Below are 57,671 nucleotides of genomic sequence, written 5' to 3'. Positions count from 1 at the left end.
TGCAAAAGTACTCGGGTTCTGGCAATACTTTCAGGATAATTTTCTTGAAGGTACACAATCAATTTTTCACGGACATGGACCCGCAAGTCCCAAGCAGTGGATGAATCCTTGGCGCTCATCAAGGCCCTAACTTCAACAAAATTAGGCTTGGAATCTGTAACTTGAAGCACATCCACCTTTCCATCCCACAAATCAGTACTGTTCAAAACCCGGGTCAGTTCCTCGCGCAACTTATCAAATGGAACTTTATAATCCACATATAGAAACACGGTGCCGAGAATATCCGAGGAAGTCTTGGTCCAGTTTTGGAAAGGTTTTTCAATAAAATAGGGCGTAGGCACAATCAATCGTCGTTTGTCCCAAATGGCCACCACCACATATGTCAATGTAATCTCTTCAATACGGCCCCATTCCCCTTCTACAATAACAACATCGTCTAGCTTTATAGGCTGGGCAATGGCAATTTGTATACCGGCCAAGATGGTACCAATAAGTTTTTGGGCTGAAAACCCAATAATAATACCCGCAACACCAGCTGAAGCAAAAACACTTATGCCCACTTCCCGAATTTCTTCAAAGCTCATCAGCGCCAGCCCTGCTGCCAAAATAATGACGATGAAAATGACAATACGTTCCAAGATGGTGAATTGGGTATAAATTTTTCTGGCCTTTAAATTGTCGGATTCCCCAACATCATAATTTCTGATAACCGCTTTTTTAACAATCTTTAGTAGAGCAATTACAAGCCAGGTCATGGCAAGGATGAACAATAGGGTGCTTGCTTTTCTAAACCAAAAACCAGAATCCTCCAAATTCAATAGATCTCGCAGGGATTTCATCCGAAGGATGACAGATACGAAAATCAGGATCAGTGGGAATGCCAATTTTCGGAAAGACCCTGAAGGCAAAAGATATTTGGGATTCTTGCCCAATCGTTTCAACAGTACCGAGGCGGCCCAATACAAGAATATCAAGCAGAAAAGGGTAACCCCAAGGTATATCAATGATTCTTTTGAAACGTTCTCGTAAAATGAATCCATATCACAAAAATAAGGGAGAAAAGCGAGTAGGGCGGAATTGACGCCTTCATTTCTGGATTGAATTTCATTATTAACCTATAAGAAAGTATTTTGGAAGGGGAAATGCAAAGTCGGTACCAAGTTGTATTTTTGAAAACTAAAACAAAAAGCTGTGCCAAAAGGAGTTTTATTGGTCAATCTGGGCTCGCCAGATAGCCCCACCCCAAAAGATGTAAAGCCGTATTTAGATGAATTTTTGATGGATGAGCGTGTTATTGACGTGAATCCCATTCTCCGAAATATCATCGTACGGGGAATCATTCTAAACACACGTCCCAAACGTTCGGCAGAAGCCTATTCCAAAATATGGTGGGATGAAGGTTCTCCACTTATTGTCATTTCTGAACGATTTATGGATAAAGTTCGCCAACACACCAGTCTCCCCATTGCTTTGGGAATGCGTTATGGCTCCATGTCCATTAAAAATGCCCTTCAAGAATTAAAGGAGCAAGGGGTGGATGAGGTATTGTTGGTGCCCTTATATCCTCACTACGCCATGTCGTCCTACGAAACGGTTGTGGTAAAGGCGATGGAAGTGCAGCAAGAGGATTTTCCTGAGATGCAGTTGACCACCTTGCCGGCATTTTATAGTAACCCGGATTATGTAAAGGTGTTGTCAAAAAGTATCGCTGAAGGATTAAAAGGTTTTGAATACGACCATATCTTGTTTTCCTATCATGGAATTCCGGAGCGGCACATTAAAAAGTCGGATCCGACCAAATTCCACTGTAAAATAGATGGGCAATGTTGCAAAACCAACTCCGTGGCGCACCACACCTGTTATAAACACCAATGTTTGGATACAACGGAATTGATAAAGAAAGCCTTGGATTTAGATGAAACCAAAATCAGTTCATCCTTCCAATCCCGATTGGGAAGCGACCCCTGGCTGCAACCGTTTACCGATAAAGAATTTGAACGCTTGGCCCAAGAAGGCAAAAAACGATTGGTGGTGATCACCCCAGCTTTTGTAAGCGATTGTTTGGAGACCTTGGAGGAAATAGCCATGGAGGGAAAGCATCAATTTCAAGAAGCAGGCGGTGAAGAATATAAGCATATTGCCTGTTTAAATGATAGGGATGATTGGGCCGAATTAATGGGCACATGGATCAACGAATGGCAAGAAAAAGAAGTGCTTCCAGAAACTAAGGTCCAATAGCGAAAACAAATTCAATAAAGGTATTGTAGTTGTGGAGAAACCACACTGCCTATAAATTTCACTTTCAAAGTACAAACATTGGCATGGCCAAAGTAACCTCTGAAGAACTTGGGGTAGAACCCATTGGAAAATTGCTCATCAAACAGGCCGTTCCGGCTTCGATTGGTATCCTAGTAATGTCCCTCAATGTTCTGGTGGATTCCATTTTCGTTGGAAATTGGATAGGCTCCATCGCCATTGCTGCCATAAACGTGGTACTCCCAGTGTCATTTTTTATTGCTGCTTTGGGAATGGCCATCGGTATTGGGGGTTCCAGCATCATCTCTAGGGCTCTGGGGGCCAACAATAAAGACAAGGCCCTAAAAACATTTGGCAACCAGATAACGCTTACCCTTATTGTTACGATTTCCATGGTGGCCTTGGGACTCTACTACGTAGATTCACTTATTCCGGCTTTTGGAGGTAAGGGCGCTATCTTTGACCCTGCAAAAATCTATTACACGATAATTCTGTATGGAGTTCCCTTTTTGGCGCTCTGCATGATGGGTAATACCGTCATCCGGGCCGAGGGAAAGCCTAAGTTCGCCATGATTGCCATGATCATCCCCTCAGTGGGCAATCTACTCATGGATTATATTTTTATTTATGTGTTCGATTGGGGAATGCACGGGGCTGCGTGGGCCACAACGGTAGGGTATTTATTGTGCTTTGTATATATCCTGTACTTCTTTCTCTCCAATAACTCCGAATTAAAGATAAGCCTGCCCCATTTTGGATTGGACATGCCCATTTTAAGAGAAATAGGCTCGCTTGGTTTTGTGACCTTGGCGCGACAGGCAGTGACCAGTATCACCTACCTGCTTATGAACAATATTCTCTTCAATTTGGGAGGTGAGGCCATGGTAGCTGTTTATGCCATTATTGGTAGAATGTTGATGTTTGCCCTGTTCCCAGTTTTTGGCGTGACCCAAGGATTCTTACCCATTGCTGGGTTTAATTACGGAGCGGAAAAATATGACCGGGTGAAGGAATCTATCTACACGGCCATAAAATATGCTGCTCTGGTAGCTACTTTGGTATTTGTGGTACTTATGGTATTTCCCGGCGAGATAGCATCCTTATTTTTAAGCAACAGACCCGAGCTTTCCGAAAAGGAACTGGCAACAAATGCCTTTGTCCTACAACATGCCCCTTTTGCTATGCGATTGGTCTTTGCCGCCACACCTATTATTGCTTTGCAGTTGATTGGGGCAGCGTATTTTCAGGCCGTTGGAAAGGCCATTCCAGCGCTATTGCTTACCTTAACTCGACAAGGTTTCTTTTTTATCCCTTTGATTCTGATTTTGCCTCATTTTTGGGAAGAGACCGGGGTGTGGATATCTTTTCCTATTGCAGATACCCTTTCCACGGTAGTAACGGGGGTTTTCCTGAAAAAGGAAATAGACAAATATCTTCGTCGATGAGTTAAGTATGACCTCAACTATTTTTCATCAGGTAGTAGGGTAGCCGCTTTACTGATGATTTTCCATTTTCCAGATAGTTTTTTTAAAAGGAAAATATCTATGAATCTCATATTTTGGGATTCAATCCTAATCTCAGCTTTCGCCGAGGCAATAGTATGGTTGATATCAATATCCAAAATAGATGTTTCCCTTCCGTTGAACTCCCCTTTAGTTCTGTTTTCGAATAAGGCTGCGTATTCTTTTGGACTTAACACCCATATTTCCTGACCTTCTTTAGATAAGAATAGTTCAGCTTCCTTATAGAATGCTTTCTCTATCATTTCCGTATTGTTATAAGATGAACCTTCTAAGTATTGGTTTAAGGTTGTTCGGATAGAAGCTTCTTCCGATTGTGAAAAACCAATATATGAAATGAATAATGCCAAAGGCAATAGTATTTTTTTCATTTATTTCGATTGTGGGATTATTTGAATAATTTTTCCGTTGTCCTCGTCTGTGAGCAGGAATAGCTTTCCATCTGGACTTTGAACTACTTTTCTTAACCTTACCCTTTCATCAAGGAACAGTTCTTCAGCACTTTTAATGGTATCGCCATCAATGGTAAACCGCCACAGACTTCCACGTGAAAGACCAGGAACAAATAAGTTGTTATTCCAATGCAAAAATTCATCACCAGTATAAAAACAGAGACCTGTGGGAGCCACGGTTTGGTGCCAAAACCAAGCTGGGGGAGTAAACTGGGTGCCCTCCAATTTTGGAGGTGTATAGTCAGCACTTCGCAGCCTCCCAGTGGTTTCATTGGGCCATCCGTAGTTAGCACCTGCTTTGAGTATGTTTATTTCATCGCCCAAAATTGTGCCATGTTCACTAAACCAAATATTACTCGTTCCCGGTTGTACGGTTATACCTTGGGCATTTCGTATTCCTAGAGCATAGATGCCGGGCACTGCACTGGGCCCAAAATTTGGATTATCGTCCGGAATGCTCCCATTGGGATTAATGCGAAAAATTTTCCCACGTTTGTCCCGCAAATCCTGGGAAATGGGAATTTCGGGCTCGTCCCTTTCCCAAAAAAGACGTTCACCAATAGTGATATAAAGCTTTCCATCTGCGCCAAAGGTCATACCGCCCCCATAATGAAAATATTCTCTGGTATAGGGTTCCGCCAAGAGAAGAGTTTCATGCTGGTAAAGAGAATCGTTTTTAATCTTGGCCCGAACTACCTTTGTAGTCGTACCCAAACCGTCTTTTTTGGCGGTATATGAAAGATAAACCCATGGAGAGTCCGTAAAATTCGGGTCGAGTAGTACTTCAAAGATTCCAGAATTGTCTCCAAAATGGATTGCGCGAATGCTGTCTGTTAAGTCCGCTGGAAAACCTTTAATGATCTGTTTCTCTTTGGTTGCAAGGTTGGCCTTTACTAAGCTTCCGTCTTTCTCAGTGACCAAAACCGTTGTATTTGTTAGAAATGCCATGCTCCATGGATGGTTCAATCCCTCCAAAACAATCTGTTTTTTGGGAATGACCTGTTTTAAAGCTGTTTGGGGGTTCTCCGTGTATTTGCATCCAATGATGGGCAAAGCAAAGAGCAAGAGTAGATATCGCATGGAATAAAATTTACTCCAAAGAACTAAGATTCATTTCTTTATAACTTTAAGAATCATGATTTTTAAAATGAATTTCTTTAAAAAGAACTGTGCAATACTCTATACTTTGAAGGGGTAAGACCTGTTAGCGATTTAAAGGCCAAATTGAAGGAGGTTATATTGCCAAAACCGGAATCGTAGGCAATGGAAACAATTTTTTCATTTTTCCCTACTGGTGAAATCAAGAGTTCTTTAGCTTTTTCTATCCGATAATAATTTACGAACTCTGAGAAATTCATCGCTTTGTTTTCATTGACCACTTGCGAGAGGATTCTGGGTGAGGTGTCCAATGATTGGGCCACTTCACTTAAGGTCAATTTTGGATTCAGGTATATTTCCGAGTTTTCAAAAAGACTTGTGACTGACTTCATCAGACTTTTTGATGATGTATTATCAATGGAAGAGCCTTGGTACTTTTCTAATGAAAATGTTTGATTGTGTAAAAAGAAATACGAGAGCATATACACCAAAACAGTAAAAAAAAGTGCACCACCAATATAAAATGGTATTAGCCCCGCAACATTTCCAACATAAAAAATCCAAATTAAACCAATACAGAAAATCAAGTTACGGTACCATTGGAAAATTTTTTGTTGTGTGCCTTGCTTGTTCTTAATCAGCACAAAAATTGATAGAACCAAATAGACTAAAAGATGGCCAAAAACTGCACTATAAACTAAAAGTGATAGCGTATCCCCTTGATTTGGAATGTAACCGCTGAAAATGACAAACAAGAGGTAAGGTAAAAAATGTAGATAGAGCGAAATAGGGAGTTTTTTTAGTTTATAAAATAATATTTTGCCATAAAGCCATATGCTTGGACCAACAATTAGAATCCCGGCTATGCCAAGATTTCTCTGCCAGGAATCTAAGTTCAAATAAACATTTAAAATGGATTTTCCGATGCGGATTGTCAAACCTAATATCACTAACACCAAGAATCGGTGTGCAAGACGGTTGCCCTTTTTCAAAGTGATTAAATACACACACAAAAAGAGGCCTTGGGCAATTCCCAAACTACAAAGCACAAGTAATAAAACATCATTTTTCACATTATAAAGATAAAAAGTTGATGACATTACGTTACTTTCGATGTTTTAAAAAATTAATGTACAAATCAATGAAGAACCTTATATTTCTTCTGTTAGTTGCCATATTCTTTATGGCTTGTTCGGATGATTCCCAAAAAATGAAGATGCACACCATATTTATAGGAACCTATACCCAAGGAGACAGCGAAGGCATCTACTCACTTCAATTTAATGCCGAAACTGGAGAGTTGGACTCCTTAAAGTTGGAAGCAAAGATTCCCAACCCTTCCTTTTTGACCATTTCCAAGGATAAACAGCATCTTTACGCAGTACAGGAAACGGCAGATTTTGATAGTCTGGGAGGAGGTGTTTCCGCTTTTAAAATCAATAAGGAAGGGTTGGAACTACAAAACAGCATGGGCACTGGGGGCCCAGGCCCTTGTCATGTTGCACTTTCAGGAGATGGCCGCTTGGCCGTATCCAACTATTCAGGAGGCAGTGTTGCACTATATCGGTTGAATGAAGATGGGTCTTTTGGGAGTGCCCCCCAAATAATTGACCATAAAGTTTTGGATACCACCAAAACACCCCATGCCCACATGGCACAATTTACCAAAGAAGGTCTTTTTGTGGCTGATTTAGGTCTCGATGCCATAAAACGCTACCAGCTAACGGATGGCATGTTTGTGCCAGGAGAACAAGAGACGCTGTCATTTGTTGATGGAGCTGGACCACGACATTTTACATTTGGCCAGGATGGGAAGCTGCTCTATGTCATCAATGAATTGAATGCTACCATATCCGTGTTCGAGAAAAATACTGATGGAACCTATCAAGAAATTCAAGTAGTGGAAACCTTGGCCCCAGATTTTAAAGGAAGAAATGCCTGTGCCGATATTCATTTATCAGCCGATGGAAAGTTTCTGTACGGTTCCAATAGAGGGGAAAACACCATTGTCATTTTTGCCGTGGATGCTACCTCCGGGAAATTGAGTTTGGTGGGAAGGCAATCCGTTCACGGAGATTGGCCACGTAATTTTTCGTTGGACCCTTATGAAAACTTTTTATTGGTGGCCAACAAAAGTAGCAACAATGTCGTGGTCTTTAAGAGAGATGTGGAAGCAGGGACATTGACTTATCTGAGCGAAGTTGAGGTGCCCAACCCCATTTGCCTTGAGTTTTTGGACTAATATCAAAATCATTCGCAGCGAAACGTCTTTCCGTTGACTTCAAAAGAGGAAGTTTCATTAGGTCTGAGCGAACCGTGCCACGAGTCCTTGTGCCATTTTTCGGGTTCATCATCATTGCGATAATCGGCAGTAAAAAAGGAAAAATCTGGGTTAAAGGTGATGATAATGTCCCCTTTTCCGTCAGCATCGTGCCAGCGGCCAGTCATTACGTGGTCTTTCAATCGACCCCAAACCCCACCGAGTGCCTTTTTGTGAATCAAATAATAGGCGCCAGCCACTTCATCGTTATCGATAAGGAGATCAAAGCGACCAATTTCAGTACAATAGTTTTTGGACATGATGGTGTTTTGGTCTTCATTCTGGGCATAAAATAATAGGCACATCAAACCAAAAAAAATGAAGCAAAAGGAAGTTTTATGAATCATTACAGATGCTTTATAAAGGAATTTTTAAGCGAGTTAATCGATAATTCTCCAATTGGTCTGGGTGGATAATAGTATTGTTTTCCTGATTAAAATTATCCAACTGCGAATCTGCTACAAAGTACATATGGCCGTCATAAATGGCGAAGGTCGTTGGGATGTCTGAAGCGTGTTCAAAATCTGAAATTTTGTTTTCAGAAATGATATCAGACCCATTAGCGTTCAATCCAAACCTAAAAATACCATTTAGTGAAAGGTCTCGTCGACCATTAATAATGGCGATTAGATTATTTTGAAAATATTTCATCCCATCAATGCCCTTGAATGTATTGGGTTGGTTGATGAGTTTTTTACGGGTAATATCCAAAATTCGGATACCGCTGGTGTACGAAGCCAAGTACAGGTATTTGCCGTCATCCGAAATGGAAATACCGTTGGAGTGTTTCACCTCATAATGGGAAAAAAAGACCTCCAATTGATTTGTTGCGGGGTTAATGGTATAAATGTCACTGCTTTCAGAATCCGTGATGTAAACAGCCCCCTTCGAGTCTACCGCAATGTCATTCAAGTAGACAAAATTCCCATTGTCCAAGGTGTATGATTGGATGAGTTCTCGCGAAGCTATATCCAGCAAGAGTAAGATGGAGCTGTTATTTTCCTTGGACAACCCATTTCCCAGTGCATATAGGGTATCTCCTTTTATGGTCATGCCAAAACCGGAAAGGTACCCATGTTCATGATTTGCCAAAAACTCCTCGACATTGCTTCCATCCAAATTGCAACGGTCAATCTTAGCACTTTTTAAACTGTTCAGGTACACCTTTTTTGAAACGGGGTCAATGGCAATTCCCTCGGGAATTAAATCTTTCTCGAAATGAAGTTCAATGGGTTTTTCAGGATTAGCACATGAAATAAATAGGGTCAAGAAAAAGACTATCCGCATGATTGATGATTGAATGCGAAAAATACTAAATATTGCCAAATTTTAGCTTTTAGGATTTCATTCCACCTGTTTTATTCCCGAAACATGCGAAGCAATGGCCTTCCATTGTCCATTTCGTTTAACCACAACATTGCTGGATTGATAAATGGTTTTGGTGGAATCTTTAAAAATATGTCCCGTACCGCAGATCATTGCGGTTCCATTGGGCAATAGGTCCAAACGTTTTATTTCAAAGAAAAAGGAATCGTGGGAGCTACCGTGTTCCTTTATCCATGCCAATTCTTGTGCTTTGTTGGACCAGTTGCCATCCGCATCGATCATTTGAAAATCATCCCCCAAAATGGAATCGAGCAATACCGTGTCCTGTTCTCTGTATGCTTTGGGCCAATCCACTTCCTTTAGATGTCGCAGTAAAACTTGGTCTTGTTCTGAAATAACTGCGGTGGAATCTGGGGCCTGTGTCTCTGTTTTACAGGAAAGCAAAGTGAAAATGGCAATGATGATGAAATAACGATTCATGGTTTTTTATTTTGTTATTTCAAAAATAATGGCCGAGCGCAGCTGGCAACAATGAAGCTATGCGAGTTGCGGAAAATTAGTCGTGAGTCGCGGAATCAGAACCTATAAAATTTTTAAAATAAGTTCGACTGAATTTTAGCTTCGCTCCATTTTTCAAATAAAGGGTACCATCCCCATTCTTGTTTTTTTGGAAAGAATCAATACAGTTGGAATTTACCAAATAGGACCGGTGAACGCGCCCAAAATTGTTGGAACTTACTTGTTTTTGAAAAGCGAGTAGACTTTGGTATTTCACAAACTTCCCTTTTTCGGTGTGTAAAACAATGCAATTATTATTCGTTTCCACATATAGAATTTCCTTTGGATGAAGGATAAACTGCCTTCCGTTTTTGGAAACCTTTATCTGTTCGGGTTTTTCTGATGTGCTTGTTGTTGAGTTTGATTCGTTTCCCACAAAATGAAACAAAAGGAAAAAGTAACAAAGTAAGTTCACCGCAATGTTGTTTGTAAGTCCGGCATTCAATACATTAAAACTGGGCGAAGTGCACTGGAATACAGTAGTCATTAAAAAAACAACCAATAGCTGTCCCACAATAATATTCAATGCCGAGGCCGATAGTCCCAGCCCTCCTTGAATCAACAGAGATTTGGAATGGGGGTTAAACGACCATTTTTGGCTCCAAACCTTAATTTGCTTGGCAGAAGCCGTCCAAAAGACAAAGCTGGTAATAGCCAAAATACTCAACTCAGAAAAGCACGGAATTCCCAAGCTCTCTTGGAACATGCGACCAATGCCCATGTTGAGCAAAACAAACACTGATATTAAAGAAATCGGTTTGGACATGGTTAAAGATACAGATTGTAAACAGCTATTAACCTATTATTTAGCAAAATAAACAAAGATTCCAATAGCAATCAATCCCAAAAGCACCGCAAAGAAAATCTTCCAAAAACTATAGGGCCTTGTTCCCGAAATCTGCCCATTTTCACCATTGATGAAGAAATTGTACTCCTTACCTTGGTACCGATAGGCGCTCACATAAACCGGCAACAAAATATGCTTAAAAGTCTCTTCGGAGAGTTGCATATCCATGCTTGTCACTCGTTGGGTGTCTCCGCCAATGTCTTGCCTACACCAGCGTTCTGCAATATCACGTGCCACTTCTTTGGAATGAAGGTGTCCCTCTTGCAGGGGGATGGTATATTTTTCAGTGACAAAACCAGAAAGAAAACTGCTATCAAAAGGCTGCAATAGCTTTAAGTTCCACTGGGCAATTTTTTGTGGAATGCGTCCTGCTTTTTGCTGCGAAGCCTTTATTAAGGTGTCGTCCACAAACCCAGAAACCTTTCCAGAAGCAGGATACCATCGGGTTTTCCGAACCCGCTGCGTGACCATTTTCCCATTCGCATCCCGAACCCTTTTGGTTTCATAATAATACTCCCCGCGCTGACCCGTGTAGGAAGCGGTAAGTTGCGCATCAAAAGTCCAATATGGTAAATAAAGTCCTTTGGTAAATTGCGGGTCCAGTGCGGCTTTTTTGAGTTTATTCGGGGCAAACCACAACCCATTTACCCATTTCTTAAAAATGGCAAATGAGGCTTTCTTATCAATTTGAAAGGGAAGTACCGCACCGGGCAAAATCCAATCTTCTTTGTAGGCATCCTCTAGGATTAAGGGCATTCCACAATAGACACAGTGGAGTGATTTATAATTTTCCTCCACATGCTGATTGGCACCACAATTTTTGCAGTGAAGCATTGAAATTTCCTCACTGTGCCGTTGTGCGCCCATCTCTTGGAGATAGGGGTGTAGTTCTAACTCCTCAAACCCCTTTTCACCCAATTTTATGGTTTCCTCATGCCCGCAATATTCGCAACTGATGTTGGTGGTGCCGGGCTTGTATTTAAGTTCGGCACCACAGTTGACACAGGCTTTCTTGAGTTCGGTCTTTTGGATTTCTTGTTCTTCCAAGGGCTTTTGTCATTCTGAGTGAAACGACGAATCCCACTCATTTTCTTGAATCAATTCTCATTTCGAAATAAGTTGCGAAGCAACGATTGAGAAATCTCAACTTTCCGATTTAGATTTCTCAGTCGCAAGCTCCTTCGAAATGATATCAAATGTTTTATTCTGTTGGCAATGGCGGAGGGGTATTGCCACCCAAGAACGATTTCAATTCATCCACTTCCTTCAAGGGGGTCCAAGCCGCCATACCTTGTTTCCAGACCAAACTATCCCGGTTGACGGTTCTGCCCGCAAACAAAGCTTGTAGTTGTTCAAACGATACGGGACCGTGTTGCGTGCCGTTCACCGCATAAAAATACTGGGTGGGTGCGGGCATAGGTGGAGGCGTTTGCGCTGCTGCGGGTTGTCCTTGCACGGTTCCACCTCCCGATTGCGGATTCATCATACCGCCCATTTGCTGGGCCAACACAAATCCCATTCCCATTCCCATTCCAGCGCCAGCAGTTCCACCTTCATTTTGGGCGGCAGCTTCAATAGCTTTGGCGGTCTTGAATTTGGTGAGTTTGTCCAAATCCAATTTATCGATACGACTGTACTCGAAGATTTCCTTTTTAAGGTCTTCGGGCATGGAGACATTTTCAATGTAGAATTTTTCCAAGGAAATCCCCACGCTCTGAAATTCAGGAGCCATCACTTCACGACAGGTGTCGGAAAGCTCAGTCGTATTGGCGGCATAGAGTTCAATGGGCAGATTGGCTTGGCCAACTGTATTGGTGAATCTCGTGGCGATTAAGCTTTTTAGGTGCTCGTTGATTTCAAAATTGGTGAAGTTGCTATCGGTTCCCACAATATCGATGATGAACTTCCCCGCATCGGAAATTTTAAAAGCATAGGTGCCAAAGGCTCGTATTTCTACCAAACCGAAGCGATCATCACTTAAAGTGATAGGACTTTTGGTACCCCATTTTTCATCGGTGAACAAATGGGTGTTCACAAAATAGACTTCAGCCTTAAAAGGCGAGTTAAACCCATATTTCCATCCTTTTAAGGTGGCTAAAATGGGTAGGTTTTGTGTGGTTAGGTCGTACGTGCCCGGCTTAAAAACATCGGCTAGTTGCCCCTCGTTGATGAATACAGCGGTCTGTCCTTCCCGGACAATCAACTTTGCCCCGTTCTTGATTTCATTTTGGTAGCGTTCAAATCGATGCGCAATGGTGTCATCCGTATAGTCTAGCCACTCAACAATGTCAATAAACTCATTGCTGAGTTTTTCTTTTATTTTTCCAAATAGGTCCATGGTACAGTGTTTTTACTAAATCCACTTAAAACTAAAAAAAAATGTGCTTAGTAAACTTTGGAGGACCTTAAAAAAGGTTGAATTAATTTGGATTTACCCTATAGGTGATCTTTCTATTGGTAATCACTTTTGCCCCAATGGTAAGAAAAACGTCTGCTTCATCACATAGTCTGCTATTATCCACAAAACCCATGCTACAGAGCGAGGGCCTAGTAGAACCACTACCATCCATGAACCTCCCAAGAAGAATATCTGTTGCATTGGCCGTATTAAGTGGAGAGTTAGGCGGAGCCAATGCTATCACAGAAGTGGTTCCGTTCGCGGTATAGGTAATGTTTCCTGTGACTTCATCATAAGAAATGGAATAAGGGACGTTTCCAGCAATAAAACTTCCCAATGTTGTGGTATAGCTTGTGGGTGAACCCGTAACACCGTCAATCACATCGACCCGTATACCCAATTCGTTGCCTGTTATGTGGTAGACTCTAAAATTACCTGCTGTTACAATATCTGCAGTTCCTTCTTGGTCTTCATATTCAAAGAAAACCCTAAAACTGGTAAAATTAAAAATGCCGCCTGTGTTGGGTACGTTAATATCGAAACCGGTACTACCACCTGCACCAGTGGGAAAATAAATTCCACACCCTAATTGTGCTGCCAGCGGGTTGACCGATGTAGCATCTGGACCTATAGTGGCAATGGTAAGGTCTGGATTGTCAAAATCAAAAAGTGAAACCGTGTTGTTCGGGGTGCCGTCATCGCAAACGCGATACCTAAAGGTATCGTTACCAATATAACCGGGATCAGGTGTATACGTAAAACTTCCATCGGCATTAATGCTAACAGATCCATTGGCAGGGTCGATTACTGGGCTGGTCTGTACGGACATTGTTGCGTTTCCATTGGCGTCAGAGTCGTTGGCCAAAAGTCCGTTGCCCGCATTTTTTTGTAGTGTAAAGTCGATACCGAGCTCATAGGAGTCATCAACAGCTACTGGGGCTGATTTTTGGGCATGTACCATACCTATATTCACTATGACTAACGCCATAAACGTAACTACAAGTATAGATTTATGTGGGTTTAGCAAGATCATATAATGCCAAAACTAGCCATTCTGGACTCTATTTGGCGCAAAAATGTTGTAAGTGTCTGCTATTCTGATGTGTGGGGGCTGTTTTGTGGGGAGGACACCGCATAAGGGTATACGAAGGGTTACTTTACCTCACAAGAAGTGTCCGCAATGATTTTCCATTCGCCATCAATTCGCTTTAGGACCAGCATAAAAATACCGTGCATATCTCCTACGGTACGCGTGAGGTTGTATTCTCCCATAACCATATAAGCATCCTCATACACCTTGGAAATCTCATTTGATGTCAATTTAAGATGACCAAAATGTTCTTGGGACGGATAACTCTTTTTGTATCGATTCTTGGTGCTTTCCCAACCCTTTACCACGCCAGCACTACCATAAAAAGTAAGCTCTTCCGATTTCCAATAGGTCTCCATAAAGGTGTCAATGTCGTAATCGTTCCACGCATTTTGCTGAACAGAGAGCACCTTTAAAATATCAGCTTTGTCTTTGTCCTCAGTTGTGGTTTGTGAAAAGCAACTTAGGGAAAACAAGAAAATCAAATAGTATGCATTTTTCATAGTAGCTGCGGTTTGGTGCTTTAAATCTATTAAAAACGAACTTATCCAGTAGTGTATTGGTACAAAATGGATGGGTTTTGCTACTTTGGACTACTTGAATTGGATAAAAACAGATTATTTAATGAGATTTAAACCACGTATTTTTTTGGCAGTATCTGTGCTTTTCCTCACTTCGTGTGGAGAAGGGAACAAAAAATCAAAACCAACCGAACAAGTAGTAGAGAAACAACCGACCAGTTCGGAAAAAATCACCCTTACTTTGGAACAGGCCAATAGCTTGGCTACCCTTCCTTTGGAATGTGTGCAAAAGGAATATCCCAATAAGTTGGGCCACACTTTGGGCAGCAAGGATGATTTAGGGGAACCCCAATCCCTTCACCCTGCTTTTTATGGTTGTTTTGATTGGCACTCCTCTGTGCATGGTAACTGGTCCATGGTGCGATTGCTGAAGGAGTTTCCAAATGTGGAAGAAGCGGAACGGATGCGAAGGATACTTTCAGAAAACATCACACCAGAGAGCATTGCTGGAGAGGTTAACTATTTTGAAGGCGAGCACAATAAAAATTACGAGCGCACCTACGGTTGGGGTTGGTTGTTAAAATTGGCCGAGGAACTCCATACCTGGGATGACCCACTGGCCAGAGAATTGGAAAGCAACCTGCAACCTTTAACGGAGTTAATTGCCCAAAAATTCATTGACTATCTGCCCAAATTGCAATATCCGGTTCGAGTGGGGACGCATACCAACACCGCTTTTGCATTGGCTTTTGCTTGGGATTATGCCCAAACCCTCAATAACCCTGTTTTGCAGGAAGCGATTAAGCAACGTGCGCTGGACTTTTATCAAAATGATGCGGATTGTCCGTTGGGATGGGAGCCCAGTGGGGCCGATTTTCTTTCCCCATGTTTTGAGGAAGTGGATTTAATGCGACGCATTTTGGACAAGGAAGAATTTTTAAAGTGGATGGCACAGTTCCTGCCCAGTTTGCAACAACCTGATTTTGATGTGGCCGTGGCCTTGGTTGGCGATCGTGAAGATGGGCAGTTGGTCCACTTGGATGGCTTGAATTTTAGCCGGGCTTGGGTACTGTTTGGCTTGGCGAATCAATATCCGGAGGAATATGGACATTTAACGCCATTAGCCCACGAACATTTGGCCTATTCCTTTCCCAATTTGATTGGGGACAATTATGAGGGCGGCCACTGGCTGGGTACTTTTGCGATTTATGCGTTGGGGGAGTAGTAATCTTATTTTTTGATTTTCCCAGCCTCCTTCAACATCTCAAGAACTTTTTCTTTGGGAAGGGCGTCAATGGTATGTCCATCCCTTCCAGTAGTCGTTACAGCCGCAAAAAGGGAGTTGAGTATGGCTTCTTCGGTAGCTTCAATAGTGGCCAAAAAGAGCGGGGTCATAGCTTCATTACGTAAAGTGGGTACGGTTTGAATGGGATTTTCTCTTTCGTAGGGAATTCGACAGTCTGCTGCCGTGGAAACCGCAATCACATAATCACCGCTACCATTGCTGGCAATGCCGCCTGTTCTGGAGAGGCCAAGCATGGCCCGTTTGGCCAGGCGCTCCAAATTTCTGGAATCCAAAGGAGCGTCGGTAAGCACCACCATCATACAGGAACCATCTGGGGAATATCTAAAACTATTAGAATAGTGTCCAAGCTGTTTGCCGACATCAACACCGGCCACTTGTAGTACTCCCCCAAAATTGGTCTGCACCAAGACCCCTACGGTGTAACCACCAGATTTTTTGGGCAGTACTCTTGATGAGGTTCCAATGCCACCTTTAAAACCAAAACAGATGGTACCCGTGCCTGCGCCTACATTACCTTCGGGGACCGCCCCAGAAGTTGCTGAAGAAATGGCTTGAAGTACATCAGTTTCGGTAACATGACGCCCCCGAATATCGTTGAGATAGCCATCATTGGTCTCGCCCACTACGGCATTCACGGAACGCACCTCTTCATTCCCAGATTGATTTAGGGTATATCCAATGACCGCATTTACCGCGGTGGGAACACTCAAGGTATTGGTCAAAACAATGGGCGTCTCCAAATTGCCCAACTCCTTAACTTGGGTGTAGCCAGCCAATTTTCCAAAACCGTTGCCCACATAGATGGCAGCGGGTACTTTTTCCTGAAAAATGTTTCCAGAATGGGGTAAAATAGCCGTAACCCCAGTTCTAATGGCATCACCTTTTTGTAGAGTGGTGTGCCCCACTTGAACTCCGGGAACGTCGGTAATAGCGTTGAATGTTCCAGGTTGGAGCACGCCTATTTCCACACCGTGATCTCGAAGTCGGTTTTGTGACATTGTATGCATCGATAGCAACAGTATAAAAAGGGAAACAAGCTGTGCTTTCATGGCGCCAACTTAAAAATCCCTGTAATCGCCAGACAAGTATTGATTCGCTTTCTCTTCTTTGAATCTTGCTGATTCTGCATCCCAATGCAAGGTTTCACCCGGGAAACGACCCGCGATGGTTCCTAAAAGAATGGTCTCCGTCAATCGCGCGGCATAATCAAATGGGGCTGTGGTCTCTCCCTTGCCCAAACAGGCGTCCACAAATTGATGGTAGTGTTTGGGGCCTTCGGACTGGTAGTTGCGAATAGGCTCGCCCAAGTTGTGTTCTTCGGATACCTTGGCGATTTCTTTGGAGATGTCCACATATTTCCCTTTTCTGATTTTCTTGGGCAATTGCATAAAGTGGGGCAACAATAATCGTCCTTTTTCACCCACGAACATAGCGCCCTGTTCCGGTAATTCGTTTTCGGCGGCAACTCCGGCATCCAATGATATTTTGTCTTTTACACTTTTATCACCGGATGTAGCAGTCTTTTTCATTTCCATGCCCGGCAACATAAGGTCTTCGCTCAGGGTTGGAGCACCTGGGCCATCATACCAGACCCATTTTAAAGTCTTGGTAGTATATGGGGTTTGCGGAAACTCATAGGTAACGGTATTGTTTTCAGGATAACCGAAACCGTTGGAAGGTCGACATTCAGTTCTAATGGTGCGAGGCACATCGAGGGCGAGGGCATTGTAGGGCGTATCAAAAATATGGACACCCATATCACCGAGGGTACCACAGCCGTAATCCATCAATTTTCTCCAATTACCGGGATGGTACATGCCCTCTTTGTAAGGTCTTTCAGCGGAGGTTCCTAACCAAAGGTTCCAATCCAGTTGGGCCGGAACAGGGTCTTCTCCCTGCGGAAGGGGCCCATCATACCCCCAATTCTTGGGAGACCAGGCATGAACCGTATGTACTTTGCCAATGATACCGGATTGAATCAAAAGTGTGGCCAATTTATAGTCATAAAAGGAATGCACCTGTATTCCCATTTGGGTCACCAACCCTTTTTCGGCAGCCAATTTTTTCATTTCCCTTGATTCCGATACATAATGGGTCAACGGTTTTTGACAATAAACGGGCTTGTCCATCTCCATGGCCATTAAGGAAGCGGGTGCATGTGTATGGTCTGGTGTAGATACAATAACGGCATCAATTTCATCACCTATTTCTTCGAGCATGGCTCTGTAATCAAAAAATACTCTTGCTCCCGGATGTAATTTATGAGCCGCTGCCAAATTAACCGCATCCACATCACAAAGGGCCACTACGTCTACCTGTGGATGGGATGAAATATCGCGTAAGTCTTCAAAACCCATATTGCCCACACCTATATGGGCCGTCCGCAGCCTTTGTTGTGGATTTAAATTGTTCAATAGCGATGGGGCCAGTGCAAGACCTAAAACGCCTACGCTGCTTTTTTTGATAAATTCTCGTTTGTTCATGCGATGGTATGGTATAGTCAGTTAAAGTTTTTTGATTTTGATATTGCGGAACCAGATGGGACTGGAGTGGTCCTGAAGGGCGATATACCCTTTTTTAAATTTGCCATAATCCGGGGCATTGTCCCATTTTCCGGAGTTCTTTTTGGCCTTCCATTCTTCGGACCACGGCACAAATTCCAATAGTTTTTTGCCATTAAGCCAGTGTTCGGCCTTTTCGGGGGTAAATACAATTTTGGAGGAGTTCCATTCCCCAACCGGGTTCAACTGTTTTTGGGATTCATCCGCTACATGCATAGCATAATCGGCCCCTGTTTTCTGCCAATCTTGGAGTTGTTCTGGATGCTCAGCACCAAACTGGGAATTGTATCCAGTGAGGTCGTGGATGTTGGCATAGTTTTCATCATCAATAATCTGATATTCCGGGGCCACTACGGGTGGGCCGTCATACCCTTCTTTCACATGATAAAAAATTCCGCTGTTGGCCCCTTCAGGAATTTTCCATTCCAAATAGAGTTCAAAATTGTCGAACTCCTCGGCACCATATATAATGTCTTTACCTCCTTTATAGTCCTGTTCAAGGCCCAATTCGGTATCAAAGGTTAATATGCTGTCCTTTATGGTCCATCCGGGCGGAAGGGAATCCATGTTGTACCCGCGCCAACCTTCCAAACTGGTTCCATCAAAAAGATAGATCCATTCGGAGGCAACTTTTTCAGGAGTCTCAGCAGTTTGATGGACATCTTCATTTTTTGGTTTGTTTTTGCAGGAAGTGGCAAGGGCAATAAAAAGAATTAGGAGTTTAAAGTAATGTTGCATTGTATGGTAAAATATTTTTATGGGTGGTTAAAGTACAAAATATTGATAACCTTTTTTGTCCCATTTTCATTACATTTAAGGCCGACTAATTCAACACTCTTAAAATGAAGACTAGCTTTCTCAACATCGGTATGCTTTTGCTTACCGCAACACTGTGCATTGCCCCAGTTCAATCCCAACGAAAAAAGAATACCCAATCCGCACCCGAATATCCAAGCGAGCTCTATTCCAGTTTGGAATATCGATTGATAGGTCCATTCCGTGGAGGCCGTTCCGCAGCGGTGACCGGAGTACCCGGCGAACCCAACCTGTTCTATTTTGGAGCAACAGGCGGAGGTGTTTGGAAAACCACAAACGGGGGCCGTACCTGGAGCAATATTTCGGATGGTTTTTTTGGCGGAAGTATTGGTGCGGTTGAGGTAGCTAAAAGTGATCCCAATGTTATTTATGTGGGCGGAGGAGAGAAGACCGTTCGTGGTAATGTCTCATCAGGATATGGGATATGGAAAACAGAGGATGCCGGTAAAACATGGAAATCCATGGGACTGGAAAAAACAAGACATATTCCAAGGTTGAAGGTGCACCCAACCGACCATAATATTGTGTACGCCGCTGTCATGGGCAATATTTACAAGCCCACCAAGGAACGCGGAATCTATAAAACAACGGATGGTGGAAAAACATGGAAACAAGTTCTCTTTGTAAACGACCATGCCGGTGCGGTAGACCTCACTCTTGACCCCAACAACCCTAGAATACTGTATGCCTCAACATGGAGGGTACAGCGTACCCCATACAGCTTAAGCAGTGGAGGTGATGGTTCCGCGCTTTGGAAAAGTACCGATAGCGGCGAAACTTGGACCGAAATTTCAAAGAATGAAGGTTTTCCGAAGGACACCTTGGGGATTATCGGAGTGACCGTTTCGCCAAAAAATAGTAATCGCGTTTGGGCCATTGTAGAAAATAAGGAAAAGGGTGGATTGTATCGCTCTGAAGATGGCGGAAAAAAATGGACTTTAATTAATGAGGAACGTAAAATTCGTCAACGTGCTTGGTACTATACCCGTGTATATGCAGATACTGAAGATGAAGATGTTGTTTACGTCCTTAATGTGTCGTATCACAAAAGTACCGATGGTGGAAAAACATTTAACACCTTCAATGCGCCCCATGGAGACCACCATGATCTTTGGATAGCCCCAGAGAATTCGCAGCGTATGATCATTGGTGATGATGGTGGTGCCCAGATCAGTTATGATGGTGGCGAAACGTGGAGCACCTATTACAATCAGCCCACGGCTCAATTTTATCGTGTAACTACTGATAATGCTTTTCCCTACCGTATTTATGTGGCCCAGCAAGACAATTCAACCTTACGCATCAATCATAGAAGCGATGACGGTTCCATCGGTGAAGACGATTGGGAAGAAACTGCAGGGGGTGAATCGGCCCATATTGCTGTTGACCCAGCGAACAACGATATTGTCTATGGTGGCAGTTATGGTGGATTTTTAACGCGTGTAAACCACGAGAAGAATACGGTAAGAGGTATCAATGTTTGGCCCGATAATCCTATGGGCTATGGTGCTGAAGGGATGAAGTACCGTTTTCAGTGGAATTTCCCCATCATATTCAGTAAACACGACTCTAAAAAGCTGTATACCTTCTCCAATCATGTGCATATGAGCACCAATGAAGGGCAGAGTTGGGAATTGCTGAGTGATGACCTCACAAGAAACGACCCTACAAAATTGGTCTCCAGTGGTGGGCCCATTACGCAAGACAACACCGGGGTGGAGTATTACTGCACCATCTTTGCGGCCAATGAGAGTCCTTTAAAAGAAGGCTTACTTTGGGTGGGCAGTGATGATGGCTTGATTCATGTCACCAAAGACGGCGGAGAATCTTGGGAAAATGTAACCCCGTCCAATATGCCCGAATGGAGCATGGTCAATAGTGTGGAACCTTCTGCTTTTGATGAAGGCACCTGTTATGTAGCCGCAACCCGATACAAATTGGGTGATTTTGCTCCGTATCTGTACAAGACCACGGATTACGGAAAAACTTGGACCAAAATCACAAATGGTATAGACGGAGAGCATTTTACCCGTGTGGTTCGTGAGGATCCAAAAAGAAAAGGGTTGCTTTATGCTGGAACGGAAACCGGTATGTACATTTCTTTCAACGATGGACAGAACTGGGAAAAATTCCAGATGAATTTGCCCATAGTTCCCATTACGGATTTAACCATTAAGGATAACAATTTAATCGTGGCCACTCAAGGTAGAAGCCTATGGATTATAGATGACCTTACCGTTTTGCACCAGTTGGATGATTCAAAAAAATCTTTGGATGCGGTTTTGTACCAACCCAAGGATAGCTATCGTACCAAAGGGTCGGCAGCTCAAACACCTTCACTCACTGAAGGTCAAAACCACCCCAACGGAGTGGTCACCCATTTTTATCTGAAGGATATTGCCGAAAAGGACAGCATTGTGCTCACCTATACATCCATGTCTGGTGACACCCTGGCTTCGTACAGTAACAAAGCAGAGGATAAGGACAAAAAACTGATGATGAAAAAAGGAGGCAATACCCACATTTGGGATACGCGGGGAAAAGGAGCTGAAAAACTGGAAGGAATGATCCTTTGGTGGGCCAATCTGGACGGTGCCAAAGCCGTTCCCGGTTCGTATAAAGTGCATTTGAATGTGAATGGAAACAATCAATCGCAAAATTTTACGATTCTTCCCGACCCAAGAGCTGAGGTTTCTGTAGCCGATATGCAAAAACAGTATAATTTCATTTCGGACATCAATGAAACGGTGGACAAGGCACATCAATCCATCAAAAAAATTCGGAAAATCAATGAAAAACTGTCCGCTTTTGTGAAACAGTACAAAGATGTTGAAGCCACCAAAGCACTTGTGGAAAAGGCGGAGAAGATGAAGGAAGGGTTCAGCGAGATTGAAAAGGCCCTTTACCAAACCCAAAACCGAAGTAATCAAGATCCCTTGAACTTCCCTATCCGGTTGACCAACAAATTGGCACACTTGAACAGTTTGGTGTCCATTGATGATTTTCCACCAACAGAACAGGACATAGCTGTTAAGAATGAACTTTCGGGCAAAATCAAAACTCAGTTGACCGCTTTTGATGCCTTAGTGGATGAAGAAATCCAAGCGTTCAACAACGAGTTCAACAGTTTAGGATTGGGGTATTTGAGTGTAGAAGACTAAAATGGCAGCCATGAAAAAAGTATTTTTTCTTTTATGTGCGCTTTGCGGAACCTTGGCCCTTGCCCAGACCGCGAACGAGTATTTTAAGCCCATGAAATTCAGAAATATTGGGCCGTTTCGGGGAGGACGTTCCGTAACTGCAAGTGGTGTTGTTGGCGACCCATTGACCTATTATATGGGCACTACCGGAGGTGGGTTATGGAAGACCACCAATGCTGGGGGCCGCTGGGACAATATTTCCGATGGTTTTTTTGAAATGGGTTCCGTTGGAGCGGTTGCTGTTTCAGCATCAAACCCAAATATTGTCTACTGTGGTATGGGAGAGCATGCTCCCAGAGGCGTGATGACTTCGTATGGCGATGGAATGTATAAATCCAACGATGCGGGTAAGACCTGGATTAAACTCGGACTGGAAAAAACACAGCATATTTCCCGGATTATTATTCATCCTACCAATCCTAATGTGGTATATGTAGCTGCTCAAGGAGCATTGTATGGGCCCAATAAAGAGCGAGGGGTATATCGCTCGCTTGATGGAGGAAAAACATGGAAGAATATCCTTTTTGTGGACGAAGGTACGGGAGCTGTTGAACTGTCCATGGATGCCCAAAATCCATTGGTATTGTATGCCGCCATGTGGGAGCATCAGCGTAAACCCAATATCGTGATCAGTGGTGGCGAGGGAAGCGGATTGTACAAAAGTACCGATGGTGGGGACACTTGGGAAGAACTCACCAACGGATTGCCCGAAGAAAAAGGAAAAATGGCCATTGCCGTAAGCCCTGCCAATTCCAATAAAGTGTACGCCCTAATTGAAAGCGATTCCAATGCGGACAAAGGTGGGCTTTTTGTGTCCAATGACGCAGGCAAAAGCTGGAGCATGGTCAGTGGTGATAATCGTTTGGTGCAACGTGCGTGGTATTATATTGAAGTGTTTGCCGACCCCAATGATGAGGATACGGTTTACGTGTTGAGTGCCGCAATGTTTCGGTCTGAAGATGGCGGAAAAACCTGGGAAACTATTGAGGTGCCCCACGGAGACACCCATGATCTTTGGATTAATCCTGATAATTCCAAAAACATGGTCATGGCCGATGATGGCGGTGCAACCATTACGTTCAACTATGGAGAGAATTGGACCCTACAGGAAAATATGCCCACGGCTCAGTTTTATCGCATCAGTACAGACAATCTTTTTCCCTATAACATTTATGGTGGACAGCAAGACAACACATCAGTTAAAATAGCCAGTCTATCCGTAGGTCGATGGAATATCCATTTTGAAGATTGGCATTACTCCGCTGGTGGGGAAAGTGCCTTTTTGGGCTTTGATCCCGATAACCCAAGATATGTGATGGGGGGCAGTTATTTGGGAACCATTGAGCTATTGGATATGGAATCAAAAATGTCCACAAACGTCATGGCTGCACCCATCCAGTATTTGGGTCGCGATGCGCGAGACATGAAATACCTCTACAACTGGAATGCCCCCATCATCTGGTCGCAACATGAACCTGGAACATTTTATCATGGTGCCCAGTTGGTACTTCGTACCAGAGACAATGGCCTGACCTGGGAAGAAATTTCACCGGACCTGACCCGCGATCAAGATGAACTACAAGGGAAAGGTGGCGGACCGTATACCAATGAAGCCGTAGGAGCTGAAAACTACGGAACGTTGGCCTACATTATGGAATCGCCTCATGAAAAAGGCGTTTTGTACACGGGAAGCGATGATGGTTTGGTCCATGTGACCAAAAATGGAGGCGAAACTTGGGAAAACATCACCCCAAAAGGATTGCAGGAGTGTTTGGTCAATGCTATTGAGGTATCGCCACACGACCCAGCCACCGTTTACATTGCCACAACCCGGTATAAGTTCAATGACTATACCCCAGCTTTGTACAAGAGTACCGATTATGGAAAAACGTGGACGAACATTAGTTCTGGAATTCCGTATGGTTCGTTTACCCGAGTGGTTCGTGAAGATCAAGAACGCAAAGGACTGCTTTACGCGGGAACAGAAAAGGGACTTTACATTTCTTGGAACGATGGCAAAAACTGGGAATCCTTGCAGTTGAATTTGCCCAAAACGCCCATCACCGATTTGAAGGTACACAAAGGCGATTTGATTGTTGCCACATCTGGACGTTCGTTTTGGATTTTGGACAATATCACCACCTTGTCGCAATATACATCTAATCCAAATGGGCTGAAGTTGTATTCTCCAGAAGATGCTATTTACGGCTCTTGGGGCAGTCCGTTGAACAGTAACTCAAAAGAAGTGGAGGGAACCGATCCATATGTAGGGGTAAACCCGGCCAATGGCATGGTGATTTACTATAATTTGCCCAAAGCGATGGATAGCACGGAAATCACCATGGAGGTTTTGAACGAACAGGGTAAAATAGTTCGCAGCTTTACTTCAAAAAAGGATGAGGATTATGTGCCGCACAACGGGGGTGGAGCTCCTCCAGCACCAATTTTGGGAACAGACAAAGGACTGAACCGTTTTGTTTGGGATTTAAAGACACCGATAGTTCCTGGAATCCCAAACGTGTATATTGAAGCGGATTTCACTGGGCATAAAGTCCCACCGGGAATGTACACCCTACGCTTAAAAGCGAGTGGCGAGACCGTAACGACCCAAGGTAAGATCGTGCCAATGCCAAATACCGATAGCACACCTGAAAATTATCAAGAACACCATGCTTTTATGGCAGAGTTGGAAACCAACCTGACCGAGATGCATCAAAAAGTGAACACGCTTTTTAAGGTTCAAGAGCAGTTGAAAGAGCTTTTGAAGGATTTGGAAAGTGAATCGCTCAAAGAAGAAGGGAAAGCACTTTTAACTAAGTTAAAGACATGGGATGAGGATATGGTGCAGCGAAAATCGCAGGCGTATGACGATGTGGAGAACTTCCCCAACAAGTTTACTGCCGAGTACCTGTTCCTAATGAACCATAGCAACAGTGCATTGCCAAAGATCAACCAGCCCTCAAAGGATAGAAAGAAAGAGTTGGATGCCCAATGGACGGGGCTGCGGCAACGTGCACTAACATTGATGAACACCGATATTCCCAATTTCAACAAAAAACTTTGGGAAAATGGAATAGGGGCCATCCGAATGTAAAATTTAAAACAGAGTATATTGCTGTACGCATATATTAAATCGTTGCACTTGATTTTTGTGGTGACCTGGTTTGCTGGACTGTTCTACATTCCCAGACTGTTCATTTATCATATTGAGGCAATGCAAAAACCATCTCCGGATAAAGAAATTCTGAGCGGCCAGTTAAAATTGATGACCAAACGGTTGTGGTACATCATCACTTGGCCATCCGCAATTTTGTGCACGGTTTTTGCCATCTGGTTATTGGTGCTGATGCCTGCTTGGCTGCAGCAACCATGGATGCACGTAAAGTTGGCTTTTGTTGTGCTGTTGTTCGGATATCATTTTAAATGTCACCAAATATTCAAGCAATTGCAGCGGGATGAGGTCAAATACACTTCCAAATTTATGCGGATATGGAACGAAGGGGCTACGTTGATCCTTTTTGCGGTGGTCTTTTTGGTAATCCTCAAAAATGCCTTCAATTGGATTTACGGCGTTATTGGCATTTTTGCGTTGGCGATTCTTTTAATGCTCGGTATCCGACTCTATAAACGTATTCGCGATAAAAATCCGGATGCTTAGGAAAGTTCAAATATCAAGTTCAAGTGCAAGTTCAGTTAAATTGGTATGAACCTAATTTTGAGCTTGAAACTTGAACTTGAACTTGCTCTTGTGCCTCATTTGGCTTGATAATTGTGTAATTTTATCTCAAATCAGTTAAGATTGCTCAGTAAACTCTCCTTACGATCTCGGATATTTTTCACCATGATCCTGTTGGTGGTCATTGCTTCGGTGTTGATTGCGGGAGTGACCATTTACCAATACAATGAACAGGCGAGGGATTATCACGAAAACCGACTGGAACGTAAAGAGGAGCAGGTTATCCAAAGCATTTCATACACACTTAGGGAGACGACCTATCCAGTGAATTCAGAGAATCTGGGCCTTATCTTTAAAGATGAAATTTATAAAATAGCTGATGTCCAAAACGTTAATTTCAATATTTACGATCTTGAAGGAAACTTAATTAAAAGCTCAAGACCGAGTTTTGAGGCTGATTCCATTTCCAATTGTTTGGATGCAAATGTGCTTAATTTTCTCAGGGATAGTGGCGAGAAAAGATATGTAGAGGAACAACACGCCGCTGGGGACAACTATCAAGCTTCCTATACCTACATCAACGACCCAAAGTTCAAGCCTATAGGGATTATGAACCTTCCTTATTTTGAGGACAACTCCTTTAACAATCATGAACTAAAGGAGTTTTTGTGGCGATTGGCTGGTGTATACTTGGTCATGTTGCTCTCGGCTATTCTTTTGGCCTATTTTATTTCGAAATACATTACCCGTTCCTTGCAGACGGTATCTGATAAAATGAGCCGAACCAATCTTACGCTGCAAAATGAAAAAATCCATATTAAAAACCCCAGTGAGGAAATCGGGAAACTAGTGGATTCCTATAACCGCATGATTGATGAATTGGAGGAAAGTGCGGTAAAACTGGCAAGAAGTGAGCGCGAACAGGCTTGGCGGGAGATGGCCAAACAGGTTGCCCATGAAATCAAGAATCCATTGACCCCTTTGCGGTTGACCGTTCAAAATTTTGAACGCAAATTCGACCCCGATGATCCGGCCATTCAGACCAAGGTGAATGAGTTTTCCAAGACCCTGATACAGCAAATAGACACCATGAGCAATATTGCCACGGCTTTTTCCAGTTTTGCCAATATGCCCGCACAGCAAAATGAGACCTTGAACGTAGTGAAGATCGTAAAATTGGCCTTGGAGATTTTCAATGAGGATTACATTCATTTTATAGCTGATGAAGAAGAAATCATTGCCAAATTAGACCGAACCCAGCTTATCCGGGTAATCACCAACTTGGTAAAAAATGCCATTCAGGCAGTTCCCGAAGTAGAATTTCCACGGATTTTGGTCACTGTGGCCACTGAAGGGCCGCACGTTAAAATTTCTGTGGCGGACAATGGAATAGGTATATCAGATGAATTCAAGCATAGGGTTTTTGAACCCAAGTTTACTACAAAATCCAGCGGTACTGGTTTGGGGCTTGGAATGGTAAAAAACATTGTGGAAAACTATGGAGGAACCATTACTTTTACTTCAAAAGAAGGAAAGGGAACCGTATTCACCATTCGGTTTCCAAAAGAATAGAGACAACCTAAAAATCTGTCAAATACACCTATGAATTACGAAAACATTTACATAGAAGAAGAAAACAACATTGCTACCATCACAATCAATCGGCCTGAGAAAATGAACGCCCTCAATAAAAGAACCATTGAGGAGCTTCATGTGGCCTTTAAAGAATTGGATGAGGACACTGAGACCAAAGTAATCATCGTAACAGGAAGTGGTGAAAAGGCTTTTGTGGCAGGGGCAGATATTGCCGAGTTTGCTGATTTTTCCATAAAAGAAGGCCGCCAATTGTCCGCAATGGGCCAAAAAAACCTGTTTAACCTCATTGAAGGTCTAGGCACCCCGGTTATTGCCGCCATTAATGGTTTTGCCCTTGGCGGGGGGCTGGAGCTGGCCATGGCCTGTCATTTTCGGGTGGCGAGCACCAATGCCAGAATGGGACTGCCCGAAGTCTCCTTGGGCGTAATACCCGGCTATGGCGGAACCCAACGCTTGCCACAGCTTATCGGTAAGGGAAGGGCCATGGAGATGATCATGACCGCAGGGATGATTGACGCCGATAAAGCCTTTGCCTATGGATTGGTGAATCATGTGGTGTCTCCAGAAGAGTTACTTGCGCTTTGCGTTAAAATTGCGAGCAGGATATCGAATAATTCCACTGTGGCCATAAAACATGCAATAAAAGCCGTAAATGCTGGTTTTAAGTATGATGCTGATGGCTATGCCGTAGAAATTGATGCCTTTGGCCATTGTTTTGGCACCGATGATTTCAAGGAAGGAACATCGGCCTTTTTGGAAAAACGCAAGGCAGATTTCCCTGGGTCATGACCATCGACTTAACCAAGCCAGACCTGATGAAAAAACAAATACTTTTACTTTGCTTCCTATTGATTGGGATGATAATGGGCGCACAAAAAATGCCCGTTTCCTATGATTTTGGTGAAAAATTCCATGACCGGTATCGCTATTCCAACCTAATGACGATAGATGAAGATGGCTCTGGGGGCTATATTTTGGTAAGGGCTTATTACCAAGGTCTTATTTTAAAGCCAAAGGGGTATCTCATTGAACATTATAACAAAGACTTAGAACTGGTTTCCGAGTACAATTACAAGCTTAAAGGCTTGGATTTTGTGGACGGTTTCCTTAAAAATGGCCAGTTAAACCTACTGTTCCTTAACTATAATTATGACCGGGGGCAATATGAATATTGGGTGCACACCAGTCCTATCATTGCATTTAATTTTAGGGAAGAAAAGCTGCTTTCCATTGCTTCCGATGAGGTAAACGACCCTGTTGGGAAAAACTATTACAACCGTAATTTTTCCAACGGATTCACCACCGCTATTCTCTTTAACGAGAACAAAACAGGATTCATAATAAGTACCCATCACAAGAAAGGAAAGGACAACAAGCACATCATCCATTTGTTTGATACGTCTCTGCGAAAGCGATTCGAGTACGACTTTTCCGATGAAATAGAGGAAAAAAACTATGCCTTCGAGAATGTGGCCATCACACCAGACCTTCAAACCGTCTACATAGTGGGGAAAGCCTATTTTAAAAAGAGGCGTTTTCAGGTAGATGAGCGAAAGTTCCAGTACGAGTTGGTCCAGATTTCCCAAAATGGAAGCAAGACCCAATCGTTTGTCGATCCTGGAAAATATCCTGAGGCTTTGTATCCCATTATGTTCAAAAACAGACTGGTCTGTGCAGGGTTTTATGCGGATAGAAAGGATAATCGGTACAATGGAATCGCCTATTTTGATGTTGACCCAACCACCTTGGAGGTCAATGTCCGAAAATACAACCCATTCTCCCAACAATTTATGGAAGACAAATTTGGTCGTGAGGAAGATAAGGACATCAAAAACTTGGTCTTTAAGGGGATTTCAGTTACTTCTGATCAACATATCTTTTTTAATGCAGAAGAGTATTTTGTTACTTCCGGACTTGAAGTTACCGGCGCGGGCCAGCGCGTAAGAATCGAACGCTATCACCACAATGATATTGTAAGTGTAAAACTGGACCCGAATGGAAATATGGAGTGGGCCCGAAACATTAACAAGACCGAGGTTACCCAAGGCGATGGTGCCTATGCCTCCTATAGCTCCTACTGCAAGAATGGTAAAACCTATTTCTTTATCTGTACCGCTTCGGAAAATCCCCAGTTGATCAATAACGAGCGACTGATCTTTAAACAAGGCCTGAGCCGAAATCGTAATGTATTTTTGATTTCCTTGGATGAAAATGGCAAAATGGACTATGAAAAGATCATAGACCAGCAAGAAGCCCGTTTGCCTTTAATGGTATCCAAGCCCTTAAAGAATGAGCAAGAAGATAACATGCTTTTCTATGCCAAACGGGGCAGCAAAAAACAGTTGGTCAAGGTAGATTTTAAGTAAGCACACAACAAACATATATCTAAAAAGTCTCCTTAAAGGAGGCTTTTTTTTTGGTTGAACCTTGCTTTTTGTACTACTTGAGAAAAAACATATCAATTATAAAGTGGTAACCATCAATCCATATTAGAGTTCAATAAACTAATGGGTATAATAACAACTGTGCTTGGGTATGTTTGGAATCATATAACCCTATAAATTGAAGTTTATGAAATCAATTAAAGCATTTAGTATCCCCATTTTTGTTTTGGCTCTGTTTTTTGCATCCTGTTCCGCAGAGGATGGTGAACAAGGTGTTCAAGGAGAGCCTGGTATAGATGGCAACGCGAATGTCCAACGCTTTGATATTGCCATTCCCAATAGTTTTACAGGTCCGCAGTTTAGTTTTGACATACCCATTGATCCCCAAGAGCTTCCAAATTATGCGATTTTTGCCTACTTGGTTCGAATAGTCAACGGAACAACCGGGGTTTTTCCAATTCCGGGAGACATTGTAGGTGATGATTATGCTAATTTTCTATATGTTGAGAATACAGGAGAAGCATTTATTTCTATTCTCAATCGTTCTGACGACTCGCCTGAAAATGCATTGGCTCCGGGAACCTACAGTTCTGTAAGAATAGTAGCCATTGAATATAATTCGGGTTCAAAGAATGGCAATGGTAGTCTTATGGCAGAGCTAAAAGCCGCTGGGGTAGACACCAATGATTACCACGCCATGGCAGCATACTTTGGTTTGGAATAGCGATTCTCTAAGTACCATAAAACGAGGTTGTCTAAAAAGTATTGAGATACGTCATTCTGAACTTGTTTCAGAATCCCATCATATTGATAAGCAAATTATGATGAGAACCTGAAACAAGTTCAGGTTGACTAAACCAACTTTTTAGGCATCCTTTTTTGTTTCCTACAAATATTATTTATTGGATAAAATCCATATATTTGGAATATATCCAATTTTATGGAATCCAAAGAGTTTCTCAAAGGCAGGGGCGCCCAAAAAAACACACCCAATAAGTTTCTGAAGCATGTGTACGAAATGCGAGAAGATTTTTTGGAGTTCTGCCACTTGGAAGGTGAGGAAGCGGAGAACAACAAGACCCAATACATCCCCATTTTTCCAAAGACGATTGTCAACAAGGTGGATAGTCCAGATGTTGGGATGGGGTATTCCATGAACCCCTACCAAGGTTGTGAGCACGGCTGTATTTATTGCTATGCCCGAAATGCCCACGAATATTGGGGCTATAGTGCCGGATTGGATTTTGAACGCAAGATTTTGGTAAAAAAAGCGGCACCAGAATTACTGGAGGCCAAAATAAAACATAAAAATTGGAAGGCCCAGACCATTGTGCTCTCCGGAAACACAGATTGCTATCAACCCGCTGAGAAAAAGTTTGAAATTACGAGGAAATGCTTAGAGGTCTTCTTAAAATATAGGCATCCAGTCGGTATCATTACCAAAAATTCCCTTATTCTTCGGGATTTGGATATTTTAAAGGAGTTGAATGCCCATCAATTGGTCGGGGTCAATATTTCCATCACTTCCCTATCCGAGAAAACCAGAAGAAAATTGGAACCAAGAACGGCTTCACTTCAAAAAAGATTGCAAGCGATAAAAGTGCTTTCTGAAAACCATATTCCAGTCAATGCCATGCTGGCCCCCATGATTCCGGGGATCAACAGCCATGAATTGTTAAAGTTGGCCAAAACCGTTTCGGAGCATGGGGCTCTTTCATTTGGGTTTACCGTGGTCCGCCTCAACGGCGCCATTGGGCAAATTTTTACGGATTGGATCAAAAAAGCCATGCCCGATCGGGCCGAAAAGGTGCTCCACCTCATTCAAGATTGCCACGGAGGGAGTATCAATGATAGTCGTTTTGGGCTTCGGAACCGTGGTGAAGGAAAAATAGCAACCCAAATCCATGATATGGCCAAATTGGCGAGGCAACGCTACTTTAAAGACAAAAATTTCCCTAGTTTGAACAAGAATCTACATGAAGAATATAAAAATGGACAAATGCGATTATTCTGAGATTGTTATTTAAATGGAACGTGCTTCAAGCAGAAAAATAGTAAAAGTCTCGGATGTCATTCTGAGCCGGAGCGTAGCCGAGGGGAAGAATCCCACATGACCCTTGGCTTGGGGAATGGTGTTGTAGGGATGCTTCGCTTTGCTCAGCATGACAAAAGCACCAATTTAGGGTTGTTGAAATCGTTTAGATTTTGTACTACGGATCATTCGTGCAACTTTGCCTAATTCGTGTCGCTAAAATACTATGCTCATTACGTCTAGACGCTGCATGATATTTTTAAATAACTTTAAAAAGTTGTCTAATTCAAGTTTCACTCTTCGTCTTTAGAATGAAAACAACGTATAACCGTTCACGGTGAGTGGACTTAAAAATGTAAACCAATGAGTAATTTTTTGTATTTGTTCAGGGGCGGGGATGAGGCCTTCGATAAACTCTCCCAAGAAGAAAAGCAAGCCCACATGGAAGTTTGGGGCCAATGGATGGGAGGACTAAAGGAAGAGGGTAAACTTTTAGATGGACTTCCTTTGGAAAAAGATGGAAAAGTAGTTCATAAGCGAGGTGAGTTGGTCACCAACGGTCCTTTTGCGGAAGGGGTAGAGATGGTTGGGGGCTATCTCATCGTTTCGGCCAAAAATATTGATGAGGCGGTTGAAATCTCCAAAGGATGCCCAATTTTTGATTACGACGGCGCTTTTGTGGAGGTACGGGAAATCCTATCCATGGAACACTAAATTTTTTGGAAACCAGATGTCATTTCGAGTGAAACAAGAAGTCTATTGCCAGCGAAAGAAATTGTTTTAGATTTCTCACATTCCTCTGGGCGTTCGAAATGACATTTTAGGAGACCTTACCAAGCCCGTTTTTATTAAAACCTATGCCAAAAGACCACCACAGCACCGTTGAACATCTCTTCCGAAAGGAATACGGAAAAGTGGTGGCCTTGTTGACCCATAAATTTGGAACGTCCTACCTGGAGCAAATTGAGGATGCTACCCAAGATACCTTCATTAAGGCCATGCAGGTGTGGGGCTATAAATCCATTCCAGACAATCCAACCGCATGGTTATATCGTGTGGCAAGCAATAGGATGATTGATGTGTTGCGAAGAAATAAAAAAGTTGAATTCAAAGCGGCGGAAGAATTACATCCAAAAAGTGAAGTGGAACATTGCCCAGACCCTTCATTGGATCAAACGATTTCAGACAGCCAACTGAAAATGATCTTTGCGTGCTGTCACCCCACTTTATCACAAGAATATCAAATCATCTTGAGCTTAAAACTGATTGGGGGATTCAGTAATAAAGAATTGGCAGAGGCTTTGTTGAAAAAGGAAGAAGCGGTTGCTAAATCGTTCACTAGGGCCAAGAAGAAGTTCAGGGAAGGTGTGCAACTGGTAAAAATTCCCGTTGAAATGGGGCTACAATCAAGATTGTTCCAAGTGTTACGGGTCATCTATCTTTTATTTTCTGAAGGGTATGCCGCCACCTCTGGGGCACAGATCATTAAAAGGGATATCTGTTATGAAGCCTTGCGCCTGGCACTTTTGCTTCAGGAGAACAAATATTGTCAGCACCCCAACTTAAATGCATTGATCGCATTGATGTGTTTTCATGCCTCACGTTTTGATGCTCGATTGGATCAAGCGGGAGATTTGGTGACCTTGGAGCATCACGATCGTTCCAAATACCATCAGGAACTGATTTCCATCGGCATACATCATTTAGAAAATGCTGGAACCTTGGACCGAACGCCATCAGACTATCATTTGGAAGCAGCTCGCTCTTACTATCACAGTATGGCAAAAACTTTTGTAGAAACCGATTGGAAAAGCATTCTGTACTTGTACGATGTGCAATTGAAACGCTTTTACTCACCTATGCTGGCCTTGAACCGAATCATCCCTTTTGCCAAGGTTTACGGTGCTAAAAAGGGATTGATTGAGTTGGAAAACCTTGAATCAAAACATGATTTTAAGGAACAAGGGCTTTTCCATGCCATAAAAGCTGAACTTTTTGGCGAATTAGACCATGTTGATGCACAACAATCAGCCTTAAAAAAAGCCATTGCATGTACAGAGAACGAGTTGGTAAAAAGGCACTACAAAAACAAGTTGAATCCCAGTTAGGCGTTACATCTGTTCTTCTTCTTCTCCAATATGTTTTTTGTAAAACTTCCAAGCCTCTCGGGCCACATCACGTCCCAGTTCCAAACCAGCAATATTATCCGCTTGAATGTGATAGCCGCCCAATACTCTTGATATCCCGGCCATTTCCGCGGTTTTACTAAAGGTTGGAAATTTTAAGGTTACGGTATCCCCTAAGTTGTCTGGTTCCGTCATGGCACCAGCAACCAATTCCACTTCAGATCCAAATTCATCGCTTCCCGTCCATAGTTTCAAAGCTTCGGCGCATCCGCCACTAATGGTGCTATGTCCTGAGGTATAACTTGGGAAGGGAGGACATAAAAAGGTATCAGGGGAATACGGTCTCCATTGGTTACCATCCATCTCTACCATGCCTTTGCCAACGCCACCCCATGCCTTTATCTTTTGTTGGTCATAGTATTCATGAACCAAGGCAAAAGGCCGGGCAAAATCATAGTACATTTTACTGTCCCATGAAGCGATAAATGCATCCATGGCCACAACTTGGTTGTAGAAGAACATTTTCACGTCTTCATCGAGCGTATGGTCATCTCTAATGGATACTTCTTGGGCAAATTTTAACCAGTGCCCTGCCTGCTGCACAGATTGAGGTCCATCACGCATAAACTCCACCAATGCTTTTTGCTCATCGGTTAGGTTGGCCTGCATTTCAATAACTTCTTTTACCTCTTCCTCCAATTGTTTGGATCCTATTTTTGGAGGAGGACCTGGTCGGAACTGGTCTCCGGATTTTAAGGAAACGGGCTCTACCTTGTCCCAAAAAGGAGTGAGACATCCAGGGGCAAATTTTCCACCTTTTCCGTCAGAGAAATATTTGGGCTGCCAACGGTTGGGGTCATTGTTTTGATCTACGGGGTTTACAGGCTCGTACCCGGTATAATCAAAATAAGGCTCACCATTGGAACCTTCTTCCTCACCATATTGATTGGCTCCATCCCCTTTTCTGGCTTCAATGACGGCTTTCGCTGCCAAGTTTCCAATCCCTTCGGGTGTGGTCGGGTCCAAAGATTCGTTGTTTGGGTCGAGGCCCAGCTCCACCATAAAATTGGTAAAAAGCTCTTGGTCTGAATAATAGTATTCATTCATGGCCCTGTAAGCGGCATAGCTAATGGCGATTTCCTTATTTTTAAGAGTTTGCTCATCCGAAGGGCGTCTTTCCACACCATCAAGATAGACCGGAATTGCTTTTTCATCATATCTGGACCACGCATCAAAGATGGAAACAAAAATCAATCCCAAAAACCTAGAGGTAATTGTAGGCCTTGGTTTGAACATTTCAGTATCGTTTGCGGTGGCGGTGATGGCCATTTCGCTCCATTGGTAGGCAATGTTGTCCGCACCTTTCGGCTCCATGGCTGCATCTGCAGATTGTTCTGTTTTTTGTTTGCAGTTTAATAAGGTTGCTATAACAAATAGCAGCAAGATTGCTCTTTTCATAATTGATTTCTAATTCTATGGCTGGCGAATGTAGGAGTTTTATGGCCTAAACGCCAGCCACTAATATAAAAAATGATTTTATGTCAATTCCCAGCCTTTGCGATATTCCCGGGTGATCCATTCGTTGGCTTTTTCGTAATTGGTGATTTTCATGTTCTCACCATCCCAGAACAACTTACGTCTCCCCGGATAGTCATAAGGATCCCAATCCCCGATTGCCTTGCCTTCCTTCAATACTTTGTATTGGTATGCTTTAATGGCAAGATTCCCCATGAGCACAGTTTCTGTTAGTCTACCGGCTTTCTCAAAATTAGAGGATGTTGGAGTTCCATTCAAGCAGCCGTCCACAAAATTGGCAATATGTCCACCTACGCTTCCAGGTACCCTTGGGTATTTGGGTGCGGGTGTTTTATATAAATCCATCATATCTGATGGGAGCAAACGTGCATTTTCGGAATAGGTATCGCAAATAAGGGTGCCTTTATCTCCGTACATAATGGTTCCACCACCGCTATCCCCGATGGTTTCCCCGTCTTTGAGCTCATCTGGAAGATTGGGTTTTATTCCTCCATCGTACCAATTGAGGGCAATGTCGCCATGTTCTTCATGCTCAAATTTGAGATGTATTTTGGAAGATGGGGGACAAGAAGGGCTATAATCCGCTTCAACAAAATCACCCACCCAGACGGTTGTGCAACTGGCTTGAGCCTCTGTGGGATACCCCAAATCAAGGACGCTAAAAGGGGTTTCCATAATATGGCATCCCATATCGCCCAGGGCACCCGTGCCAAAATCCCACCAACCACGCCATTTGAAAGGCAAATAGGCAGGGTTATAATCTCGCATTGTGGCAGGGCCTAACCACGTATCCCAATCCAATTCTTTAGGCACTCTTTGCTTTTCCGAAGGAACAGGAACCCCTTGTGGCCAAACAGGTCTGTTGGTCCAGCAATCGATTGTGTGAATTTTTCCGATAATTCCAGATTCTACCCATTCCCGAGCAATGCGACTGCCATCGCTAGAAGCACCTTGGTTTCCCATTTGGGTAACAATTCCGTTTTCTTCTGCCACCTTGGTCATTAATCGTGCCTCATAAATGTTGTGGGTCAAAGGTTTTTCCACATAGGCATGTTTTTTCTCGCGCATGAAGGGCAATGCTATGGTAGCGTGGGTATGATCTGGGGTGGCTACCATTATGGCATCAATGTCGTTGAGATGTGCATCGAAGACTTTTCTAAAATCCTTGTATCGTTTTACATCGGGAAAAAGCTCATAGGTGGGTTGGGCTCGGCGATCGTCCACATCACAAAGAGCCACAAATTTTACTTTTCCGGTATTGTTGAGACCTTGAACAACACCATTTCCCCTTCCGCCAACACCAAAAGCACCAACATATAAAGTGTCACTCGGTGGAACATGGGTTTTTCCCAAAACATGAGCGGGAACAATAGAAAAAGCAGCGGAGGCCGCTGCTGCATTTTTAATGAATTTTCTTCTTTGCATCTTGTTTAGTTTGAATAGTTCTCCAAGATACAAAAAACCGCTAGAGGTCAAAGTTTATTCACCATTCCATTCTTTATAAAACTGTTCAAGGTAATCCAACATAAATTGATGTCTTTCTTGGGCCAGTCTTTTTCCGGTTTCAGTGTTCATCTTCTCTTTGAGTAAAAGCAATTTTTCGTAAAAGTGATTGATGGTAGGTGCGTTTGACTTTTTATATTCCTCTTTGGTCATCTTGAGGTTTGGAGGAACATCTGGGTCGTACAGCGCTCTATTTTTGAATCCACCGTAATTAAATGCACGGGCGATACCGATAGCTCCCATGGCATCCAAACGATCAGCGTCTTGAACCGTTTCCAGTTCTTTTGATGAAAAAGTCACCGAACCTTTATCCAAACTATTTTTAAAGGACATGTGTTGGATGATTTGTACCACATGCTCAATAGTGGCTTCATTCACTTGTTGGGATTTGAGAAAGTTAGTCGCCATACCCGGCCCGATGCTTTCATCACCATTGTAAAATTTTGGGTCTGCAATGTCATGTAGAAGAGCGGCCAGTTGCACTACCAGTGCATCTACTTCTTCATGTTGGGAAATTAACTTTGTGGTATGGAACACCCGTTCAACATGGAACCAATCATGGCCACCTTCGGCGTTTTGAAGGGTCTCTTTTACAAAATCGATGGTATTTTGTATCAATGGTTCGTAGTTCATAATTCAGTTTGAGATTCCTGAAACGATTTGCTTTTCAACTTGAGCAATCAAGGCTTCTGTATCACCTTCAATCTCTACGGGGGGATGAACTATAAACGTAAGATGGCTGCCCAACCCCATTGGGAATTTACCATAGCGCAACAACTTCCAAGAGTTGTTTATACTGATGGGGACAATAAGTGCTGAAGGCGCATTTTTCATCAGCACTTTAAGGCCTGTTGTTCGGAAAGGTTTTGGTACTCCATTTCGGCTGCGGGTACCCTCTGGAAAAATAACGGCGCTGCGCTTGTTAGTCTCAATATACTTGCCCAATTTTTGGAGTTCAGCTATCGACTGTTTGGGGTCTTTTCTGTCTATTAATGCAGAACCACTGTTTCTTAAATTGTAGGACACACTGGGAATGCCTTTGCCCAATTCAATCTTGCTAACAAACTTCGGATGGTATTTCCGCATGTACCAAATCAGGGGAGGAATATCGTACATGCTCTGATGGTTGGTGACTATCAAAAGCGGTCTATCAGTGGGAATGGTTTGGTGATTTACAAATGTGTACCGGGTTCCGAGTACATTGGTACATCGCATAATAAGCCAGTTGAGGATGGAGACACTGCGTTTGTGCGTATCATACCCAAATACCTTTAAACAGAACCATTGAATGGGATGGAAAACAACCAGCGCCAGTCCAAAGCAGATGAAAAAAAGTACGGTCAAAGGATATGATAGCAATTTTTGCATGCTCACTGTATTGTTGATTTAGGTTGACGAAATATGTGACTAAAATAAAGCATCGGCGACAGTTTTTATGCTGAAAAACAAAAAACCACCCTTTAGGGTGGCTTAATCTTTTAAATCAGAGAAAGAATCAACAGAACTCGTTGTACGCTTCTATTAAATTTTCCGCGATAAGTTCCGCAGGTCTTCCTTCTATGTGGTGTCTTTCGATCATGTGCACCAGTTCCCCATCTTTAAACAGGGCCATACTGGGCGATGATGGAGGGAAAGGCACCATGTGATTCCGTGCCGTGTTCACAGCTTCTGTGTCCACTCCGGCAAACACAGTGACCAAGTGGTCTGGTTTTTTGCTGTTTTGCAAACTCAGCTTTGCCGCTGGTCTGGCGTTGGCAGCAGCACAACCACAAACGGAGTTCACCACAACTAGTGTGGTCCCATCTTGTTTTAGGGCGTTTTCAACGGCCTCACTTGTATATAGTTCTTCAAACCCGGCGGTGGCCAAGTCTGCTCGCATAGGTTTTACCAATTCTTCAGGATACATAGGCTTCTTTTTAATTCGGTTACAAAGATACAGTATTGTTACGTTTTTACCATGACCCTTAACATTGCGTATGGTTTAGTTTCCTCAGCAAAGCCCTATATTTGAGCTTTAAATTTTTTTGAAGGATGATAAAATGGGTGGCCGCCTTTCTCGGCTATTTTTTATTTCGATTTCCGGGAGCCATTTTGGGATTTATTGTGGGGAGTTTTTTGGACAACCTTGGGGGCTCCGGTGGTGGTCCTAAGACCGTTTTTCAAGATTACACGCGTCAACGGGTTTCCCCGGCCGATTTTGAGTTGAATTTGCTTTCGCTCTGCTCCATCATCATTAAAGCCGATGGACAGGTGAACCAGCGTGAGTTGGACTATGTGCGACAGTACTTTCTGAGCACTTATGGCAAGGAAAAGGCCAATGCCATTTTTAGGACCTTTAATGATGTCATCAAAAAAAGAGAAATCTCTACCCGACGCATTTGCGAATATATGGTGCAACGTACCCGTTATGAGGTTCGTTTGCAATTATTGCACTTTTTGTTCGGGATAGCCCAAGCGGATGGGCAAGTGAGCAAGTCCGAACTAGGCAAGCTGCAGGAAATTGCAGGGTACCTTCGGGTGGGTCGGCATGATTTCGACAGCATCATGGCGATGTTCATAAAGTCTGCGGATACATCCTATAAAATTTTGGAAATCGATAAAAATGCCACGGATGAAGAAGTGAAAAAAGCCTATAGAAATATGGCGAAAAAGTATCACCCCGACCGTGTAGTGACCGAAAATGAAGCGATTAAAAAAGGGGCCGAAGAGAAATTCAAGGAAGTGCAGAAGGCGTATGAGACCATTCAAAAAGAACGGGGAATTTCATAGGTTTGTTAGGAGTTAGGAGTTAGGAGTTAGGAGTTAGGAGGTTGTGCACTTTAAGCAAATCCTAAATAATAATGTCATTTCGACAGAGCGATTGCCGAGCGACGAGAAATCTTTTTTTTAGAAATGAGAGGTTGGGAAGCTGACATTTTACATAAACTCTAAACCATAAACTATAAATAGGATGCAAGAATTTCTGTTTTACATCAAATTGGGGTTGGATCATGTGCTGGATTTTGGGGCATATGACCACATTTTGTTTTTGTCGGCATTGGCGGTTCCTTTTACCTTTAGAAATTGGAAGCGAGTTGTTATCCTTGCCACAATATTTACTATAGCGCACTGCACCTCTCTGGCCTTGTCCGTATATGAGCTTTTTACGGTTGACGTGGCGCTTATCGAGTTCTTGATTCCAGTCACCATTTTATTGACCGCACTTTTCAATTTTGCTTATGTGTTTCGGGAAGCCATGCAAGTGGGGTTGTACTTGCACATTTTGGCCACGGCATTTTTTGGATTGATCCATGGTTTTGGGTTTTCAAACTACTTTAAAATGTTGATGGCCGAGGAGGAGGACAAGGTTACACCATTGTTGGGTTTTGCTACTGGAATAGAGCTTTCACAAGTAACCATAATCTTGGTGATTTTGACCTTGGCTTATTTGGTTTTGGACCTATTAAAAGTGAAAAAACCCATTTATATTGCTGCCGCCTCCATTTTGATCATTGCTATCACAATACCCTTGCTCATTGCAACGTTTCCCAACTAGGGGCATCGTTAAATTTAATCGAATAAGGTTGTAAGGGTCTTTCAAAGCAGGTATATTTATTTCATTATCGGCTGATTCAATGCACTATGAAGGAGAGTAAACAAGAAAAATACGACAAAGCGTATCTACGAATGGCCCAAGAATGGGGCAAGCTCTCCTATTGTAAAAGAAGACAGGTGGGCGCTATCATTGTAAAAGACCGAATGATTATATCCGATGGTTACAACGGTACACCCACAGGATTTGAAAATTTTTGTGAAGATGATGAAGGATACACCAAATGGTATGTACTCCATGCCGAGGCCAATGCCATTTTAAAGGTGGCATCCTCGACACAGTCTTGTGAAGGAGCCACGTTGTACATTACCCTATCTCCTTGTAGGGAATGTAGCAAGCTGGTACACCAAGCTGGCATAAAACGTGTGGTATACCAAACTGCCTATAAGGATGATTCTGGATTGAAATTCCTGGAGCGTGCAGGCGTAGAGACCGTTCATTTGCCGGTTTTGGAAGAAATGGTCTAAAAAAACCATTGCTATTATGAAGAAAATTAAAGGATATATTTGGCCCACATTGCTGGCTCTTGCGGTGGCGATTGGGATTTTTATAGGAGGAAAACTTCACTTTAATGACAGCCCAGAAAAGCTGTTCTCCACCAATTCCAAAAAAGACAAGCTCAACCGACTTATCGATTATATCGACTATGAATATGTGGACGATATTGATACGGATAGCATTGTAGATGTTACCGTGAACAATATTTTGGGCAAATTGGACCCTCATTCCGTCTATATTCCAAAAAGCGAAATGAAGGAGGTTTCCGAAAGCATGAAAGGTGATTTTGTGGGGATTGGGGTTAGCTTCTACAAATACAGAGATACTATAACGGTTATAAGAACCATAAAAAATGGCCCGAGCTACATCAGTGGCATTAAACCTGGAGATCGCATACTCTCGGCAAACAATGACACCCTTTTTGGTCGAAGAATCCCTAACGAGGATTTGGTTTCCAAATTGAAGGGCAAGGTTGGTACAAAGGTCGATTTAAAAGTGTTCCGAAAGTCGGAAAACAAGATTTTGGACATCACCGTCATTCGCGATCATGTGCCTATCAAAAGCGTGGACGCCTATTATATGCTTACCAAAGACATGGGCTACATTAAAATAAATCGTTTTGCGGAATCCACTTTTGATGAATTTAAAGACGCCCTTAGAAAGCTTAAACTTAGAGGAGCGGAAAAATTAGTACTGGATTTGCGCGACAACCCTGGGGGATATCTTGGTATCGCTGAAAAATTGGCCGATGAGTTCTTGGAAGATGACAAGCTAATTCTATTTACCAAGAACAAAAAGGGGCGTATCAAAAAAGCATATGCTACCAGTAAAGGGGATTTTGAGAACAGACCGGTCTATGTTTTGATCAACGAACGCTCTGCTTCGGCCAGCGAGATCATAGCAGGGGCGCTTCAAGATAATGATATTGGTACCATTGTGGGAAGACGTTCCTTCGGAAAAGGATTGGTGCAACGCGAAATGGATTTAGGGGATGGCTCAGCCGTGCGATTGACCGTTTCCAGATATTATACCCCAACGGGCCGTTCCATTCAAAAATCCTATAAAGATGGAAATCGGGATTATTACCAAAGGTTCATGGACCGTTATATTAGTGGGGAACTTTCTTCAGCAGACAGCATAAAGGTGGCGGATTCCCTCAAATTCAGAACTCCAAAAGGAAAAATAGTGTACGGCGGTGGTGGTATCATTCCAGATGTGTTTGTTCCCATTGGCAGTAATGAGGAAGAGGCCATTGAAAGTATGGACGATACTTATCAGTTCTTCTCCAGATTTGTTTTTGAACATTTGGAAGAGGACCGCACCCGATATTTAGACTATACCCGTAACCAGTTTTTGGATGAATACCGAGTGGACGACATTCTGTTTGACGAGTTCATCCAGTTTGTGCTGAATCGTAAAATAAAACTCGACTTCTATGCCCAAGAAGACAAGATAAAGGCTTTTATCAAGGCAAACATTGCCGAGCAATTATTCTCACCCAACCTATCTGCTCAGATCAAGGGAGAGTACGATTCCATGCTCAAAAAGGTAAAGGATATCGATACCGCTGTCTTGGAGCGGTCTTCAGAAGGCATTATTGGAATGCACAATTAATTCTTTTTCAGCTTATCCTGGATCTTTTTTGAAGTCATGAAAATCAGTAAAAGGACAATAGCGCTCAACGAGGCCACAATTCCGATGAGGGCAATAGTGCTATCGCCCTGAAAAGGATTTTCAAAATCTACCAAGGTTACATTGTAGGCGATTAACCCCAATGCTAAAACAATAAGGATGATACTGAATGTCTTGCTCATAATGGTGCTTTAAACTCCGTGCTGAAAAAGCTGGTTAATGTTGGCGGCAAATAGCTTTACCGCGATGGCCAAGAGAATCACTCCAAATACCTTTCTAATGATACTAAGGCCTATATTTCCCAAAACCCGCTCAATTTTGGCACTGGATTTAAGTACTATGTATACAAAGATAATATTTAGGATAATGGCAATGATTATGTTTTCCACATGATATTCTGCACGTAATGCCAAAAGCGAGGTCATGGTTCCTGCTCCTGCAATAAGAGGAAAGGCAATGGGGACAATGGAGGCACTTTCGGGCATATCATCTTTGTAAAGGGTAATGCCCAAGATCATTTCTATGGCCAAAAAGAAAATGATAAAAGAACCTGCAACGGCAAATGAGTTGACATCAATTCCGATCAGGGAAAGGATACGTTCCCCTACAAAAAGAAAGGCAACCATAATACTGGCCGCTACAATGGATGCTTTTTCAGATTGAATATGGCCCACTTTGCTTCTCAATGATATGATGACAGGAATACTTCCCACGATATCGATCACGGCAAATAGAATCATACTGGCGGTAGCGATTTCCTTAAAATTTAAATTCATGACGTTCCTTTTTTCGGTCTGCAAATGTACGTCTTAAAACGACTTTTGGATGACATAAAATGTTGGGGAAATGTCAAATTTTTAGTTTTGGATTACCTTTGTCCCCAAAGAAGCAAAACCAATGTTCCAGTTAGGCAATACTATAGTGTCCGAAGAGATTTTGGAAAACGATTTTGTTTGCAATCTCAATGCATGCAAAGGCGCTTGTTGTGTGGGAGGGGAGTATGGTGCCCCAGTAGAGGATTCAGAAACCGATATTCTGATGAACACCTATGAAAAAGTAAAATCGTATCTAAGACCTGAAGGCATCAAGGCCATTGAAGAACAAGGAACTTTTGTAAAAGGTGAGGATGGCGAGTGGGAAACACCTTTGGTGAACAACAGTGAATGCGCTTATGTGATTTTTTCTGATGATGGGATTGCCAAATGCGGTATTGAGGCCGCCTGGGAAGATGGGGTCACCAAATGGAGAAAACCCATTTCATGCCACCTGTACCCAGTGCGTACCAGAGCATATTCAGAGTTTACTGCGGTGAACTACCATAAATGGGAAATCTGTGACCCGGCCTGTAGTCTGGGAAAAGAACTAAAAGTCCCTATTTATAAGTTTGTGAAGGATGCCCTCATCCGAAAATTTGGAAAGAAGTGGTACGAGGAATTGGAAGAGGTTGCAATAGGTCATGCTAAACCGTAGGAATATCCAAAATGACCCTAGTGCCCTTGGGACTTCCATCTGAATTGAACAAATCCACAATGTCCACGTCAAATTTGTTCTGGTAGTCTTTTGAGAAGTTGGCCAAACGTTCCTTGGTAATCCTAATACCTACTGATTTGCGTTTGAGTACCCTGTTTTCCTTATTGACCTCGGCAGCTCCTCGACCTACACCATTGTCTTCGATTTCTATGGATACGTGGTTTTGACTTTTTCGTTTTACGTTCAAATGAATCATCTTTTTGCCCTCTTTGGGCGAAAGTCCGTGCCAAAGGGAATTCTCAAGAAAGGGCTGTAATGCCAACGAAGGGATTTTTATGTTGGATGGGCAAAGATCTTCATCAACGGTGATCTTAAAATCAATTTCATTGGAAAACCTGATATTTTCAATGTTCATATAAAGTTCTATGGTCTCCAATTCTTCGGCCAGGGTAATTTCCCGTTGCGATGAGGCTTCCAGGATTTTGCGGATTAGTTTAGAAAACTTGTTCAGGTAGTGAACTGCATTTTTCTGCTCATTGTTGATGATATAGAGCTTAATGGAGTTCAATGAGTTGAACAAAAAATGGGGGTTCATTTGGCTACGCAGCATATTCTGTTCCAAGGAAAGAACCCGTTTTTCATTTTTGTTTTGGTATTGTCGGTATAAAATGTAGAGGATGGAAGCCACCAACCCCACAATCAAGGCACTCACCAATAATGTGGTTTGGTTTTTCTTTAACCGTAACCGAACAATTTCATTTTCTTTGGCCAAGACGGAGATTTGGTTGTTCTTTTTCTCAGCCTCATACCGAACGATAACATCGTTCATGTACCTTAGGTTGGTGGCACTTGAAATTTCCTTTTCAGTCTCGGAGGCTTCTTTGTAGTAGGTGTAGGCTTCTTCAAAATTGCCGCGTTCATGCTCCAGGTCGGATAGCTTTTGGTAACCGACCACAATATTGCTGGGCATATTGTGGTTTTTCGCCATCTCAAGACCTTCTTTGATAAAGTTTTCAGCGCGATCAAAATCCTCCAATTTGGTATAGGCCCAACCGGTATTTATAAAGACAGATGAGGTGATAAAAAAATCACCTATGCTCTTTGATTCCTCATGGAGGGGCTCCAAAAGTACCAAAGCGGCGTAGGGCATATCTTGTTTGAGGTAGACTTGGGCCAAACTGTTCTTGCAGATGACACGTCCATAGTCAGAATTTATCTCCTCATTGTAGGCCAAGGATTTTCGATAGTTTTCCAAGGCACCTTCCAAATCGCCCTTTTGCTCCAAACAATCCCCAATGTTTTGGTGGTTAATGGCCAGCCCCAGTTTGTTGCCAAGTTCCTCCTCCAGTTTAAGTGCCCTTCTAAACTGCATAATGGCCAGGTCGTACTGCTCTAGGGTTTGATACAGATTTCCAATACTGTTCAGCGATACGTTGATGCTCCTTTTTATGTGGTGGGAGGGGTTTTCAACCTGTTCTGCGATTTCCAAGGCTTTTTGGTTGTAGTCCAAGGCCGTTTTTATGGCGTCGGTACGCCGATAGACCACTCCCAGCATATTCAAACTTAAAACCTTCAGCTCCGTATTATTGGCCTTTTCGGCAAGTTCAAGAGCTTTTTCATGTAGGTCCGCAGCCTTTTTAAACTGCGAAGTGTTCCTATATTCCCTGCCTATGTGGTCGAGTGCAAAGGCTTCGCCCTCCAAATAACCATTCTCGCGTGCCAAATTGGCAAAATAACGCAAAAGGATGGTGTCCTGTTTTTCACTTTTGAGTTCTGTATCAAGTGAGAGGAAGGTCTTGGGCATCAATTCCACCAATCGCTCCGCTTTTTCCTTAAAATCTTCTGGAATATCCTGGCCATGCGATAGGAGAACTGCGAACACTGAAAACAGTAGCTGCAAAATTACCTTTCGCAGAAGACCTAGGTTGTTGATGTGTTTGAACTCAATTTTAAGCACAGGTACATTAAGTAGTTACAGCATATCCAAAAAATCGGATTTTTTTTGCCGTGAGACTGGGATTTTATGGTTGGATTCCAAGACGACATATCCATCGGTCTTAAGGAATTCCTTTATTTTATTCAGGTTGATGATATAGGAATTGTGAATCCTGAAAAAGCTATTGTCTGGCAAGAGGGTATTTACTTCCTTCAACTTTTTTGTAAGCAATATTTTTTGTCCATCGGTCAAGAAAATAGTGCTATAGTTCCCATCAGATTCGGCATAGAGAATATCGTCACTATTCAAAAATACCAATTTGCCATCTGTGTTTATGGTTATTTTTTTGCTTTGTGACTCTGCATTGAAATTTAGCAATATCTTCTCTAACCGCTCTATGGTCAAATTCTTGGCATTGAATTTTTTTATTTTGGCGATGGTCAACTCAAGATCGTCGGTGTCAATAGGTTTGAGCAAATAATCAATGGCCTCATTTTTTAAGGCTTGAAGGGCATATTGGTTATAAGCGGTGGTAATCACCACAGGGAAATCTTTGTTCTTTAGGTTTTTGATGAACTGGAACCCGTCCATTGCCGGCATCTCTATATCCAAAAAGAGACAGTCCGGAGTATGGTTTTCCAGATAGCCCAAAGCTTCATGGGCATCGGTGAACGACGCAATGATGTCCACTTCATCGCTCAAATTGGTCAACTCCCAACTTAAGCTTTGCAGTGCCTTGATTTCGTCATCTACAATAACCGCTTCTAGCATAGATACAATATAGGTAAACCAAAGTTAGGATATTCTGTTTAAGCTTTTTAAAATTATGTGTTGTTGGACATTTAACGCGTATAACTGGTAAAAAATGTCAAATCAAGTGAATATGGTTCTTTTTTCTGGCAGTTTGAAATATAATTAGAGGGAAATGAGGTACAGAGGCTTAAATTCTTGAAACCAATTATACATAAAAGCCAACCGTTTATACATCCAGGTAGGGAGGCAGGTTTAATGTTCTCTATCTTGGCCCTGGTTAAAATTAGGGTACTTATATAATAGCGTATTAAAATGAAAAAGTGTTTTATTCTATTTATACTATTGATTGTTGCCTTGATTTTTGCAGCTGTGTCTGAAAGTAAAGACCTGAAGACACATGCTAAATGGGATAGGGTGGCGGTAGAGAGCCACCAAGCTCCCAGATAACGATCATATACATATTACCAATAAATAGTACGGCCAAAGCAACCAATTCTCTTGATTATAGAAACCGCTTGCAAAGAAAAAATCTTCAGAGGAGCTTTGGTTCATCATTTGGTTTTAGGTTTCGGGGGAACTACCTAGAATTAAATACGTCCAACAGCATAACCTGAAGAGGCCGTACGTTTGGTAATACATATCATAAAAGCACTAACCGCAATTCATAAGCAGTAAGACCAATCAGTATGTTGTAATATACTTTTTGGTCTTTTTTATTTGCCGAAAATCAGCTCCTAAAAAGTTATTAAAACCCATATTTTGCTGAGGCCACTAGGGTATGCCGCTGACCAAGATTTCAACAGTCAGTGTTAAAAACTTTGCTTCCGTTTCACACAAACGCCCTTTACAATCTAACAACATTTTTGAATCTTTGTTAGTCCCTATTCACAAGGAATTCTCCTTCCAGATTGTAAAATTTAACAAGCGATTATGTCAGAAGCAGTAGAGCCCATATTACAAGAAAACAAAGATAGATTTGTAATTTTTCCCATCAAGCATCACGATTTATGGGACTGGTACAAAAAGCAGGAGGCTTGTTTTTGGACCGCTGAGGAAATTGATCTTCATCAAGATCTTTCTGACTGGAACACCAAGCTGAATGATGATGAGCGTTATTTCATAAAACATATTTTGGCCTTTTTTGCCGCTTCGGATGGGATTGTGAACGAAAACTTGGCCGAAAACTTTGTAAATGAGGTGCAATACTCGGAGGCAAAATTTTTCTACGGCTTCCAGATTATGATGGAGAACATCCACTCTGAAACCTATTCGTTGCTCATCGACACCTATGTTAAAGAGGAGAAGGAAAAAAATGTGCTGTTCAAGGCCATTGAAAATTTTCCCGCTATTAAAAAGAAGGCCGATTGGGCCTTAAAATGGATTGAGTCACCCAGCTTTGCAGAACGATTGATAGCTTTTGCCGCAGTAGAAGGCATTTTCTTTTCTGGTGCATTTTGCTCCATCTTTTGGTTGAAGAAAAGAGGACTTATGCCCGGGCTCACGTTTTCCAATGAGTTAATTTCACGTGATGAGGGGATGCATTGTGACTATGCCGTGCATCTGCACAACAATCATTTGGTGAATAAAGTTCCAAAGGAACGCATCAAGGAAATCATTGTGAATGCACTCGATATTGAAAGAGAGTTCATCACGGAATCACTCCCCGTAAGTTTGATAGGGATGAATGCCAAACTAATGACCCAATACCTGGAGTTTGTAACAGATCGTCTATTGGTTGAGTTACAGTGCGAGAAGGTATACAATGCCACCAATCCATTTGATTTTATGGATATGATTTCGCTCCAAGGGAAAACCAATTTCTTTGAAAAACGCGTATCTGAATACCAAAAGGCCGGCGTTTTGAACAAGGAAAAAGATTCTGATTCGCAAAAAATCAGTTTCGACGCAGACTTTTAATACCCCTTTTGCTTGTAGACTGTCAATAGCCCCGGAAGTTTTCATGCACCCAACACAAAATGTTAATTTTTTAACATAAACAAAAATATAGAACACTTAATATTCGTAGCGCCATGTATGTAGTAAAAAGAGATGGAAGAAAGGAGCCGATCATGTTTGACAAGATCACGGCCCGGGTTAGAAAACTTTGTTATGGACTCAATTCGTTGGTGGACCCCGTAAAGGTGGCCATGCGCGTAATTGAGGGGTTGTATGATGGCGTTACCACTTCCGAGTTGGATAACTTGGCTGCGGAAATCGCCGCCACCATGACCACTACGCATCCCGATTACGCCAAGTTGGCGGCACGCATTTCGGTTTCAAACCTGCACAAGAACACCAAGAAATCCTTCTCCGAGACCATGAAGGATCTTTACGAATACGTGAATCCAAGAACAGGCAAAAAAGCCCCTTTGTTATCCGATGAGGTGTATAAAGTAGTTTCTGAAAATGCTGAAACCTTGGACTCGACCATTATTTACAACCGAGATTTTGGCTACGACTATTTCGGTTTTAAGACCTTGGAACGCTCCTATTTGCTTAAACTGAATGGCAAAATCGCCGAACGTCCCCAGCACATGCTCATGCGGGTGGCCGTTGGTATCCATTTAAATGATTTGGAATCGGCCATAGAAACCTATGAGTTGATGTCCAAAAAGTATTTTACACACGCCACGCCCACATTGTTCAATTCAGGAACACCAAAACCACAGATGTCTTCCTGCTTCCTTTTGGCGATGAAGGACGATAGCATAGACGGAATCTACGACACCTTGAAGCAAACTGCAAAGATCTCACAATCTGCTGGAGGAATTGGCCTTTCAATCCACAACATTAGAGCAACAGGCTCTTATATTGCAGGGACTAATGGGACTTCAAACGGAATTGTGCCCATGCTTCGTGTCTTCAACGATACAGCACGCTATGTGGACCAAGGAGGTGGAAAGCGCAAAGGAAGTTTCGCCATTTATGTGGAGCCTTGGCATGCCGATATTTTCGACTTTCTGGATTTGAAAAAGAACCATGGAAAAGAAGAAATGCGTGCCCGTGATTTGTTCTATGCCATGTGGATTCCAGATTTGTTCATGAAACGTGTTGAGACCGATGGCGAATGGACTTTGATGTGTCCCAATGAATGCCCAGGACTTTTCAGTAACCACAGTGATGAGTTTGAAAAACTGTACACTCAATATGAAGCCGAAGGCAAGGGGCGTAAAACTATAAAGGCCCGTGATCTTTGGGAGAAAATATTAGAGTCCCAAATAGAAACGGGAACCCCATACATGCTCTATAAGGATGCCGCAAACCGCAAGAGCAACCAGAAGAACTTGGGAACCATTCGTTCTTCCAACCTGTGTACCGAGATTTTGGAGTATACTTCTCCAGATGAGGTTGCGGTATGTAATTTGGCCTCGATTGCGCTTCCCATGTTCATAAAAAATGGCGAGTTTGATCACAAGGAATTATTTCGAGTTACCAAGCGGGTCACCAAAAACTTGAACAAAGTGATTGACCGTAACTTTTATCCCGTGGAAGAAGCCCGAAATTCAAATATGCGACATAGACCCATTGGTTTGGGTGTTCAAGGGTTGGCGGATACTTTTATTTTATTGCGGATGCCTTTTACCAGCGATGAAGCCAAAAAGTTGAACCAAGAAATCTTTGAGACCTTGTACTTTGCTGCAGTTTCTGCTTCCATGGAAATGGCCAAGGAAGAAGGTACCTATTCCAGCTACGAGGGGTCACCCATATCAAAAGGAGAGTTCCAACACAATCTTTGGGGCATCAAAGATGAAGAACTTTCAGGGCGATGGGATTGGGGCAAGCTCAGAAAAGATGTCAAAAAGAACGGGGTCAGAAACTCCTTATTGGTCGCGCCGATGCCAACCGCCTCAACATCACAGATTTTGGGGAACAATGAGTGCTTTGAACCCTACACCTCCAACATCTATACCCGTAGGGTATTGTCCGGAGAATTCATTGTGGTGAACAAACATCTTTTGGAAGATTTGGTTCGATTGGGCTTATGGAATGAAAACCTCAAGCAAGAGTTGATGCGTGCCAATGGTTCCATTCAACATATTGATGTGATTCCGCAGGAAATCAAAGAACTCTACAAGACGGTTTGGGAACTCAGTATGAAGGACATTATAGATATGAGTAGACAACGGGGTTACTTTATAGATCAAAGTCAATCATTGAATCTCTTCATGGAAAATGCGAACTATTCCAAATTGACATCGATGCATTTCTATGCATGGAAGAGTGGTCTAAAAACAGGAATGTACTACTTAAGGACCAAATCTGCTGTGGATGCCATTAAATTTACCTTGGACAATACCAAAAAGAAGGAGGAGCCTGTTAGTGTTGCGGTTGAGGCCGAAGCGTCATCTGCTGCTTCCGCAGAGATATTGAAAGTGGAGGCTACAGAGGCGAATCAACAGGAAGTGGACATACAACCTATGTCGCCAGAAGAAATGAAAGAAATGATCGCACGTGCCAAGGAAGGTCAAGCAGATGATGATTGCTTGATGTGTGGGTCATAGCCCGTACTGAGCTTTATCAGTATGTGTGATAGTGTTTATTGATCAGATACCTCGGAGAACGTTCACCCCACTTATAGAACCATCCGAGGTATTTTTGTTTGAATAATGAGCTGCAAACAATAAAAAAACCTCCCGAAAAGGAGGTTTTTTATTTTAAAAGGAGAACAAAACTACAGCGACCAGGCTTTGCCCCCAGTCAATGTAGTTACATCTTCGCATGCAATATATTCACCAGGAATAGGAGCATAGGCCAATACCTCTTCCCCAACATATTCAGAGTTTTTATAAGCCCAAATAGCCAAGTCTCTTAGGTCATTGGCAAATGAAAAACTGGCCACGTCATCATCAATATCACCCTCACCGCCATTCATTACAGCTTCCATATAGCTATTGATGGCCTCTGTGTGGGCTTCTTCTTGCTCTGGCGTGCGTTTGGTCAAGTATGTCTTTAAAACTGGTTCTATGTCGGTAGCTTCAACATCTGCTAAAGATTGTTTGCCAGAGTCCGATAACACCTTGTCAAAAAATTTGCCCATTCTTAGCTTCACAAAATCCAATTGGTCCTCAGGAAGAACCTCATTCATGAAGGAATCAAAGAAAACATGTACGTTCATTTCAGTGGCTGAAGGTGTATCTGTTTTTGGCAAAATAACATCTAAAGTCTGTGCCAGTGCATAACCTTGGTCTTGGCTCAAAAATGAAGGCACCCATTCTGCATAGGCAGGTTTATCCTTGCAGCTTTGAAGCAATCCCAATAGTGTTGGAGTGGCCACGGCATACCCGAAGGCCATCCCCATATTTTTAAGTGCAGATCTTCTTTCCATTATATATTTCCTTTTTTAAGTTCTTGAGCGGCATGATTGGCAGCTCTGGCCGTAAATGCCATATAGGTCAATGAAGGATTCACACAGCTTGCGGATGTCATGAAAGCCCCATCGGTTACGTAAACATTTTTACAGGCATGAACCTGATTGTTTCCATTTAGTACGGAAGTCTTGGGGTCTCGTCCCATACGGGCGGTTCCCATTTCATGGATACCAAGGCCCAAAGCTCCTGGATTGTCGAATGGTTGTACATCCCTAAGGCCTGCTTTGGTAAGCATTTCTACTGCCTGTTCCTTCATATCCTCACGCATTTTCCATTCGTTGTCTCCGAATTCCGCGTCAAAGGTGATGGTAGGCAATCCCCATTGGTCCAATTTATCATAGTCCAGGGTCATTCGATTGTGCTCATAAGGCAATACTTCGCCGAATCCACCCATTCCAAAGGTCCATCCACCTGGTTTAAGAATAGCCTCCTTTAAATCTTTACCATACGATAATTCTGCTACGGTTTCTTCCCAGTTACCTCTTCCGGCACCACCTTGATAACCATAACCTCTTATGAACTTATCTGTATTTGAATTTCCTCCCAAGTTTCTAAATCTGGGAACATAGACTCCATTGGGTTTTCTACCTTTATAATATTTATCCTCAAATCCATCAAACTTACCGTTGGCACCTACACCTAAATGATGGTCCATGATATTTCTTCCCAGTTGATCGGAGTCATTGCCCAATCCGTTGGGGAATCGGTCCGATTTGGATTGCATCAATATGGAAGTGGAAGCAATGGAAGAAGCGCAAAGGAAAATGACTTTCGCTTTGAATTCAAACTCTTCCTTGGTTTCCCGGTCTATTACCTTTACACCAGTTGCTTTTTGGGTATTTGGGTCATAAATTACCTCATGCACGATTGAATCTGGTCGCAAGGTCATGTTTCCTGTTCTTTCGGCGGCGGGCAATGTTGAGGAAACACTGCTAAAGTAGGCGCCAAAAGGACATCCTCTAATACAACGGTTTCTAAATTGGCAACGAACACGTCCGTCACCATCAAATTGTTTATCACTATTGATGTGGGCCACCCTTCCTGCCGTAATCACACGGCCATCAAAATTTTCGGCTACTTTTTCACGTACATGGCTTTCCAAACAGTTGAGCTCCATCATAGGCTCAAAAATTCCATCAGGAAGCTGTTCCAATCCAAGATTTTCACCAGAAACACCGATATAACTTTCAACTTTATCGTACCAAGGGGCAATATCTTTATAACGAACGGGCCAATCTACTGCAATGCCATCATTTTTGTTGGCACCAAAGTCGATGTCACTCCAACGGTAGCTGTGACGTCCCCACATAATGGAACGGCCACCTACGTGATAGCCACGCATCCAATCAAATCGTTTTGTTTCGTTATACGGATGGTCAATATCATCCACAAACCAAAAATTGTGCGGTGCTTTTACGGTATATCCAGTTCTGGCCTGTTTTTCCTGTCTGGCAGCTTTTTCTCTTGGCAATTCACCGTTATGGGGAAAATCCCATGGGTCTGAATTGGCTGTAGGATAGTCTTCTCTGTGTTTTACCATGGGACCACGTTCCAAGACGAGGGTCTTAAGGCCATTTTCACATAGCTCCTTAGCAGCCCATCCGCCACTAATGCCAGTCCCTACTACTATGGCATCATAGGATTCCTGCTCCTCGTTGTAATAAAATTTACTCATTTATTCGGATTGTTTATTTGCTAAATGTATTAATTATTAAATTAATTTTCTACATTTAATCCCTATGTTTATTGAGAATTCACTACTATAACGTTGTAGTTTTTGAATTCTCCAAGAAAAATTGATAGCCTTAATTTATGAAGAAAATGAGTATGTTTCAAAATGGCTTTTTAGCTGTTTTGATAATTTTAGTATCGGGATTTTATTCCTGTAAGGAGAATCCAAAAAAGGAAACCTCTGAAAATCAACAAACAGAAGAAATGGAGATTGAAGCGACTAGTCCCTCCTATAAACTTTCATTGGCCCAATGGTCACTGCACCGAATGATCAGGGACGAGGGCATGGACCCCTATAAATTTGCAGAAAAAGCAAACGAATGGGGTTTTGAGGGACTTGAATATGTAAGTCAACTCTATTATTCCGAATTGGAAAAAGACAATTTTTCCGAAACGGCCATGGCGGCTTTTGTGGAAAAATGTAAAGCTGAAAGTGAAAAATACGGTCTGGAGAACCTATTGATCATGATTGATGGACAAGGAGATTTGGCTGCCACGGATCAAGAAGTACGAAAAGCAGCTGCTGAAAACCATTACAAATGGGTAGACGCTGCCGCAGCTTTAGGATGTCATTCCATACGAGTGAATTTAAACGGGACCCAGGACCCAGAAGCATGGGTGCCAGCGTCAATAGATGGGCTGACCCAGTTAGCTACCTATGCCAAGGACAAGAACATCAATATTATAGTGGAAAACCATGGCGGGCCTTCATCCAACGCTCAATTGTTAGCAGAAGTAATTGAAAAAGTAGGTATGGACAATTGTGGTACCCTACCGGATTTTGGCAATTTCTGTATAAAAAGGAAGGCAGGGGATTACTATGAATCCAATTGTGTGGAAGAATATGACAGATACAAAGGGATGAAGGAATTGATGCCCTACGCTAAGGGGGTCAGTGCCAAATCCTATAATTTTGATGAAGATGGCAAAGAAACCACCATTGACTTCGCCAGAATGATTAAGATTATTAAAGATTCTGGATACACGGGATTCATTGATGTGGAATATGAAGGAAATGAGCTGAGTGAGGAAGAAGGTATTGTGGCCACCAAAAAACTATTGGAAGAACTGCTTTGAACACCTTTTAAGTTAAGGACTGTATGAAGGGATTTTTACAACAACTCTTCGACTATAATTTCTATTGCAACAAAAAATTGATTGCACAGTGTGGTTCCCAGAAAGTAATTTCTGAGAACTGCACGCGTCTTTTTAGTCATATCTTGAACGCACACCATATTTGGAACCAACGAATTTTGGGAAATTCATCTGAATATAGTGTTTGGCAAGAACATCCTTTTGCCCATTGGGAAGACATTCACTATGACAACCAGCGAAGTTCGTTTGAGATCATAACCAATGCCAGCGACCTGCATAAAAGAGTAGAATATGAAAATAGTGAGGGAAGAACTTTTGCCAACGAACTACAAGACATTCTGTTCCATGTTGTAAATCATTCCACACACCACAGAGCCCAAATTTTAAAGGATTATAGGGATTCGGGTATCGCTCCTGAACCTTTGGACTATATATTTTATAAAAGATAATCTCTCAATGAGCACTAAAATAAAGTTTCAGCTTTCATTCATGATGTTCCTCGAATTTTTTATCTGGGGAGGTTGGTTTGTAACGTTGGGAATTTATTTGCCAAGTACCTTAGGAGCAAGCGGGGGTGAAACAGCATTGGCTTATTCAAGTCAATCATGGGGAGCGATTATTGCCCCTTTTATTATTGGATTGATTGCGGATAGATACTTTAATGCAGAGAAGATTCTGGGAATCCTTCATTTAATTGGAGCTTTTCTAATGTACCAAATGGCCAATGCAGATACTATGGCTGCATTTGTTCCATTTGTATTTGCTTACATGATAGCCTATATGCCTACATTGGCTTTAGTGAATTCAGTTTCTTTTAATCAAATGAAAGATCCTTCAAAAGAATTTGCATTTGTTAGGGTTTTTGGAACACTTGGATGGATAATAGCGGGACTTATATTTATTAGTGCCATTTTCCAATGGGATTCTCCAGAGAACATAACAAACGGTGCACTGAGAAACACCTTTTTAATGACTGCGATAGCATCTTTAGTTTTAGGACTGTTTAGCTTCACATTACCCAAAACACCACCAAAAGTAGGTAAGGGTGAAAAAGTTACCTTATCAGATTTATTGGGTCTGGAGGCACTAAAACTTCTAAAAATCAAAAACTTCTTGATTTTTTTCATTGCATCAATCTTAATATGTATCCCTCTGGGCTTTTATTATCAGCATGCAGGACAATTTTTAGGTGAAATTGAAGCTTCAATTACATTATTTGGTAATGAAATTGGGCCAGCAGGAATGATGACCATAGGTCAAGCTTCAGAGGTGCTATTTATGTTGCTGCTGCCATACTTCTTCACCAAATTTGGGTTTAAGAAGACCATCATGGCCGGTATGCTGGCATGGACCATTCGGTATTTATTATTTGCCTATGGCGATGCTGGTGAAATGGCCTTTATGCTATTGATTGGAATAGCACTTCATGGTATCTGTTATGATTTTTTCTTTGTATCGGGCCAAATTTATACCGATACAAAAGCAGGCCCTAAATACAAAAGTGCAGCTCAAGGGTTAATAACCTTGGCTACCTATGGTGTTGGAATGCTAATAGGATTTTGGGTGGCCGGACAGATTACCGATGCCAATATCATAAGTGAAAATCAGCATAATTGGATGAACATTTGGCGATTCCCCGCCTTTTTTGCCTTGGGTGTGGCCATACTTTTCATGATTTTCTTCAAAAACGAAAATGTATCATATAAACAATAATTAACTGACTAAATTGAACCTAATGGAACAAGTAAACAAGAATAGACTTTTTATTGCATCCTGTGTAGCCTTATTGGTAACAGCAATGACTTTTGCAATAAGGGCACGACTAGAGACCGTTTTTGGACCCGAAGGGGTTGGACTAACCTTGGAACAAATAGGCTATGCTTTTACGCCTGCCTTTTGGGGCTTTACCTTGGCTATGCTTTTTGGTGGTCCTTTGGTGGATTTTTTGGGAATCAAAAAAATAACATGGATTGCATTCATTACCCATGCTATTGGTATTGTCTGGACTATTTTGGCAAAAGATATGACCTCACTTTTCATTGCTACTTTGTTTGTGGGTATTGGTAATGGTTTTGTTGAGGCTGCACTTAACCCCATGATCGCATCAATGTATCCTAAGAGTAAGACCAAAATGTTGAACCGTTTTCACGTATGGTTTCCTGGCGGTATTGCAATAGGGGGCGTTGTAGGATGGTTGGTCATGGATGTAATGGGTCTTAGCTGGCAAATAATGGTTGGCACCCTGTTTATCCCATTGATTATCTACGCGATATTGTTTTATGGACAAAAATTTCCTGTTACCGAACGTGTGGCACTTGGGGTTACCAATAATAAAATGCTGTCTAGTCTTGGTAAGCCCCTCTTCATTTTTATGGTGCTTTGTATGATGCTTACGGCTGCCTCTGAATTGGGGACCACCCAACGTATTGAGTCCTTATTAAAGGAATCTGGCACCATACCTCTGTTGGTCCTT

Annotated in this window: 52 protein-coding genes (2 of these 52 cut by a window edge); 25 read left to right on the top strand and 27 right to left on the bottom strand. The window is 42.5% G+C overall.

All coding sequences use genetic code 11. The annotated features are described in order from the left end of the window. A protein-coding gene (locus ACFOWS_RS15600) for a mechanosensitive ion channel family protein (protein WP_379766500.1) crosses the window boundary here: on the bottom strand, nt 1–1,040 show its 5' portion. Its footprint begins 31 nt before the window's first position; 1,040 of the gene's 1,071 nt are visible here — the first part of the coding sequence; the start codon lies at nt 1,038–1,040; its stop codon lies beyond the left edge, outside the window. A gap of 151 nt (nt 1,041–1,191) precedes the next feature. Between ACFOWS_RS15600 and hemH the strand changes: the two genes are divergently transcribed. Then, nucleotides 1,192–2,238, top strand: coding sequence for a ferrochelatase (hemH, locus tag ACFOWS_RS15595; RefSeq protein WP_379766496.1), 1,047 nt, complete (start codon nt 1,192–1,194; stop codon nt 2,236–2,238). Between the two features lie 83 nt (nt 2,239–2,321). Continuing rightward, nucleotides 2,322–3,701, top strand: a complete 1,380-nt coding sequence (locus ACFOWS_RS15590) for an MATE family efflux transporter (RefSeq protein ID WP_379766493.1) — start codon at nt 2,322–2,324, stop codon at nt 3,699–3,701. Nucleotides 3,702–3,718: 17 nt separating this feature from the next. On the opposite strand, the gene ACFOWS_RS15585 is transcribed toward ACFOWS_RS15590, so the two are convergent. The 3 genes from ACFOWS_RS15585 to ACFOWS_RS15575 all read right to left on the bottom strand — a co-directional run bounded on the left by ACFOWS_RS15585 (nt 3,719) and on the right by ACFOWS_RS15575 (nt 5,718). Beyond that, a complete protein-coding gene (locus ACFOWS_RS15585; RefSeq protein WP_379766490.1) occupies nt 3,719–4,147 on the bottom strand; it encodes a nuclear transport factor 2 family protein in 429 nt (142 codons plus the stop codon). Continuing rightward, the gene (locus ACFOWS_RS15580; RefSeq protein ID WP_379766487.1) at nt 4,148–5,308 is read right to left on the bottom strand and encodes a PQQ-dependent sugar dehydrogenase; all 1,161 of its coding nucleotides are present in this window, start codon (nt 5,306–5,308) and stop codon (nt 4,148–4,150) included. A 77-nt stretch (nt 5,309–5,385) separates the two neighbouring features. Further along, the gene (locus tag ACFOWS_RS15575) at nt 5,386–5,718 is read right to left on the bottom strand and encodes a helix-turn-helix domain-containing protein (RefSeq protein WP_366586197.1); all 333 of its coding nucleotides are present in this window, start codon (nt 5,716–5,718) and stop codon (nt 5,386–5,388) included. Nucleotides 5,719–6,467: 749 nt separating this feature from the next. Between ACFOWS_RS15575 and ACFOWS_RS15570 the strand changes: the two genes are divergently transcribed. Continuing rightward, nucleotides 6,468–7,568 carry a lactonase family protein gene (locus tag ACFOWS_RS15570; RefSeq protein WP_379766484.1) on the top strand — a complete coding sequence of 367 codons (1,101 nt, stop codon included), beginning with the start codon at nt 6,468–6,470 and terminating at the stop codon, nt 7,566–7,568. Between the two features lie 8 nt (nt 7,569–7,576). Here the strand turns inward: ACFOWS_RS15570 and ACFOWS_RS15565 are convergent, their stop codons facing one another. From ACFOWS_RS15565 to ACFOWS_RS15530, 8 genes are all read right to left on the bottom strand, one after another. After that, a complete protein-coding gene (locus ACFOWS_RS15565; RefSeq protein WP_379766481.1) occupies nt 7,577–7,906 on the bottom strand; it encodes a hypothetical protein in 330 nt (109 codons plus the stop codon). A gap of 97 nt (nt 7,907–8,003) precedes the next feature. Next, nucleotides 8,004–8,933, bottom strand: coding sequence for an SMP-30/gluconolactonase/LRE family protein (locus tag ACFOWS_RS15560; protein WP_379766478.1), 930 nt, complete (start codon nt 8,931–8,933; stop codon nt 8,004–8,006). Between the two features lie 57 nt (nt 8,934–8,990). After that, a complete protein-coding gene (locus ACFOWS_RS15555) occupies nt 8,991–9,452 on the bottom strand; it encodes a nuclear transport factor 2 family protein (protein ID WP_379766475.1) in 462 nt (153 codons plus the stop codon). A 76-nt stretch (nt 9,453–9,528) separates the two neighbouring features. Then, entirely contained in the window at nt 9,529–10,296 is a 768-nt protein-coding gene (locus ACFOWS_RS15550) for a LytR/AlgR family response regulator transcription factor (protein ID WP_379766472.1), read from the bottom strand. A gap of 36 nt (nt 10,297–10,332) precedes the next feature. Further along, complete coding sequence (locus ACFOWS_RS15545) at nt 10,333–11,424, bottom strand: DNA helicase PriA (RefSeq protein ID WP_379766469.1); 1,092 nt, start codon at nt 11,422–11,424, stop codon at nt 10,333–10,335. A gap of 154 nt (nt 11,425–11,578) precedes the next feature. Next, nucleotides 11,579–12,715, bottom strand: coding sequence for an SPFH domain-containing protein (locus tag ACFOWS_RS15540; protein ID WP_379766466.1), 1,137 nt, complete (start codon nt 12,713–12,715; stop codon nt 11,579–11,581). An 82-nt stretch (nt 12,716–12,797) separates the two neighbouring features. Then, entirely contained in the window at nt 12,798–13,763 is a 966-nt protein-coding gene (locus tag ACFOWS_RS15535) for an Ig-like domain-containing protein (RefSeq protein WP_379766463.1), read from the bottom strand. Between the two features lie 164 nt (nt 13,764–13,927). Continuing rightward, a complete protein-coding gene (locus ACFOWS_RS15530; RefSeq protein WP_379766460.1) occupies nt 13,928–14,368 on the bottom strand; it encodes a YybH family protein in 441 nt (146 codons plus the stop codon). A gap of 121 nt (nt 14,369–14,489) precedes the next feature. Between ACFOWS_RS15530 and ACFOWS_RS15525 the strand changes: the two genes are divergently transcribed. Further along, on the top strand, nt 14,490–15,611 hold the full coding sequence (locus tag ACFOWS_RS15525) for a DUF2891 domain-containing protein (RefSeq protein WP_379766457.1): 1,122 nt from the start codon (nt 14,490–14,492) through the stop codon (nt 15,609–15,611). A gap of 5 nt (nt 15,612–15,616) precedes the next feature. Here the strand turns inward: ACFOWS_RS15525 and ACFOWS_RS15520 are convergent, their stop codons facing one another. From ACFOWS_RS15520 to ACFOWS_RS15510, 3 genes are read right to left on the bottom strand one after another with little or no spacing between them, the layout of a single operon-like run. Then, nucleotides 15,617–16,741, bottom strand: a complete 1,125-nt coding sequence (locus tag ACFOWS_RS15520) for a DmpA family aminopeptidase (protein ID WP_379766454.1) — start codon at nt 16,739–16,741, stop codon at nt 15,617–15,619. A gap of 9 nt (nt 16,742–16,750) precedes the next feature. After that, nucleotides 16,751–18,175 carry a Gfo/Idh/MocA family protein gene (locus tag ACFOWS_RS15515; RefSeq protein WP_379766451.1) on the bottom strand — a complete coding sequence of 475 codons (1,425 nt, stop codon included), beginning with the start codon at nt 18,173–18,175 and terminating at the stop codon, nt 16,751–16,753. A 21-nt stretch (nt 18,176–18,196) separates the two neighbouring features. Beyond that, nucleotides 18,197–18,991 carry a 3-keto-disaccharide hydrolase gene (locus ACFOWS_RS15510; protein WP_379766448.1) on the bottom strand — a complete coding sequence of 265 codons (795 nt, stop codon included), beginning with the start codon at nt 18,989–18,991 and terminating at the stop codon, nt 18,197–18,199. Between the two features lie 104 nt (nt 18,992–19,095). On the opposite strand from ACFOWS_RS15510, the gene ACFOWS_RS15505 reads away from it, so the two are divergent. From ACFOWS_RS15505 to ACFOWS_RS15470, 8 genes are all read left to right on the top strand, one after another. Then, nucleotides 19,096–22,230, top strand: coding sequence for a VPS10 domain-containing protein (locus tag ACFOWS_RS15505; protein ID WP_379766445.1), 3,135 nt, complete (start codon nt 19,096–19,098; stop codon nt 22,228–22,230). A 10-nt stretch (nt 22,231–22,240) separates the two neighbouring features. Continuing rightward, nucleotides 22,241–25,363 (top strand): VPS10 domain-containing protein, encoded by a 3,123-nt coding sequence (locus ACFOWS_RS15500; protein ID WP_379766442.1) that lies wholly within the window; start codon nt 22,241–22,243, stop codon nt 25,361–25,363. Between the two features lie 15 nt (nt 25,364–25,378). After that, nucleotides 25,379–25,927, top strand: a complete 549-nt coding sequence (locus tag ACFOWS_RS15495) for a CopD family protein (RefSeq protein WP_379767046.1) — start codon at nt 25,379–25,381, stop codon at nt 25,925–25,927. A gap of 183 nt (nt 25,928–26,110) precedes the next feature. After that, nucleotides 26,111–27,517: a sensor histidine kinase gene (locus tag ACFOWS_RS15490; protein ID WP_379767043.1), complete on the top strand. Its 1,407-nt coding sequence runs from the start codon at nt 26,111–26,113 to the stop codon at nt 27,515–27,517. Nucleotides 27,518–27,547: 30 nt separating this feature from the next. Continuing rightward, nucleotides 27,548–28,330 carry an enoyl-CoA hydratase/isomerase family protein gene (locus tag ACFOWS_RS15485; RefSeq protein ID WP_379766439.1) on the top strand — a complete coding sequence of 261 codons (783 nt, stop codon included), beginning with the start codon at nt 27,548–27,550 and terminating at the stop codon, nt 28,328–28,330. Between the two features lie 26 nt (nt 28,331–28,356). Continuing rightward, nucleotides 28,357–29,907, top strand: coding sequence for a hypothetical protein (locus ACFOWS_RS15480; RefSeq protein WP_379766436.1), 1,551 nt, complete (start codon nt 28,357–28,359; stop codon nt 29,905–29,907). Nucleotides 29,908–30,112: 205 nt separating this feature from the next. Further along, nucleotides 30,113–30,649 (top strand): hypothetical protein, encoded by a 537-nt coding sequence (locus ACFOWS_RS15475; protein ID WP_379766433.1) that lies wholly within the window; start codon nt 30,113–30,115, stop codon nt 30,647–30,649. Between the two features lie 216 nt (nt 30,650–30,865). Beyond that, nucleotides 30,866–31,939, top strand: coding sequence for a PA0069 family radical SAM protein (locus ACFOWS_RS15470; protein ID WP_379766430.1), 1,074 nt, complete (start codon nt 30,866–30,868; stop codon nt 31,937–31,939). A 9-nt stretch (nt 31,940–31,948) separates the two neighbouring features. Here ACFOWS_RS15470 and ACFOWS_RS15465 read toward each other — a convergent pair whose 3' ends face one another. Then, complete coding sequence (locus tag ACFOWS_RS15465; RefSeq protein ID WP_379766427.1) at nt 31,949–32,089, bottom strand: hypothetical protein; 141 nt, start codon at nt 32,087–32,089, stop codon at nt 31,949–31,951. Nucleotides 32,090–32,320: 231 nt separating this feature from the next. Between ACFOWS_RS15465 and ACFOWS_RS15460 the strand changes: the two genes are divergently transcribed. Together ACFOWS_RS15460 and ACFOWS_RS15455 are read left to right on the top strand one after the other, a co-directional pair. Continuing rightward, nucleotides 32,321–32,671, top strand: a complete 351-nt coding sequence (locus tag ACFOWS_RS15460; protein ID WP_379766424.1) for a YciI family protein — start codon at nt 32,321–32,323, stop codon at nt 32,669–32,671. A 143-nt stretch (nt 32,672–32,814) separates the two neighbouring features. Continuing rightward, nucleotides 32,815–34,065, top strand: a complete 1,251-nt coding sequence (locus ACFOWS_RS15455; protein WP_379766421.1) for an RNA polymerase sigma factor — start codon at nt 32,815–32,817, stop codon at nt 34,063–34,065. Nucleotides 34,066–34,068: 3 nt separating this feature from the next. Here ACFOWS_RS15455 and ACFOWS_RS15450 read toward each other — a convergent pair whose 3' ends face one another. The 5 genes from ACFOWS_RS15450 to ACFOWS_RS15430 all read right to left on the bottom strand — a co-directional run bounded on the left by ACFOWS_RS15450 (nt 34,069) and on the right by ACFOWS_RS15430 (nt 39,028). Continuing rightward, entirely contained in the window at nt 34,069–35,541 is a 1,473-nt protein-coding gene (locus ACFOWS_RS15450; RefSeq protein WP_379766418.1) for a vanadium-dependent haloperoxidase, read from the bottom strand. A gap of 78 nt (nt 35,542–35,619) precedes the next feature. Next, nucleotides 35,620–37,044 carry a Gfo/Idh/MocA family protein gene (locus ACFOWS_RS15445; RefSeq protein ID WP_379766415.1) on the bottom strand — a complete coding sequence of 475 codons (1,425 nt, stop codon included), beginning with the start codon at nt 37,042–37,044 and terminating at the stop codon, nt 35,620–35,622. Nucleotides 37,045–37,098: 54 nt separating this feature from the next. After that, on the bottom strand, nt 37,099–37,755 hold the full coding sequence (locus ACFOWS_RS15440; protein WP_379766412.1) for an HD domain-containing protein: 657 nt from the start codon (nt 37,753–37,755) through the stop codon (nt 37,099–37,101). A 3-nt stretch (nt 37,756–37,758) separates the two neighbouring features. After that, complete coding sequence (locus ACFOWS_RS15435) at nt 37,759–38,490, bottom strand: lysophospholipid acyltransferase family protein (protein WP_379766409.1); 732 nt, start codon at nt 38,488–38,490, stop codon at nt 37,759–37,761. Between the two features lie 127 nt (nt 38,491–38,617). After that, complete coding sequence (locus ACFOWS_RS15430; protein WP_379766406.1) at nt 38,618–39,028, bottom strand: BrxA/BrxB family bacilliredoxin; 411 nt, start codon at nt 39,026–39,028, stop codon at nt 38,618–38,620. A 125-nt stretch (nt 39,029–39,153) separates the two neighbouring features. Here ACFOWS_RS15430 and ACFOWS_RS15425 point away from each other — a divergent pair, with 125 nt between their 5' ends. From ACFOWS_RS15425 to ACFOWS_RS15410, 4 genes are all read left to right on the top strand, one after another. Then, the gene (locus ACFOWS_RS15425; protein WP_379766403.1) at nt 39,154–39,891 is read left to right on the top strand and encodes a TerB family tellurite resistance protein; all 738 of its coding nucleotides are present in this window, start codon (nt 39,154–39,156) and stop codon (nt 39,889–39,891) included. A gap of 181 nt (nt 39,892–40,072) precedes the next feature. After that, nucleotides 40,073–40,657, top strand: a complete 585-nt coding sequence (locus ACFOWS_RS15420) for a HupE/UreJ family protein (RefSeq protein WP_379766400.1) — start codon at nt 40,073–40,075, stop codon at nt 40,655–40,657. A gap of 86 nt (nt 40,658–40,743) precedes the next feature. Further along, entirely contained in the window at nt 40,744–41,181 is a 438-nt protein-coding gene (locus ACFOWS_RS15415; protein ID WP_366586259.1) for a deoxycytidylate deaminase, read from the top strand. Nucleotides 41,182–41,197: 16 nt separating this feature from the next. Further along, nucleotides 41,198–42,826, top strand: a complete 1,629-nt coding sequence (locus ACFOWS_RS15410) for a S41 family peptidase (protein WP_366586261.1) — start codon at nt 41,198–41,200, stop codon at nt 42,824–42,826. On the opposite strand, the gene ACFOWS_RS15405 is transcribed toward ACFOWS_RS15410, so the two are convergent. Together ACFOWS_RS15405 and ACFOWS_RS15400 are read right to left on the bottom strand one after the other, a co-directional pair. Further along, nucleotides 42,823–43,026: a hypothetical protein gene (locus tag ACFOWS_RS15405; protein ID WP_366586264.1), complete on the bottom strand. Its 204-nt coding sequence runs from the start codon at nt 43,024–43,026 to the stop codon at nt 42,823–42,825. The two genes, ACFOWS_RS15410 and ACFOWS_RS15405, sit on opposite strands and share 4 nt — an antisense overlap. 9 nt (nt 43,027–43,035) lie before the next feature. Next, nucleotides 43,036–43,620, bottom strand: a complete 585-nt coding sequence (locus ACFOWS_RS15400) for a MarC family protein (protein WP_366586266.1) — start codon at nt 43,618–43,620, stop codon at nt 43,036–43,038. Between the two features lie 121 nt (nt 43,621–43,741). On the opposite strand from ACFOWS_RS15400, the gene ACFOWS_RS15395 reads away from it, so the two are divergent. Continuing rightward, nucleotides 43,742–44,314, top strand: a complete 573-nt coding sequence (locus tag ACFOWS_RS15395; protein ID WP_379766395.1) for a DUF3109 family protein — start codon at nt 43,742–43,744, stop codon at nt 44,312–44,314. Here ACFOWS_RS15395 and ACFOWS_RS15390 read toward each other — a convergent pair. Beyond that, complete coding sequence (locus ACFOWS_RS15390) at nt 44,304–46,271, bottom strand: tetratricopeptide repeat protein (RefSeq protein ID WP_379766392.1); 1,968 nt, start codon at nt 46,269–46,271, stop codon at nt 44,304–44,306. The genes ACFOWS_RS15395 and ACFOWS_RS15390 overlap by 11 nt on opposite strands. A gap of 15 nt (nt 46,272–46,286) precedes the next feature. After that, a complete protein-coding gene (locus tag ACFOWS_RS15385) occupies nt 46,287–47,021 on the bottom strand; it encodes a LytR/AlgR family response regulator transcription factor (RefSeq protein WP_366586272.1) in 735 nt (244 codons plus the stop codon). Nucleotides 47,022–47,933: 912 nt separating this feature from the next. Here ACFOWS_RS15385 and ACFOWS_RS15380 point away from each other — a divergent pair. Both ACFOWS_RS15380 and ACFOWS_RS15375 read left to right on the top strand, forming a co-directional pair. Continuing rightward, complete coding sequence (locus tag ACFOWS_RS15380) at nt 47,934–48,920, top strand: ribonucleotide-diphosphate reductase subunit beta (RefSeq protein WP_366586274.1); 987 nt, start codon at nt 47,934–47,936, stop codon at nt 48,918–48,920. 113 nt (nt 48,921–49,033) lie between these two features. Then, entirely contained in the window at nt 49,034–51,505 is a 2,472-nt protein-coding gene (locus tag ACFOWS_RS15375) for a ribonucleoside-diphosphate reductase subunit alpha (protein ID WP_379766389.1), read from the top strand. Nucleotides 51,506–51,675: 170 nt separating this feature from the next. On the opposite strand, the gene ACFOWS_RS15370 is transcribed toward ACFOWS_RS15375, so the two are convergent. Next, complete coding sequence (locus ACFOWS_RS15370; protein ID WP_379766386.1) at nt 51,676–52,329, bottom strand: gluconate 2-dehydrogenase subunit 3 family protein; 654 nt, start codon at nt 52,327–52,329, stop codon at nt 51,676–51,678. Beyond that, nucleotides 52,329–54,047, bottom strand: a complete 1,719-nt coding sequence (locus ACFOWS_RS15365; RefSeq protein ID WP_366586281.1) for a GMC family oxidoreductase — start codon at nt 54,045–54,047, stop codon at nt 52,329–52,331. The genes ACFOWS_RS15370 and ACFOWS_RS15365 overlap by 1 nt, the downstream gene beginning before the upstream one ends. A 137-nt stretch (nt 54,048–54,184) precedes the next feature. On the opposite strand from ACFOWS_RS15365, the gene ACFOWS_RS15360 reads away from it, so the two are divergent. The 4 genes in view from ACFOWS_RS15360 to ACFOWS_RS15345 are tightly spaced (at most 23 nt apart) and all read left to right on the top strand, a layout consistent with a single transcriptional unit that may run on beyond the window. Beyond that, nucleotides 54,185–55,180, top strand: coding sequence for a sugar phosphate isomerase/epimerase family protein (locus ACFOWS_RS15360; RefSeq protein ID WP_379766383.1), 996 nt, complete (start codon nt 54,185–54,187; stop codon nt 55,178–55,180). 23 nt (nt 55,181–55,203) lie between these two features. Continuing rightward, nucleotides 55,204–55,647, top strand: coding sequence for a DinB family protein (locus ACFOWS_RS15355; protein WP_379766380.1), 444 nt, complete (start codon nt 55,204–55,206; stop codon nt 55,645–55,647). A gap of 7 nt (nt 55,648–55,654) precedes the next feature. Next, nucleotides 55,655–56,911 carry an MFS transporter gene (locus ACFOWS_RS15350; protein ID WP_379766375.1) on the top strand — a complete coding sequence of 419 codons (1,257 nt, stop codon included), beginning with the start codon at nt 55,655–55,657 and terminating at the stop codon, nt 56,909–56,911. Nucleotides 56,912–56,933: 22 nt separating this feature from the next. Further along, nucleotides 56,934–57,671: the 5' portion of an MFS transporter gene (locus ACFOWS_RS15345; RefSeq protein ID WP_366586289.1), read on the top strand. 435 nt of this gene lie beyond the right edge of the window; only the first 738 of its 1,173 coding nucleotides appear in the window; the start codon lies at nt 56,934–56,936; its stop codon lies off the right edge, out of view.

The sequence above is a fragment of the Flagellimonas marina genome, from assembly GCF_042651185.1.
Taxonomy (GTDB): domain Bacteria; phylum Bacteroidota; class Bacteroidia; order Flavobacteriales; family Flavobacteriaceae; genus Flagellimonas; species Flagellimonas marina.
This window is presented reverse-complemented; position numbering and strand designations above follow the sequence as displayed.

Bases quoted from the DNA above. Each gene is read 5' to 3' on its own strand.
- ACFOWS_RS15590 (WP_379766493.1), top strand. From the start codon at position 2,322: ATGGCCAAAGTAACCTCTGAAGAACTTGGGGTAGAACCCATTGGAAAA.
- ACFOWS_RS15585 (WP_379766490.1), bottom strand. From the start codon at position 4,147: ATGAAAAAAATACTATTGCCTTTGGCATTATTCATTTCATATATTGGT.
- ACFOWS_RS15580 (WP_379766487.1), bottom strand. From the start codon at position 5,308: ATGCGATATCTACTCTTGCTCTTTGCTTTGCCCATCATTGGATGCAAA.
- ACFOWS_RS15575 (WP_366586197.1), bottom strand. From the start codon at position 5,718: ATGAAGTCAGTCACAAGTCTTTTTGAAAACTCGGAAATATACCTGAAT.
- ACFOWS_RS15570 (WP_379766484.1), top strand. From the start codon at position 6,468: ATGAAGAACCTTATATTTCTTCTGTTAGTTGCCATATTCTTTATGGCT.
- ACFOWS_RS15565 (WP_379766481.1), bottom strand. From the start codon at position 7,906: ATGTCCAAAAACTATTGTACTGAAATTGGTCGCTTTGATCTCCTTATC.
- ACFOWS_RS15560 (WP_379766478.1), bottom strand. From the start codon at position 8,933: ATGCGGATAGTCTTTTTCTTGACCCTATTTATTTCATGTGCTAATCCT.
- ACFOWS_RS15555 (WP_379766475.1), bottom strand. From the start codon at position 9,452: ATGAATCGTTATTTCATCATCATTGCCATTTTCACTTTGCTTTCCTGT.
- ACFOWS_RS15550 (WP_379766472.1), bottom strand. From the start codon at position 10,296: ATGTCCAAACCGATTTCTTTAATATCAGTGTTTGTTTTGCTCAACATG.
- ACFOWS_RS15540 (WP_379766466.1), bottom strand. From the start codon at position 12,715: ATGGACCTATTTGGAAAAATAAAAGAAAAACTCAGCAATGAGTTTATT.
- ACFOWS_RS15535 (WP_379766463.1), bottom strand. From the start codon at position 13,763: ATGGCGTTAGTCATAGTGAATATAGGTATGGTACATGCCCAAAAATCA.
- ACFOWS_RS15530 (WP_379766460.1), bottom strand. From the start codon at position 14,368: ATGAAAAATGCATACTATTTGATTTTCTTGTTTTCCCTAAGTTGCTTT.
- ACFOWS_RS15525 (WP_379766457.1), top strand. From the start codon at position 14,490: ATGAGATTTAAACCACGTATTTTTTTGGCAGTATCTGTGCTTTTCCTC.
- ACFOWS_RS15520 (WP_379766454.1), bottom strand. From the start codon at position 16,741: ATGAAAGCACAGCTTGTTTCCCTTTTTATACTGTTGCTATCGATGCAT.
- ACFOWS_RS15515 (WP_379766451.1), bottom strand. From the start codon at position 18,175: ATGAACAAACGAGAATTTATCAAAAAAAGCAGCGTAGGCGTTTTAGGT.
- ACFOWS_RS15510 (WP_379766448.1), bottom strand. From the start codon at position 18,991: ATGCAACATTACTTTAAACTCCTAATTCTTTTTATTGCCCTTGCCACT.
- ACFOWS_RS15505 (WP_379766445.1), top strand. From the start codon at position 19,096: ATGAAGACTAGCTTTCTCAACATCGGTATGCTTTTGCTTACCGCAACA.
- ACFOWS_RS15500 (WP_379766442.1), top strand. From the start codon at position 22,241: ATGAAAAAAGTATTTTTTCTTTTATGTGCGCTTTGCGGAACCTTGGCC.
- ACFOWS_RS15490 (WP_379767043.1), top strand. From the start codon at position 26,111: ATGATCCTGTTGGTGGTCATTGCTTCGGTGTTGATTGCGGGAGTGACC.
- ACFOWS_RS15485 (WP_379766439.1), top strand. From the start codon at position 27,548: ATGAATTACGAAAACATTTACATAGAAGAAGAAAACAACATTGCTACC.
- ACFOWS_RS15480 (WP_379766436.1), top strand. From the start codon at position 28,357: ATGAAAAAACAAATACTTTTACTTTGCTTCCTATTGATTGGGATGATA.
- ACFOWS_RS15475 (WP_379766433.1), top strand. From the start codon at position 30,113: ATGAAATCAATTAAAGCATTTAGTATCCCCATTTTTGTTTTGGCTCTG.
- ACFOWS_RS15470 (WP_379766430.1), top strand. From the start codon at position 30,866: ATGGAATCCAAAGAGTTTCTCAAAGGCAGGGGCGCCCAAAAAAACACA.
- ACFOWS_RS15465 (WP_379766427.1), bottom strand. From the start codon at position 32,089: ATGCTGAGCAAAGCGAAGCATCCCTACAACACCATTCCCCAAGCCAAG.
- ACFOWS_RS15460 (WP_379766424.1), top strand. From the start codon at position 32,321: ATGAGTAATTTTTTGTATTTGTTCAGGGGCGGGGATGAGGCCTTCGAT.
- ACFOWS_RS15455 (WP_379766421.1), top strand. From the start codon at position 32,815: ATGCCAAAAGACCACCACAGCACCGTTGAACATCTCTTCCGAAAGGAA.
- ACFOWS_RS15450 (WP_379766418.1), bottom strand. From the start codon at position 35,541: ATGAAAAGAGCAATCTTGCTGCTATTTGTTATAGCAACCTTATTAAAC.
- ACFOWS_RS15445 (WP_379766415.1), bottom strand. From the start codon at position 37,044: ATGCAAAGAAGAAAATTCATTAAAAATGCAGCAGCGGCCTCCGCTGCT.
- ACFOWS_RS15440 (WP_379766412.1), bottom strand. From the start codon at position 37,755: ATGAACTACGAACCATTGATACAAAATACCATCGATTTTGTAAAAGAG.
- ACFOWS_RS15435 (WP_379766409.1), bottom strand. From the start codon at position 38,490: ATGCAAAAATTGCTATCATATCCTTTGACCGTACTTTTTTTCATCTGC.
- ACFOWS_RS15430 (WP_379766406.1), bottom strand. From the start codon at position 39,028: ATGTATCCTGAAGAATTGGTAAAACCTATGCGAGCAGACTTGGCCACC.
- ACFOWS_RS15425 (WP_379766403.1), top strand. From the start codon at position 39,154: ATGATAAAATGGGTGGCCGCCTTTCTCGGCTATTTTTTATTTCGATTT.
- ACFOWS_RS15420 (WP_379766400.1), top strand. From the start codon at position 40,073: ATGCAAGAATTTCTGTTTTACATCAAATTGGGGTTGGATCATGTGCTG.
- ACFOWS_RS15415 (WP_366586259.1), top strand. From the start codon at position 40,744: ATGAAGGAGAGTAAACAAGAAAAATACGACAAAGCGTATCTACGAATG.
- ACFOWS_RS15410 (WP_366586261.1), top strand. From the start codon at position 41,198: ATGAAGAAAATTAAAGGATATATTTGGCCCACATTGCTGGCTCTTGCG.
- ACFOWS_RS15405 (WP_366586264.1), bottom strand. From the start codon at position 43,026: ATGAGCAAGACATTCAGTATCATCCTTATTGTTTTAGCATTGGGGTTA.
- ACFOWS_RS15400 (WP_366586266.1), bottom strand. From the start codon at position 43,620: ATGAATTTAAATTTTAAGGAAATCGCTACCGCCAGTATGATTCTATTT.
- ACFOWS_RS15395 (WP_379766395.1), top strand. From the start codon at position 43,742: ATGTTCCAGTTAGGCAATACTATAGTGTCCGAAGAGATTTTGGAAAAC.
- ACFOWS_RS15385 (WP_366586272.1), bottom strand. From the start codon at position 47,021: ATGCTAGAAGCGGTTATTGTAGATGACGAAATCAAGGCACTGCAAAGC.
- ACFOWS_RS15380 (WP_366586274.1), top strand. From the start codon at position 47,934: ATGTCAGAAGCAGTAGAGCCCATATTACAAGAAAACAAAGATAGATTT.
- ACFOWS_RS15375 (WP_379766389.1), top strand. From the start codon at position 49,034: ATGTATGTAGTAAAAAGAGATGGAAGAAAGGAGCCGATCATGTTTGAC.
- ACFOWS_RS15370 (WP_379766386.1), bottom strand. From the start codon at position 52,329: ATGGAAAGAAGATCTGCACTTAAAAATATGGGGATGGCCTTCGGGTAT.
- ACFOWS_RS15365 (WP_366586281.1), bottom strand. From the start codon at position 54,047: ATGAGTAAATTTTATTACAACGAGGAGCAGGAATCCTATGATGCCATA.
- ACFOWS_RS15360 (WP_379766383.1), top strand. From the start codon at position 54,185: ATGAAGAAAATGAGTATGTTTCAAAATGGCTTTTTAGCTGTTTTGATA.
- ACFOWS_RS15355 (WP_379766380.1), top strand. From the start codon at position 55,204: ATGAAGGGATTTTTACAACAACTCTTCGACTATAATTTCTATTGCAAC.
- ACFOWS_RS15350 (WP_379766375.1), top strand. From the start codon at position 55,655: ATGAGCACTAAAATAAAGTTTCAGCTTTCATTCATGATGTTCCTCGAA.